Annotated in this window: 55 protein-coding genes (1 of these 55 only partly in view); 36 read left to right on the top strand and 19 right to left on the bottom strand. The window is 65.3% G+C overall.

Translation table 11 applies throughout. The annotated features are described in order from the left end of the window. Together Q0053_RS05980 and Q0053_RS05975 are read right to left on the bottom strand one after the other, a co-directional pair. Positions 1–494 carry the 5' portion of an SRPBCC family protein gene (locus Q0053_RS05980; protein WP_298097680.1) on the bottom strand. 229 nt of this gene lie to the left of the window's left edge, so 494 of the gene's 723 nt are visible here — the first part of the coding sequence; the start codon lies at positions 492–494; the stop codon falls past the left edge of the window. Between the two features lie 24 nt (positions 495–518). Next, positions 519–773 carry a hypothetical protein gene (locus tag Q0053_RS05975; protein WP_298097381.1) on the bottom strand — a complete coding sequence of 85 codons (255 nt, stop codon included), beginning with the start codon at positions 771–773 and terminating at the stop codon, positions 519–521. 108 nt (positions 774–881) lie between these two features. Between Q0053_RS05975 and Q0053_RS05970 the strand changes: the two genes are divergently transcribed. After that, entirely contained in the window at positions 882–1,301 is a 420-nt protein-coding gene (locus tag Q0053_RS05970) for a hypothetical protein (RefSeq protein WP_298097379.1), read from the top strand. A gap of 3 nt (positions 1,302–1,304) precedes the next feature. Here the strand turns inward: Q0053_RS05970 and Q0053_RS05965 are convergent, their stop codons facing one another. Further along, positions 1,305–1,424, bottom strand: a complete 120-nt coding sequence (locus tag Q0053_RS05965) for a hypothetical protein (RefSeq protein WP_235561751.1) — start codon at positions 1,422–1,424, stop codon at positions 1,305–1,307. A 259-nt stretch (positions 1,425–1,683) separates the two neighbouring features. On the opposite strand from Q0053_RS05965, the gene dnaE reads away from it, so the two are divergent. After that, positions 1,684–5,166: a DNA polymerase III subunit alpha gene (dnaE, locus tag Q0053_RS05960; protein WP_298097377.1), complete on the top strand. Its 3,483-nt coding sequence runs from the start codon at positions 1,684–1,686 to the stop codon at positions 5,164–5,166. Here the strand turns inward: dnaE and Q0053_RS05955 are convergent. Genes Q0053_RS05955 through Q0053_RS05945 form a run of 3 tightly spaced genes read right to left on the bottom strand, consistent with a single transcriptional unit; the run spans position 5,163 to position 8,333 of the window. Continuing rightward, complete coding sequence (locus Q0053_RS05955) at positions 5,163–5,984, bottom strand: RNA methyltransferase (protein WP_298097375.1); 822 nt, start codon at positions 5,982–5,984, stop codon at positions 5,163–5,165. The genes dnaE and Q0053_RS05955 overlap by 4 nt on opposite strands. Then, positions 5,981–6,874, bottom strand: coding sequence for a class I SAM-dependent methyltransferase (locus tag Q0053_RS05950; protein ID WP_298097373.1), 894 nt, complete (start codon positions 6,872–6,874; stop codon positions 5,981–5,983). Before Q0053_RS05950 ends, Q0053_RS05955 begins: the two co-directional genes overlap by 4 nt. Further along, positions 6,846–8,333 carry a glycosyltransferase family 2 protein gene (locus Q0053_RS05945; RefSeq protein ID WP_298097678.1) on the bottom strand — a complete coding sequence of 496 codons (1,488 nt, stop codon included), beginning with the start codon at positions 8,331–8,333 and terminating at the stop codon, positions 6,846–6,848. The genes Q0053_RS05950 and Q0053_RS05945 overlap by 29 nt, the downstream gene beginning before the upstream one ends. Positions 8,334–8,428: 95 nt before the next feature. Between Q0053_RS05945 and Q0053_RS05940 the strand changes: the two genes are divergently transcribed. The 4 genes from Q0053_RS05940 to Q0053_RS05925 are packed head-to-tail and all read left to right on the top strand — an operon-like array spanning position 8,429 to position 11,647. Further along, positions 8,429–9,061, top strand: coding sequence for a TetR/AcrR family transcriptional regulator (locus Q0053_RS05940; protein WP_298097371.1), 633 nt, complete (start codon positions 8,429–8,431; stop codon positions 9,059–9,061). Further along, complete coding sequence (locus Q0053_RS05935; protein ID WP_298097369.1) at positions 9,058–9,867, top strand: ABC transporter substrate-binding protein; 810 nt, start codon at positions 9,058–9,060, stop codon at positions 9,865–9,867. The genes Q0053_RS05940 and Q0053_RS05935 overlap by 4 nt, the downstream gene beginning before the upstream one ends. Continuing rightward, positions 9,864–10,853 (top strand): iron ABC transporter permease, encoded by a 990-nt coding sequence (locus Q0053_RS05930; RefSeq protein ID WP_298097367.1) that lies wholly within the window; start codon positions 9,864–9,866, stop codon positions 10,851–10,853. The genes Q0053_RS05935 and Q0053_RS05930 overlap by 4 nt, the downstream gene beginning before the upstream one ends. Beyond that, positions 10,850–11,647: an ABC transporter ATP-binding protein gene (locus tag Q0053_RS05925; RefSeq protein ID WP_298097365.1), complete on the top strand. Its 798-nt coding sequence runs from the start codon at positions 10,850–10,852 to the stop codon at positions 11,645–11,647. The genes Q0053_RS05930 and Q0053_RS05925 overlap by 4 nt, the downstream gene beginning before the upstream one ends. Here Q0053_RS05925 and Q0053_RS05920 read toward each other — a convergent pair. Then, entirely contained in the window at positions 11,596–13,683 is a 2,088-nt protein-coding gene (locus tag Q0053_RS05920) for a transglycosylase SLT domain-containing protein (protein ID WP_298097363.1), read from the bottom strand. The two genes, Q0053_RS05925 and Q0053_RS05920, sit on opposite strands and share 52 nt — an antisense overlap. A 116-nt stretch (positions 13,684–13,799) precedes the next feature. On the opposite strand from Q0053_RS05920, the gene dapA reads away from it, so the two are divergent. Both dapA and smpB read left to right on the top strand, forming a co-directional pair. Then, positions 13,800–14,684 (top strand): 4-hydroxy-tetrahydrodipicolinate synthase, encoded by an 885-nt coding sequence (gene dapA / locus Q0053_RS05915; protein ID WP_298097362.1) that lies wholly within the window; start codon positions 13,800–13,802, stop codon positions 14,682–14,684. After that, complete coding sequence (smpB, locus tag Q0053_RS05910) at positions 14,684–15,154, top strand: SsrA-binding protein SmpB (protein ID WP_298097361.1); 471 nt, start codon at positions 14,684–14,686, stop codon at positions 15,152–15,154. Before dapA ends, smpB begins: the two co-directional genes overlap by 1 nt. Before the next feature lies 1 nt (position 15,155). On the opposite strand, the gene Q0053_RS05905 is transcribed toward smpB, so the two are convergent. Together Q0053_RS05905 and Q0053_RS05900 are read right to left on the bottom strand one after the other, a co-directional pair. Further along, positions 15,156–15,371, bottom strand: coding sequence for a hypothetical protein (locus Q0053_RS05905; protein WP_298097360.1), 216 nt, complete (start codon positions 15,369–15,371; stop codon positions 15,156–15,158). Positions 15,372–15,502: 131 nt separating this feature from the next. Beyond that, a complete protein-coding gene (locus Q0053_RS05900) occupies positions 15,503–16,147 on the bottom strand; it encodes a uracil-DNA glycosylase (RefSeq protein ID WP_298097675.1) in 645 nt (214 codons plus the stop codon). A gap of 357 nt (positions 16,148–16,504) precedes the next feature. On the opposite strand from Q0053_RS05900, the gene folK reads away from it, so the two are divergent. From folK to acpS, 6 genes are all read left to right on the top strand, one after another. Next, positions 16,505–17,023: a 2-amino-4-hydroxy-6-hydroxymethyldihydropteridine diphosphokinase gene (folK, locus tag Q0053_RS05895; RefSeq protein WP_298097359.1), complete on the top strand. Its 519-nt coding sequence runs from the start codon at positions 16,505–16,507 to the stop codon at positions 17,021–17,023. 85 nt (positions 17,024–17,108) lie between these two features. Further along, entirely contained in the window at positions 17,109–17,468 is a 360-nt protein-coding gene (gene rpoZ, locus Q0053_RS05890) for a DNA-directed RNA polymerase subunit omega (RefSeq protein ID WP_298097358.1), read from the top strand. 101 nt (positions 17,469–17,569) lie between these two features. Continuing rightward, complete coding sequence (locus tag Q0053_RS05885) at positions 17,570–19,756, top strand: bifunctional (p)ppGpp synthetase/guanosine-3',5'-bis(diphosphate) 3'-pyrophosphohydrolase (protein ID WP_298097357.1); 2,187 nt, start codon at positions 17,570–17,572, stop codon at positions 19,754–19,756. A gap of 39 nt (positions 19,757–19,795) precedes the next feature. Beyond that, entirely contained in the window at positions 19,796–20,383 is a 588-nt protein-coding gene (gene pyrE, locus Q0053_RS05880; protein ID WP_298097356.1) for an orotate phosphoribosyltransferase, read from the top strand. A gap of 3 nt (positions 20,384–20,386) precedes the next feature. Continuing rightward, entirely contained in the window at positions 20,387–21,151 is a 765-nt protein-coding gene (locus tag Q0053_RS05875) for a pyridoxine 5'-phosphate synthase (protein WP_298097355.1), read from the top strand. Then, on the top strand, positions 21,151–21,552 hold the full coding sequence (gene acpS, locus Q0053_RS05870) for a holo-ACP synthase (protein ID WP_298097354.1): 402 nt from the start codon (positions 21,151–21,153) through the stop codon (positions 21,550–21,552). The genes Q0053_RS05875 and acpS overlap by 1 nt, the downstream gene beginning before the upstream one ends. 5 nt (positions 21,553–21,557) lie before the next feature. Here acpS and Q0053_RS05865 read toward each other — a convergent pair whose 3' ends face one another. Next, positions 21,558–22,064 (bottom strand): hypothetical protein, encoded by a 507-nt coding sequence (locus Q0053_RS05865; RefSeq protein WP_298097351.1) that lies wholly within the window; start codon positions 22,062–22,064, stop codon positions 21,558–21,560. A gap of 279 nt (positions 22,065–22,343) precedes the next feature. Between Q0053_RS05865 and lepB the strand changes: the two genes are divergently transcribed. The 9 genes from lepB to parC all read left to right on the top strand — a co-directional run bounded on the left by lepB (position 22,344) and on the right by parC (position 33,784). Beyond that, entirely contained in the window at positions 22,344–23,072 is a 729-nt protein-coding gene (lepB, locus tag Q0053_RS05860; protein WP_298097346.1) for a signal peptidase I, read from the top strand. Beyond that, positions 23,072–23,788 (top strand): ribonuclease III, encoded by a 717-nt coding sequence (gene rnc, locus Q0053_RS05855; protein ID WP_298097342.1) that lies wholly within the window; start codon positions 23,072–23,074, stop codon positions 23,786–23,788. Before lepB ends, rnc begins: the two co-directional genes overlap by 1 nt. Beyond that, the gene (era, locus tag Q0053_RS05850) at positions 23,785–24,732 is read left to right on the top strand and encodes a GTPase Era (protein WP_298097341.1); all 948 of its coding nucleotides are present in this window, start codon (positions 23,785–23,787) and stop codon (positions 24,730–24,732) included. Before rnc ends, era begins: the two co-directional genes overlap by 4 nt. 49 nt (positions 24,733–24,781) lie before the next feature. Continuing rightward, positions 24,782–25,966, top strand: coding sequence for a serine hydrolase (locus Q0053_RS05845; RefSeq protein ID WP_298097338.1), 1,185 nt, complete (start codon positions 24,782–24,784; stop codon positions 25,964–25,966). An 86-nt stretch (positions 25,967–26,052) separates the two neighbouring features. Beyond that, positions 26,053–27,009, top strand: a complete 957-nt coding sequence (locus Q0053_RS05840) for a nuclear transport factor 2 family protein (RefSeq protein ID WP_298097336.1) — start codon at positions 26,053–26,055, stop codon at positions 27,007–27,009. A 52-nt stretch (positions 27,010–27,061) separates the two neighbouring features. Further along, complete coding sequence (gene recO, locus Q0053_RS05835) at positions 27,062–27,793, top strand: DNA repair protein RecO (protein WP_298097333.1); 732 nt, start codon at positions 27,062–27,064, stop codon at positions 27,791–27,793. A gap of 181 nt (positions 27,794–27,974) precedes the next feature. Further along, positions 27,975–30,320, top strand: a complete 2,346-nt coding sequence (locus Q0053_RS05830) for a TonB-dependent receptor (RefSeq protein ID WP_298097332.1) — start codon at positions 27,975–27,977, stop codon at positions 30,318–30,320. A 79-nt stretch (positions 30,321–30,399) separates the two neighbouring features. After that, positions 30,400–31,512 (top strand): alkaline phosphatase D family protein, encoded by a 1,113-nt coding sequence (locus Q0053_RS05825; RefSeq protein WP_298097330.1) that lies wholly within the window; start codon positions 30,400–30,402, stop codon positions 31,510–31,512. A gap of 70 nt (positions 31,513–31,582) precedes the next feature. Then, entirely contained in the window at positions 31,583–33,784 is a 2,202-nt protein-coding gene (parC, locus tag Q0053_RS05820; protein WP_298097329.1) for a DNA topoisomerase IV subunit A, read from the top strand. On the opposite strand, the gene Q0053_RS05815 is transcribed toward parC, so the two are convergent. Then, positions 33,768–34,187 (bottom strand): hypothetical protein, encoded by a 420-nt coding sequence (locus Q0053_RS05815; protein ID WP_298097327.1) that lies wholly within the window; start codon positions 34,185–34,187, stop codon positions 33,768–33,770. The two genes, parC and Q0053_RS05815, sit on opposite strands and share 17 nt — an antisense overlap. Positions 34,188–34,337: 150 nt before the next feature. On the opposite strand from Q0053_RS05815, the gene Q0053_RS05810 reads away from it, so the two are divergent. Further along, positions 34,338–34,916, top strand: coding sequence for a LemA family protein (locus Q0053_RS05810; RefSeq protein WP_298097325.1), 579 nt, complete (start codon positions 34,338–34,340; stop codon positions 34,914–34,916). A gap of 11 nt (positions 34,917–34,927) precedes the next feature. Next, positions 34,928–35,959, top strand: a complete 1,032-nt coding sequence (locus tag Q0053_RS05805; protein ID WP_298097322.1) for a M48 family metallopeptidase — start codon at positions 34,928–34,930, stop codon at positions 35,957–35,959. Here the strand turns inward: Q0053_RS05805 and Q0053_RS05800 are convergent. Both Q0053_RS05800 and Q0053_RS05795 read right to left on the bottom strand, forming a co-directional pair. Next, positions 35,929–36,687 carry an arginyltransferase gene (locus Q0053_RS05800; protein WP_298097319.1) on the bottom strand — a complete coding sequence of 253 codons (759 nt, stop codon included), beginning with the start codon at positions 36,685–36,687 and terminating at the stop codon, positions 35,929–35,931. The genes Q0053_RS05805 and Q0053_RS05800 overlap by 31 nt on opposite strands. A gap of 123 nt (positions 36,688–36,810) precedes the next feature. After that, entirely contained in the window at positions 36,811–37,695 is an 885-nt protein-coding gene (locus Q0053_RS05795; RefSeq protein ID WP_298097316.1) for a flagellar motor protein MotB, read from the bottom strand. Between the two features lie 113 nt (positions 37,696–37,808). On the opposite strand from Q0053_RS05795, the gene Q0053_RS05790 reads away from it, so the two are divergent. Then, positions 37,809–38,306: a flavin reductase family protein gene (locus Q0053_RS05790; RefSeq protein ID WP_298097314.1), complete on the top strand. Its 498-nt coding sequence runs from the start codon at positions 37,809–37,811 to the stop codon at positions 38,304–38,306. Then, complete coding sequence (locus tag Q0053_RS05785; RefSeq protein WP_298097313.1) at positions 38,303–39,172, top strand: NAD(P)-dependent oxidoreductase; 870 nt, start codon at positions 38,303–38,305, stop codon at positions 39,170–39,172. Before Q0053_RS05790 ends, Q0053_RS05785 begins: the two co-directional genes overlap by 4 nt. 71 nt (positions 39,173–39,243) lie before the next feature. Here Q0053_RS05785 and Q0053_RS05780 read toward each other — a convergent pair whose 3' ends face one another. Next, positions 39,244–40,092 (bottom strand): serine protease, encoded by an 849-nt coding sequence (locus tag Q0053_RS05780; RefSeq protein WP_298097311.1) that lies wholly within the window; start codon positions 40,090–40,092, stop codon positions 39,244–39,246. 83 nt (positions 40,093–40,175) lie between these two features. On the opposite strand from Q0053_RS05780, the gene Q0053_RS05775 reads away from it, so the two are divergent. Further along, on the top strand, positions 40,176–42,353 hold the full coding sequence (locus Q0053_RS05775) for a S9 family peptidase (RefSeq protein WP_298097310.1): 2,178 nt from the start codon (positions 40,176–40,178) through the stop codon (positions 42,351–42,353). A gap of 393 nt (positions 42,354–42,746) precedes the next feature. On the opposite strand, the gene Q0053_RS05770 is transcribed toward Q0053_RS05775, so the two are convergent. Both Q0053_RS05770 and Q0053_RS05765 read right to left on the bottom strand, forming a co-directional pair. Continuing rightward, positions 42,747–43,673, bottom strand: coding sequence for a hypothetical protein (locus Q0053_RS05770; RefSeq protein ID WP_298097307.1), 927 nt, complete (start codon positions 43,671–43,673; stop codon positions 42,747–42,749). Between the two features lie 410 nt (positions 43,674–44,083). Further along, on the bottom strand, positions 44,084–44,470 hold the full coding sequence (locus Q0053_RS05765) for a hypothetical protein (protein ID WP_298097304.1): 387 nt from the start codon (positions 44,468–44,470) through the stop codon (positions 44,084–44,086). A 62-nt stretch (positions 44,471–44,532) separates the two neighbouring features. Here Q0053_RS05765 and Q0053_RS05760 point away from each other — a divergent pair, with 62 nt between their 5' ends. Then, entirely contained in the window at positions 44,533–45,060 is a 528-nt protein-coding gene (locus tag Q0053_RS05760; RefSeq protein ID WP_298097301.1) for a hypothetical protein, read from the top strand. 159 nt (positions 45,061–45,219) lie between these two features. On the opposite strand, the gene Q0053_RS05755 is transcribed toward Q0053_RS05760, so the two are convergent. Continuing rightward, a complete protein-coding gene (locus Q0053_RS05755) occupies positions 45,220–45,735 on the bottom strand; it encodes a hypothetical protein (RefSeq protein WP_298097297.1) in 516 nt (171 codons plus the stop codon). 180 nt (positions 45,736–45,915) lie between these two features. On the opposite strand from Q0053_RS05755, the gene Q0053_RS05750 reads away from it, so the two are divergent. From Q0053_RS05750 to Q0053_RS05720, 7 genes are all read left to right on the top strand, one after another. Next, positions 45,916–47,025 (top strand): hypothetical protein, encoded by a 1,110-nt coding sequence (locus Q0053_RS05750; RefSeq protein WP_298097294.1) that lies wholly within the window; start codon positions 45,916–45,918, stop codon positions 47,023–47,025. Between the two features lie 103 nt (positions 47,026–47,128). Next, entirely contained in the window at positions 47,129–48,631 is a 1,503-nt protein-coding gene (locus Q0053_RS05745) for a class I SAM-dependent DNA methyltransferase (protein ID WP_298097291.1), read from the top strand. Then, complete coding sequence (locus Q0053_RS05740; RefSeq protein WP_298097289.1) at positions 48,618–49,703, top strand: restriction endonuclease subunit S; 1,086 nt, start codon at positions 48,618–48,620, stop codon at positions 49,701–49,703. The genes Q0053_RS05745 and Q0053_RS05740 overlap by 14 nt, the downstream gene beginning before the upstream one ends. Next, the gene (locus tag Q0053_RS05735; RefSeq protein WP_298097286.1) at positions 49,700–52,741 is read left to right on the top strand and encodes a type I restriction endonuclease subunit R; all 3,042 of its coding nucleotides are present in this window, start codon (positions 49,700–49,702) and stop codon (positions 52,739–52,741) included. The genes Q0053_RS05740 and Q0053_RS05735 overlap by 4 nt, the downstream gene beginning before the upstream one ends. Then, positions 52,741–53,505 carry a M48 family metallopeptidase gene (locus Q0053_RS05730; RefSeq protein WP_298097283.1) on the top strand — a complete coding sequence of 255 codons (765 nt, stop codon included), beginning with the start codon at positions 52,741–52,743 and terminating at the stop codon, positions 53,503–53,505. Before Q0053_RS05735 ends, Q0053_RS05730 begins: the two co-directional genes overlap by 1 nt. Before the next feature lie 46 nt (positions 53,506–53,551). Next, on the top strand, positions 53,552–54,259 hold the full coding sequence (locus Q0053_RS05725) for a recombinase family protein (protein ID WP_298097280.1): 708 nt from the start codon (positions 53,552–53,554) through the stop codon (positions 54,257–54,259). Between the two features lie 3 nt (positions 54,260–54,262). Beyond that, entirely contained in the window at positions 54,263–54,505 is a 243-nt protein-coding gene (locus tag Q0053_RS05720) for a ribbon-helix-helix domain-containing protein (RefSeq protein ID WP_298097279.1), read from the top strand. Positions 54,506–54,612: 107 nt separating this feature from the next. Here the strand turns inward: Q0053_RS05720 and Q0053_RS05715 are convergent, their stop codons facing one another. Continuing rightward, positions 54,613–54,930 carry a hypothetical protein gene (locus Q0053_RS05715; protein ID WP_298097276.1) on the bottom strand — a complete coding sequence of 106 codons (318 nt, stop codon included), beginning with the start codon at positions 54,928–54,930 and terminating at the stop codon, positions 54,613–54,615. A 30-nt stretch (positions 54,931–54,960) separates the two neighbouring features. Further along, positions 54,961–56,150, bottom strand: a protein-coding gene (locus tag Q0053_RS05710) for an IS3 family transposase (protein ID WP_298097273.1) whose coding sequence is annotated in 2 segments (ribosomal slippage) — positions 54,961–55,898 and positions 55,898–56,150 — 1,191 coding nt in all. Because the reading frame shifts where the segments join, the coding sequence is not laid out codon by codon here. Positions 56,151–56,214 lie beyond the last annotated feature (64 nt).

The following is a 56,214-nucleotide window of genomic DNA, read 5'->3' as shown; positions in this document are numbered from 1 at the left end:
CGGGTCTGGGCCTCGGGTCCGAGGTGGAAGGTCCAGCCCAGCTCGCGCCCGGGTTGCCATGCGATGATGTGCTCCTCAAACCGCACGCCACGGCCCCATTCCAGGTGACGCACGGCACCGACACCCGTTCCTTCCAGGCGCGCGTCCTTCGGGCGCGGGATGCCGACGATGTCATGGCTGAAATTCCAACGATGTTCCGCGTCGCGAATGGCGCGGATATCGGTGAGGCCGTTCCAGACGGTCTCCGGGCTGGCGTCGATATGGATGCGGCTGGTCACGAACCGGGTCTGGGCTTCGGGCGGCCGGTCAGCCTCCAAGGGCACGCCGATCAGCGGCAGGATGAGGATGGACAGCGACATCAGCCGCCCCGCGCGCCGGCGCATCGCCTTGCCGGCGAGCCAGCCGGCGAGGATGCCTGAGCCGTAAAAGATCGGCGCCGCCATCACCAGACAGACCGCGCCCTCGCGAAGCACCCCGCCGGCGCACACCAGCATGACGGTCACGGTCAGGGCGGAGACTCAGGTATGAGAGCCGCTGCCTTTGACGCCCCTCGGATCCGTTATCCGTACCGCGATGATGCAGGCGGCGATCGGTGCGCCGAGCAGGAAGCCGATCAGCAACATGCCCGAATCCGGCGCATTCAGCCGGGTCCAGCCATAGACGCCCAGCGCGTAGACAAGGCCGGCGGCGATGGCGACGAGCAGCCCGCGGCCGGGCTTCGGATCCGGAGGCGGCAGGGGGGCGGGGCTCAGGCTCGGGCGTTCATCTGACATGGCCCACCATGACAAGCCTCGTCATCGCGCGCCACCCGCCTTGCCTGCGGCAGGACAGCCCGGCGCGAACGCAGACTGTGCTAGGCTGCAACACCTCCGGAGCCTGCAATGACCAACGCGATTGAAGCTCATCTGAATGCGGCGCGTGAAGCCGCCAAAGAGGGCAGGGCCGGGGACGCCCGCAACTCATACGCCCGCGCCGCCGCCCTCAGTCGGGAAAGCGGCGCGCCCCTGCTCCAGGCCCATGCCCTGCGCCATCTGTCCGATCTGGACCGGGCGGCGGACCATCTTGAGCAAGCCCTCGCCCACGCCGAGCAGGCGGCGGCGCTCTATTCCGCCAACGGGCAGGGAACGTCGGTCGATATGGCCAATGCCTTGCGGCTCAGGGCTCTGGCGCTCGACAGCCTGCGGCGTGCAGTCCCGGCCCAGGCTGTCTGGAAGGCGGCGCGCGATCTCTATGCCGGTGCGTCAGTCGGGGCCGGGGTGGCGGAATGCGATGCGCGGCTGGCCCCTGACGCCGGAGGCTGAGCCCTATTTCTTGCCGGGAGGGGTGGTGAAGGGTGAGCTGCTGCTGACCGCCACGGAGGGTTTGGGCTTTTCGGCCTTGGGCTTGCGGACTTCCTTGTTGCTCTTGACTTGACCCTTGGCCATGGCCGCTCTCCGACGCCGCCGCTGCTCGCCGGAAAGACGGTCACAGGGGGTGATGGCCCCACCCTACAGAAGCTGGCCGGTCGTGTTCCCATCAAATCGACTTGACGAGAACAAAGCCGCAACATAGAACATAGGCAGAACACGCAATCTGGGGAAAAGATCATGGCGCGTTGGGTGAAGGATACGCTGTCGCTTGCGTCGTGCAGCGGCTTCGTCTGGATGGCGTGGCAGGCAGCGTTTCTGATCTCGTGAGTCGGGGATGGGCCAGCTCAAAGAGGGTCTGGCCATTTCCGACGCAGCCGCAGTCGCGCAGTTCATCCACCTGAGGGTCCGCTCGGCCTATTCGCTGCTGGAAGGCGCGATCAAGGCGGGCAAGGTCGCGACCCTGGCAGCGGATGCCGGCATGCCGGCTGTGGGCGTGGCCGACCGCGCCAATCTGTTCGGCGCACTGGAGTTTTCGGAAGCGGCCAAGGGGACCGGCGTTCAGCCGATCGTGGCCTGCGCGCTTCCGGTCACCGGCATCGGCGGCAGGATCAGCGACCGTTGGGCCAGGGTGCCGACCGTGGTCCTGCTGGCGCAGAATGAGGCCGGGTGGCTGAACCTGTGCGCCCTGTCGTCCTCGGCCTTCCTCGACGCCGGTTCGATGGATGAGCCGAGCGTGTCCTGGTCGATGGTGGCGGAACGGTCCGAAGGGCTGATCCTGCTGTCCGGCGGGCCCGACGGTCCGGTCGACCCCCTGTTCGTGCAGGGCAAGCCGGCCGAGGCGAATGCAGCGCTGGATGAGATGGCGCGGGTGTTCGGCGACCGGTTCTATGTCGAACTGCAACGTCACGGTCTGGCCAGTGAGAAGCCGGCGGAGCGCGGGCTGGTCGACTGGGCCTATGGCCATGACGTCCCGCTGGTCGCCACCAATGACGTTCACTACGCCAGGGCAGCGCAGGCGAAGTCGCACGATGCCCTGATGTGTATCGCGGACGGCGCCTTCACCGGTCAGGAGGATCGGCGGCGTGTGACCGGCGAACACTGGTTCAAGCCCGCGGCGGCGATGCGGGAGCTGTTCGCCGACCTGCCCGAGGCCTGCGACACGACGGTGGAGATCGCGCGCCGCTGCGCCTTCCTGGTGCCCACGCGGGCGCCGATCCTGCCGCGGTTCGAGGCCGGGGCGGGGCGGACCGAGCCCGAGGAACTGATGCATCAGGCCCGCGAGGGGCTGAAGGCGCGGCTGCAGGCCGTGACCCCGGTTGCGCCCGAGGCCGACTACTGGGCCCGCCTGGAATGGGAGGTCGGGATCATCCAGCAGATGGGTTTCCCCGGCTATTTCCTGATCGTGTCGGACTTCATCAAATGGGCCAAGAACCACGGCATTCCCGTGGGCCCGGGCCGGGGTTCGGGGGCCGGCTCGCTGGTCGCCTGGGCCCTGACGATCACGGACCTGGATCCGCTGCGCTTCGGCCTGCTGTTCGAGCGGTTCCTGAACCCCGAGCGGGTCTCCATGCCCGACTTCGACATCGACTTCTGCCAGGAGCGGCGGGAAGAGGTGATCGATTATGTCCAGGAGCGCTACGGCAAGGACCGGGTGGCGCAGATCATCACCTTCGGCACCCTGCAGGCGCGGGCGGTGCTGCGCGATGTCGGCCGGGTGTTGCAGATGCCGCTCGGCCAGGTCGACCGGCTGGCCAAGATGGTGCCGGCCAACCCCGCCAATCCCGTAAGCCTGGCCCAGGCCATCGAGATGGAGCCCCGGCTGCGCGAAGCGCGTGATTCCGAGACCGCGGTGCGCACCCTGCTGGATACGGCGCTGGAGCTGGAGGGGCTGTACCGCAATGCCTCGACCCACGCCGCCGGGATCGTGATCGGCGACCGGCCGCTGACCGAACTGGTGCCCCTGTACCAGGACCCGCGCTCGACCATCCCGGCCAGCCAGTTCAACATGAAATGGGTCGAGGCTGCGGGTCTGGTGAAGTTCGACTTCCTCGGCCTCAAGACCCTGACTGTGCTGGACCGTGCCCGGGTCTATCTGGAGCGGCGGGGGGCGGCGGTCGACTGGAACAGCCTGCCGCTGGATGATCCGAAGACCTATGAGCTGATGGCCTCGGGCCAGACCGTCGGGGTGTTCCAGCTGGAATCCCAGGGCATGCGCGACACCCTGCGCAAGATGCGCTGCGGCTCGATCGAGGAAATCACCGCACTGATCTCTCTCTACCGGCCCGGGCCGATGGAGAACATCGATATGTATATCGACCGGAAATTCGGGCGCGAGGCGGTCGACTGCCTGCACCCGTCGCTGGTCGACGTTCTGACTGAAACCTATGGGGTCATCATCTACCAGGAGCAGGTGATGAAGATCGCCCAGGTCCTGGCCGGCTATTCGCTGGGCGAGGCCGACCTTCTCCGCCGCGCCATGGGCAAGAAGAAGAAGGAGGAGATGGACTTCCAGCGCGCGCGCTTCGTGGCGGGCGCTTCGGAGAAGGGTGTGTCGGAGGAACAGTCCGGCTTCATCTTCGATCTGGTGGCCAAGTTCGCGGGTTATGGCTTCAACAAGTCGCACGCCGCCGCCTATGCCCTGATCAGCTTCCAGACCGGCTGGCTGAAGGCCAATCATCCGGTGGAGTTCATGGCCGCGTCCATGAGTCTGGACCTTAGCAATACCGATAAACTAGCTGTATTTTATCAGGATTGTCGGCGTTTTGAGGTGCCGATCAAGGGGCCGGACGTGAACCGGTCTTCCGCCGACTTCGACGTGGCATACGACGATGGAGCCGGTGCGGTCCTGTATGCCCTCGGGGCCATACGCAACGTCGGCCTCGAAGCCATGAAGCACCTGGTCGAGGTTCGCGAGACCGGCGGGCGGTTCACGGACATCTTCGACTTCCTCGAAAGAGTCGACCCTCGCAGTGTCAACAAGCGGGCGCTGGAGAACCTCGCCCGGGCCGGGGCCTTCGACAGTTTCCATTCCAATCGCCGCCAGCTGGTCGAACAGGCCGACACCCTGATGGCCTATTGCCAGAGCGTGGCCGCCGAGCGGGCTTCGTCGCAGGTCTCGCTGTTCGGCGGGGACCAGGCCGGGGCGGCGCGACCGCGGCTGAAGCCGGTCGAACCCTGGGTGGGGCCCGAAAAGCTGGACCAGGAACTGGCCGCCGTCGGATTCTACCTGTCCGGCCACCCGCTCGAGGACATAGCCCCGGCCCTGAAGCGCAAGCGCGTGACCTTCGTCGCCGAGGCCACGGCCCTGGCCGAGAGCGGGCATGAGGCCTTCCTGATGGCCGGGGTGGTCCGTCGCCGGCAGGAGCGGGCCAGCGCCAAGTCGGGTGAGAAATTCGCCTTCGTCACCTTCTCGGACCCGACCGGTGAGTTCGAATGCCTGTTCCCGCCGGAGCAGCTGCGCAAATGCCGCGAGGTGCTGGAGGTCGGGGCCTCGGTCATGGTGCGGGTGCGGGCCAAGTCGGCCGATGGCGAGGTCCGCTTCTTCGGTGACGACGCCAGCCGGCTGGACACCCTGATCGATGACGGGGCGCTCGGACTGCGCATCCATGTCTCGGCCCGGGGCGCCGATCCGGCGGCGCTGCGGTCGCGGCTGGACCGGGCGAAGTCCGAGGGGAAGGGTGGAGAGGTCTCGCTGGTGGCGTCACTGGACGGCCGCCGCGAGGTCGAGCTGAAACTGCCGGGCCGTTACCGGCTGGACGGTGCCCTGCGGGGCGCACTGAAGTCGGCGCCGGGGGTGGTGCTGCTGGAGGATGCCTAGCCGTCCTGCAGCGGGGCCTTGTCGGTCACCGCATAGACCATGATACCCGTCGCCACGGCCAGGTTCAGGCTGTCCGCCCGGCCGCGCATCGGGATTTTGACGTTGACGTCGCAGGCCTCGGCGAGGGTGTCCGTCAGGCCGGCCTGTTCATTGCCCATCAGGATCAGGGCTGGATATTCGATGGCGGCGGCGTGATGGCCGACGGTGGCGTCCAGCCGGGTGCCGATGACGCTGCCGGGCCACTTCTGGCGCCAGGCGAGGAATTCCGCCGGCGTGGCGCGGGCGATGGCGACGGCGAAGACCGATCCCATGGTGGCGCGGACCGCCTCGACGGAGAAGGGATCGACACAGTCGCCGATCAGGATGACCCCGCCGCAGCCGGCCGCGTCGGCGGTGCGGATGATGGTGCCCAGATTGCCGGGATCCCGAACCTGCTCCAGCGCCACCCAGGCCGGGGCCGTGGCGGGCTGGATGGCCTGGAGGGGCGTGTAGACCTGGTCGAAGACGCCCAGCACTGTCTGCGGATTTTCGCGACGGCTGATCTTTTCGAGGATGGCGTGGGTGACCACCACCACCTCGCCGCCGGCGGCGCGGGTCGCGGCGCGGGCGCGGTCAAGGATCGGATGGGGGCGGGCATCTTCCCCGACCAGCAACAGGCGCGGAGCCCGATGTTGATCAAGGGCTTCTCCAATAAACTTCAGACCTTCGGCGAGAAATTGGCCAGTCGACTCGCGTTCCTTGCGCATGTGCAGGGCGCGGACGTTCTTGACCGTGTCATTGGTCAGGGAGGTGATGAGGCGGTCGGCCGGTCCGGTCATTTGGCGGACCAGCGCGCAAAGAAGCTGAGGCCGATGGCGCGGCCGTCGGGACCGTCCTCGGCGAGGGCCAGTTCGCCCCAGTCGATGACCCCATCGCGATCCGCGGTCGCCTCGGCCATCAGATGGGCCAGCGACAGGCCGGAGACGCGGGCGGCATAGGCGTTGAGCAGCAGGAAGGACGCGTCGTCGGAGAGCAGGGCGGCGCAGTCCTTGAGCAGGGCCGGCAGATCCTCGAACAGCCGCCAGACCTCGCCGGTGGGCCCGCGGCCGTATTTGGGGGGGTCGAGGATGATGCCGTCGTATTTCACACCGCGCCGGACCTCGCGGGCGACGTATTTGCGGGCGTCTTCGACGATCCAGCGGATCGGGCGGTCAGCCAGGCCTGAGAGACCGGCGTTCTCGCGGGCCCAGGCGACGGATTTCTTTGAGGCGTCGACGTGGGTGACCTCGGCCCCGGCGGCAGCGCAGGCGAGGCTGGCGACGCCCGTGTAGCCGAACAGGTTCAGGATCCGGGGTTGGTTCAGGCTGCGGATACGCCCGTCCAGCCACTCCCAGTTGGCCGCCTGCTCGGGGAAGAAGGCCAGATGGCGGAAGGGTGTGAAGCGGCTGGTGAAGCGCACGTCGCGCCAGGCCAGGGGGAAGCTGTCGACCGGATGGCCGGCGAAGCGCCAGCGGCCGGTCTCGTCCTCGTCGGTTGGATCGAAGACCGCATCGGCCGCATCGAAGGCGTCCGGATCGCGGGGTGACCAGAAACACTGGGGCTCGGGCCGGACCACGGTATGGCGGCCATAGCGCTCGAGCTTGCGGCCGCCGCCGCTGTCCAGCAGGGCGTAGTCCGCCCAGGCGCGGGTGACGAGGGTCTCAGGGGTCGGGTTCAGGCGCGGCGGCATGACCCGCTGATAGGCGGAGAGGCGCGGTCCCGTCCAGCGCGGCGTGCGTTTCGGCTGTGGCCGCAGTCCGGGCCCCGGCTAACGGACCATCCCGGCGATGAGGTGTCTTGTCCCAGGTAAAGGGCTCGACCACCAGCCGCCAGGCAGCGTGGACAAAGGCGATACTGAGGAGCCCCCAGTAGGCGGGGGCCGCGATCATGTCGACCGGACCGTAGCTGACGCCGGCGCGGCGGGCTCCAATGGCGCAGGCCAGCCAGGTCGTGGCAGCCCCGAGGGTGAGCACGCTGAGCGCAAGGGCGGGTGTTTCCGGCGGCAGGCCGGCGATGGTCGCCACCAGCACAGCCGCCGCCACCCATGCCAGTGACAGCCCGTGGATGGCTGCGGAAGCCAGGCCGCTGCCCACGGTCATGGCGAGGGACAGGGCCCCGCGCCAGCCCAGTCGCCAGGGGCGACGGCTGTGCACACCGAGGGTCTGCAGATACCCCTTCAGCCAACGGGTCCGCTGGGGCAGCCAGTGGGCCAGTGACCCGGGCGGCGTCTCCCAGGTGGGTCGCGAGATCATGCCAAGACGCCAGCCATGCGCCCACAGGCGAAAGCCGAGGTCGGCATCCTCTGTGACGTTCCAGGCATCCCAGCCACCGACCGCCCGCAGCGCATCGACCCGAAAATGATTGCTGGTCCCGCCGAGGGGGAAGGGCAGGCCGAGACGCGCCATGCCCGGCAGGGCTGTCTCGAACAGGCTGGCGTATTCGGCGGCGAATTGACGTTCGAGGAACAGCCGGCCCGCCCGAATGCGCAGCGGAGCCTGGAGGCAGGCGAGGCGGCCCGTCGGGTCAGCGGCGAACCGGGCCGCGGCCTCCCGAAGTTGGAGGGGGTCGGGGGCATCCTCGGCATCGTAGACGGTCAGAAGCTCGCCAGTGGCGACGGCGAGGCCGCTGTTCAGTGCGCGCGGCTTGGTCTGGGGGCTTCCCGGCGGGATCAGCAGGAGTTTCAGCCACGGGGGCCTGACCGCAGCATGGGCGACGGCGATGGTGGCCTGATCATGGGCCTCAAGCAGGAGAAGCCCCTGCAACTTATCAGGGGGATAATCGATCCGACTGAGGTGTTCTATCAACTGGCAGACCACGTCGGCCTCGTCATGGAGCGCCGCCAGAATGGTATACTGGGGCCAGTTTGGCGGTTCCTCAGGCTGCAGCGGTCGCCCCGTGCTGACCAGGAGCAGGACGACCCGCCAGACGGCCATCCCCAGAAAGGCGGTCGCCGCGATGGCGATCAGGGTGGCACCGAGATGACCAGGCCAGAACCAGAAGGCGAGACAGAGCGCGCTGGTGAGGGCCATGATCAGCAGGATCTGGAACGGCGCAAAGGCCCGCAGGGCCGCGCTCTCTTCGAGAGGCGGTCCGGATCGCGCGGCGGCGTACCGGCGATCTGTCCGATCGCTCTTGCCGGCCCGGATCACTACCAAAGGTTATCTTCGAGGTTCGCGCAGGGCAAGTGATTGGCGCGAACAGCGGATTACCGCTATTCAGGGCGTGGACGACCGGAGCCTCCTGCGTGACCCTCGCCAGCCCTCTGACCCTGCGCTCCCGGCGCAAGCCCAAAGGGGAGGGCCATGCGCGCCGCGCGGAGATCCTCGCCGCCGCCGAACGCATCTTCGTCGAGCACGGCTATGAGGGCGCGACCATCCGCAAGATCGCCGACGAGGTCGGTCTGTCTTCGACGGCGCTCTATATGCATTTCGCCGAGAAGGGCGAGATCCTGCACGAGATCTGCCGTCAGGCGTTCGCGGCCCTGCTGGAGATGAATCAGGCGATCCTGGCCGGCTCCGACCGTCCCGACGTCCGTCTGCGCCGCATGCTGCGGGCCTATGTCGATTTCGGTTTCGCCAATCCGAACGCCTACCGCCTCATCTATATGAGCCGGCCGGTGGCGCTGCAGCACGGTGCTCTTCCGGTGGCGCAGGAACTCGGCGGTGACCTTTACCGGTCGTTCGAGGTCGTGGTCGAGGACGCCGAGGCGGCGGGTTTGCTGCGGGGGGATGCCCGTTCAACGGCCCAGGCGCTTTGGGCAGGATGCCACGGCGTGGTGTCGCTGGTGATCACCAAACCGTATTTCGACTGGGTCGAGCGGGAAGCGCTGGTGACCACCCTGCTCGAGGGCTTGTTCGCCGGCCTGCTGAAGCCGTGAAGCGACTGGCCGGGGTGTTGGCCGGTGCGTTGACCGGTGCGTTCGTGCTGGCGGGTGGTGCCGTTGAGGCCCGACCGCTGAGGGTGATGGCGCTGGATCAGTGCGCAGATCAATATGTGCTGGCCCTGAGGCCCGATGCTGAACTGGCCCTCTCGCCGCGCGCCGATGACCCCGACGCCTGGATGCGCGATGCCGCGGCGGGTCACCGGCGCGTGCGCCCGACCCTGGAGGCCGCCATCGCCTTCCGGCCCGATGTGGTGGTCCGCTACTGGGGTGGGGAGCCGCGACTGCTGGCCCGGCTTGAGGCGTCGGGCGTTCAGGTCGTGACGATCACCGATGCCAATACGTTCAGAGGCATAGAGAACAATATTGATGCAGTGTCTCAGGGACTGGGTGTCCCGGAACGTGGCGAGGCGCTGGCGGCGCGGATGGCTGCCACGCTGCGGCAGGCGGCCCCTGGGCCGGCCGGCCCCCGCCCCTCGGCGCTATATCTGACCGCCGGCGGTTTCACGGCGGGCAAGGGCACTCTGGTGGATGCGATCCTCGGTGCCGCCGGCTTCGCCAATGCGGCGGCGGGACCATGGTTCGCACCGGTCAGCGTCGAGCGGATCGCCCTGTATCCGCCAGCCCTGTTCGTGCTGGGGTTCTTTGATCAGGTGCGGGCCGACTGGCGCGGGCCGGGGCGCCATCCGGTGGTCCAGGGGGCGGCGAGGGGGCGTGTGGTGGCCCGGCTGCCGGCGGCGGCCCTGACCTGTCCGGCCTGGTTTGCGGCGGACGCGGCGGCCTTGCTGAAGACCCTACGATGATCAGACCCTCCCGGCTCACATGGGTCCTCGTCGGTCTGATTCTGGCAGCGTCAGCCTTGGGAATCCTGCTGGGCGAGACCGCTTTCGGCATGGCGCAGCTGGGTCGGGGTTTTGCCGACCCCGGTTCGGGCCCCGCGGAGGTGCTGTGGCAGGTCCGCGCACCACGCGTGGCGACAGCGCTGATGGTCGGGGCCGCGCTGGGGCTGTCGGGTGCGGTGATGCAGGGGTTGTTGCGCAATCCGCTCGCCGATCCGGGGGTCCTGGGTGTTTCCGCCTCGGCGGCTCTGACGGCGGCTACGGCGATCGTGCTGGGTGCCGCAGCGGTGCCGGGTGCGGTGGAGGTCGCGGCCCTGATCGGGGCCTGTCTGGCCGGAGGGCTGCTGATCCTGTTCTCGGCGCGCGTGCGGTCGCCGGAGGCCCTGATCCTGTTCGGTGTGGCGGTGTCCAGTTTTGCGGGTGCGGCCACGGCCCTGATCTTCAACCTGTCTCCATCGCCCATCGCCAGTGCCGAGGTCATGGGCTGGCTGCTGGGGTCGGTGCAGAACCGCAGCTGGATCGACGTCGCCTGGGTGACCCCGGCGGTGCTGGTTGCAGGCGCGCTGGCAGCCCTGTCCGCCCCCGGCCTGCGGATGCTGAGCCTCGGGGAGGAGACGGCCCGGACCTCGGGCCTGCCGATGGCGCGGCTGAGACTGCTGGCGCTGGCGGCCACGGCGCTGGCAACCGGGGCGGCGGTGGCGGTGGCCGGTGTGATCGGCTTTGTCGGCCTGGCGGCACCGCATCTGGTGCGTAGCGCCGTGCGCGGTGATCCGGGCAGGCTTCTGCTGCCCTCGGCGCTGGCGGGCGGGCTGATGCTGGTGATCGCGGACCTGCTGGCGCGGATGACCCCGACGGATCAGGAGCTGAAGCTCGGCGTATTCACCGCCCTCGTCGGTGCCCCCCTGTTCGCCATGATCGCCTGGCGCGCGGCGCGGGAGTGGCGACTGTGACCGCCCTTGCCTTGATTGGCGCGACGGCGCGGCTGGGCGGACGGACGGTGCTGGACAGCGTTGACCTCGCCGTGGACGGCGGTGAGCTGGTCGTTGTGGTCGGTCCGAACGGAGCGGGTAAATCAAGCGCGATCCGGGCCCTGGCCGGGGTGTTGCCGCTGACGGGTGGACAGGCACAGCTCGCCGGGGACGCCGTCGCAGCCCTGTCAGCCCGGGTGCGGGCCAGTCGGGTGGCCTATCTGCCGCAGGAACCGCGGATCGCGTGGAACCTGCCGGCGGTCGAGGTTGCCGCGCTCGGCGCGCCCTTTCTCGCAGAGGCTGACGCGCTGGAGCGGGCGCGCGCGGTGCTGGACGAGGTTGAGGCCGGGCATCTCGCCGACCGGGGCGTCGCCGAAATGTCCGGTGGAGAGCGGGCGCGGGTGCTGCTGGCGCGCTCGCTCGCCACGGAGGCAAGGGCGCTGCTGGTCGATGAGCCGACCGCCGGGCTGGATCCCGAGGCACAGCTGATGGTCCTGGAGCGGTTGAAGGCGCGGGCCGCTGCGGGGCAGGCGGTGCTGGTCAGCCTTCATGACCTGGGCCTTGCCGCGCGGTTTGCGGACCGGGTGGTGGTCATGAATGCCGGCCGGGTCGAAGCGCATGCGCCACCTCTGGCGGCGCTGACACCTGAGGTCATGGCCCAGGTGTTCGGATTGTCGTCCTGCTGGATCGAGGGGCCGGACGGGCCGCTACTGTCGATCGGCCGCTATTCGGACGGTTCTGCGGCGGGTGTCTGCAGCCCCTCTTCACCGGCATAGCTGTAGGGGCGGGGCCCCGCCGGGGTGCCGCGCCGCAGGTCCGACGAAAGGGTCAGGGTGGTCGAGCCGCCGTTCAGGCGTGCGCGATAAACCTGCATGTTTTCCATGACTCGCATCATATAGTTGCGGGTCTCTGTGAACGGTGCGCACTCGATGAAATCGACCGGATCAACGGTGCCGCCGCGAGGGTCGCCGCAGCGGGCGATCCACTGCGGGGGACGACCGGGACCGGCATTGTAGCCGATCGTCGTCAGCAGCATCGATCCACCGAAATCATTGGTCAGGTCGCCGAGATGGAAGCTGCCGAGCGTCATGTTGAAGTCGGCGTCGTACAGCCGCTCGTCTGAATAGGGCATGCCCAGCTGGCGGGCGACGCTGCGACCGGTGGCGGGCAGGAACTGCATCATGCCGCGCGCATTGGCGTGGGACCGGGCGCGCGGGTCAAAGCTGGATTCCTGCCGGGTGATGGCCAGGGTGAACTCCAGCGGCGCGGCACCCGCCACGGAGGGCGGGATCCGGACCGGATACTGGCGCTCGGGCATCAGGAAGCCGCGCTGGCTGGCGGCCCGGCCGACGATCATGGCGGTGAAGCCTTCGCCATAGCTGCGCGACAGGTCCATCAGCAGGGCGAGTTCAACGGGTCCGGGCAGGTCGTCATCCAGCTGATAGGCAAAGACGCGGAACAGGCTCATCTCGCCGGTCTCGCCCAGGATGCGAAGGGCACGGACCATTTCATGGCCCTGGAAAGCGGCGATCTCGGTCTCGGTCGGGACCGGATCGGCGGGCAGGCTGATCGTGGTCAGGCCGGCCTTTTCGGCGGCCAGCTGGCCATAGAAGGTCTGGATATGGCGGGCGCCGTCCCGATAGTACTGGATGGCGGCGGGGGTGTTGCCCTCGGCCTCGGCGGTGCGACCCAGCCAGTAGAGGGCGCGGCCCTGGGTGATGGGCGTCGAGGACATCTGGCGCAGGGCCTCGAAATGACGCGCGGCACGGGCCGGGTCGTTCAGCTTCACAAGGGCCGCCCAGCCGGCGAAGAATTCCGCATCGACCTTGCGCTCGCCGGCGGGGAAGCCGTGCCCGGCCATGGCATCATAGGCGGCCTGGCTGTCGCGCCGCTCGAGGGCATCGAGGAAATAGTTGCGGCGTTCGCTCCACAGGGTGTTCTGGCCCTCGGTGTGTGACGGTGCCGCGGGCAGGGCGCGCAGCAGGGCGAAGCCCTCGGACTGGCGGTTCTGTGCGCGCAGAATGCGGACGCGTTCCAGGGCCACGGCCGGGTCCAGCGCCTGGGTCGGGCTGAGATTGGCGACAATGGCGTCCGGGCTGTAGGCGGTGCGCAGATCCATGACGACATTGGCGACGACCTGGCGGTCTGCCGGAACCAGCTGGACCATGGCGCGGGTGGCCGGACCGTGCGGACCGAGCAGCAGCATGTTCAGCCGGGCTTCGTGGTCAGCCTGGGTCAGGCTCGAGCCCCAGCGGGTCAGGATGCGGGTCTGGGTCGCCTCATCGAACGAGCGGGTGCGCCACCAGTCGGTGATCAGGCGGCGGGCTTCGTCCGACCGGCCGCGCTGGTCGAGGGCGTCCGCCAGGGCGATGACACCCTGGACTGTTGTGGGGCCGCTGCGGCCGAACAGGTCGATGACGACGTCGGGGGCCACGGAGGCACGATCGAGGGCCCGCTCGGCGGCGGCGTTGCGGCTCTCGGCCCGGGGCCAGCCGGCGAAGGCGGGGCGGGCGGCCGCGAGGTCACTGAACGGCATCTGGTCGGCCGAGGTATCCAGCAGGGCCCATTCCACCAGTTTGCGGGCGACGGGATCGCTGATCTGCGCGGCGATGTTGCGGGCACCCGGGATATCCCGCGCACGCGCGGCGGTCAGTCCCTGACGGAAAAGAGCCGTGTCCTGATCGTTCAGCAGGCGCGGCTGGTTGCTGACCGGACCCGGGACCACGGCGCTGTACGGGACTTCCTGGCGAATCAGGGCCTCGGGCGCGGGGCCGAGAAGGGCCAGGGCGGCCGCCAGGCTGGTAATGATCATGACCTGTCCGATCTCCATGCGTCGCGGTTGCGGTTGGGCGACCGGCAACCTACCCTCCCACGCTGACCTATCCGGCGACTGTCGCCCCGATTTTCCACGCAGGACCAACTGTCTCAATGACCGCTCCCTTGTTCAAGGGCGTGATCACCGCCCTGATCACACCACTTCGTGACGGAAAGGTGGACGAAGCCGCCTTCACGCAGCTTCTGGAACGCCAGATCGCCGCAGGCATCCACGGCGTCGTGCCGATGGGCACGACGGGCGAGAGCGCTTCGCTGTCGCTGGATGAGCACAAGCGGGTGGTGGAGCTGTGTGTCCAGGTCGCCGCCGGGCGGACGCGGGTCATCGCCGGGGCCGGAGCGTCTGCGACCGAAAAGTCGATCGAACTGGCGCGGTTCGCCAAGACGGTGGGTGCCGACGGGACCCTGATCGTCACCCCCTATTACAACCGACCCTCGCAGGCGGGGCTGGCGCTGCATTTCGAGGCGATCGCCGAGGCCGTCCAGCTTCCCTTGCTGCTGTACAATGTGCCCGGCCGGACCGGCGTGGACATGGCGAACGAGACGGTGGCCCGACTGGCGGCCCATCCGAACATCGTCGGCATCAAGGACGCGACCGGCGATCTCTCGCGGGTCAGCTGGATGCGGGCGAACATCAGCGGCCAGTTCGACCTGATCTCGGGGGATGATCCCAGCTATCCCGGCTACCATGCCCAGGGCGGCGTCGGCGTGATCTCGGTGACGTCCAACGTCGCACCGGAGGCCATGGTGGCCCTGCACGAGGCCGCGGCCGCGGGCGACTATGCGACAGCGCGTGATTGGCAGGACCGGCTGATCGGCCTGCACAAGGCGCTGTTCCTCGATAACTCGCCGGCCCCGACCAAATATGCGCTCGCGCGGCTGGGCCTGTGCAGCGAGGAGATCCGGCTGCCGCTCGCGCCGACGGCCGACGCCGTGAAACCCGCCATCGACCGCGCCATGGAAGAGGCAGGCATCGGCTGATGGCTTCCACGGCGCCGAAAATGAAGATCATCGCCGAGAACCGTCGGGCGAAATTCGACTATTTCCTCGAGGACTATATCGAGGCCGGCATCATGCTGCTCGGCACCGAGATCAAGGCGCTGCGGGACGGCCGGGCCAATATCGCCGAGAGCTATGCGGCCGTGGAGGGGCGCGAGATCGTGCTCGTGAACGCCGACATCCCGCCCTACAAACAGGCCAACCGCTTCAACCACGAGCCGCGCCGGCACCGGAAGCTGCTGCTGCACCGCAAGCAGATCGACAAGCTGATCGGGGCTGTCCAGCGCGACGGCCAGACCATCATTCCGGTCAAGCTCTACCTGAACGAGGCGGGCAAGGCGAAGATCGAGATCGCCCTGGCCAAGGGCAAGAAGCTGCACGACAAGCGCGAGGCCACGGCCCAGCGCGACTGGCAGCGCGACAAGGCCCGGCTGATGAAGGACCGGGGGTAGATCAGCCCAGTGGCTGGCCCAGGTCGATCACCGGCTGGGCGTCGATGACGCCGGGGGGCGGGGCGGTCATATAGGACTCGGCACCGCCAGGGCCGACCGAGGGCTGGCTCCATTGCTGGATCACCATGCCCATGGCGGCGATCAGGCCCGCCATCAGCAGCGCCCATAGCGCCGTCTTCCGTTCCTGGGGTGAAAAGACCCCGTTCGACCCACGCATCACAGCCCTCCAAAGCTGAACGATCAACGCAAGGTACGCAGCACTGCTCCTGGGTCTGGACGCTACACCCGGTGCCGGGTGATTCGGGTTGCTCGAGAGCAACACTCGCCGGGGAGGCGAGTGTTCTCCGCTCAGGATTCGATGATTTCCCGGGCACGCCGGAAGATGGCCTCGAACATGGCGGGGGTCAGCCGGCCGGTGTTCGTGTTTAGGCGGGAGCAGTGATAGCTGTTCAGGATCACATAGCCGCCCAGCGCCGCCTCAACGCCGTGGCCGGGCGCGGCCGCCGAGCCGGGCAGGCCGAGCGCCTTCAGCACATTGCGGCGTGAGACGTCGCCGAGGGTGACGATGACCTTGAGTCGGGGCAGGGCGGCGATACGGGCGGTGAGGAACGGGCGGCAGGTCGTCTCCTCGGTCGGCAGGGGCTTGTTGCCGGGCGGGGCGCAGCGGACGGCATTGGTGATCATGCAGTCGACCAGACGGAGCGTGTCGTCGGGCCGGGCTTCGTACTGGCCGGTGGCAAAGCCGGTCTTCAGCAGGGTCTCATAGAGGATCAGGCCCGCACCATCACCGGTGAAGGGGCGGCCGGTGCGGTTGGCACCGGTACGGCCGGGCGCCAGGCCCGCGACCAGCAGTCGGGCCCCGGGATCGCCGAACGAGGGGGCCGGGCCGTTGAACCAGCCGGGGTTCTGGCGCTGGTTCTCGCGGCGATATTCCACCAGACGCGGACAGAGCGGGCAGTCGCGGGGCGGTTCGGAGGGACAAGGGGTGATCATCGGGTCAGATTCCACGATTCCTTCTCCCGTTGGGAGAAGGTGGCGCGAAGCGCCGGATGTGGGTCGGCCGATTCCGTCGGCGTAAGCCGCCGCCCGGAACAGCGACGCGGCTTCGCCGATAGCCGATGATCGACCCACACCCTTTCACGCAAGGACGACGGCTACGCCGCCGTGCGTTCAAGCCCTCTCCCAACGGGAGAGGGCGTCAGGTGCGCAAACTGCCAACGGTGACGTCTGTTCGCCCGCGCCGCGAGCCATGCAATACTGGAGGCGTTAAGGCGATCGAAAATTCTTCGTCGATGAGCATAGCGATAGGTTGGGTCGAACCAGGTCGTCATGGAAAGTGGCCCCACAGGAATGCTTGTCCGCGACGCAGCCCAGCTGGACGACGCCATTGTCGTGGCCCTCGGCAGCAATGACCGCGGGGTCTGGCGCGACTGCCGCGAGGCGCTGGAGGCGGCGCTGGCGCGGTTCCGGGCCGAGGGGATCGACGTGGTGGCCCGGTCGTCCTGGTGGCGGTCGGCGGCCTGGCCTGACCCGAACGATCCACCTTTCCTGAACGGGGTGGTGATCGTTCAAACGGCCCATGATCCGCAGGCCCTGATGGAGGCCCTGGGCCGGATCGAGGCGGCATTCGGACGGCAGCGCAGCGCCGCCAATGCGCCGCGCACCCTGGACCTTGATCTGATCGCCTATGGCCGGACGACGGGAAACCTCGACGGCCTGATCCTGCCGCATCCGCGGGCGGCACATCGATTGTTCGTCATGGGGCCGCTGGCGGAGATTGCGCCGGGGTGGGTGCATCCGGACGGGGAGACGGCGGAGGCGCTGGCCGGGTCGGCTCCGGTCGGAAAAGACGCGGCTCCGCTGCGCTGACGCCTCATTCCCGCCCATGCGGCGTTGCACAATTCGGCCTGACACTATAGTTTGTGCGGTTCTCCCCCCGCGCCCGAGGATATTCATGGCTCGCGTCACTGTCGAAGACTGCATCGAGAAGGTGCCGAACCGGTTCGGACTGGTCCTGCTGGCGGGCAACCGCGCCCGCGCCATCGCCAACGGCGCGCCGCTGACCATCGATCGGGACAACGACAAGAACCCCGTCGTGGCCCTGCGTGAACTGGCCGACTCGACTGTGGTGCCGGAAGACCTGCGCGAGACGGTCATCGTGGCCCTGCAACGCGTCGACGAGCGCACGGAAGCCGAGGACGAGGCCGAAATCGTGGGCCTGCTGGCTGAACCCCAGCACATGAACATGGCCGAGGCCGAGCTGATCCGCGCGCTGCAGAGCGACCGCGACGGCGGGCAGGAGGAACGCTACTGACGGCGGAATCCGCCAACGGTATCACCATACTGCCGGCGCGGCAGCCCGCGCCGACGCCTGAACCCGCCAATCTGAATGATCCCGGCGGGCCGCGTCCCCATGTGGACCCGGACCCCCATCCCCGCTCCAGGGTGCTGCGCCAGTTCGAACTGGTCGAGGCCGTGCGCGCCTATGATCCCACTGCGGACGAGGCCCTGCTGAACCGCGCCTATGTCTACGCGATGAAGATGCACGGCTCGCAGTTGCGGGCCTCCGGCGATCCCTATTTCGCCCATCCGATCCAGGTGGCGGGCATTCTGACCGACTACCGGCTGGACACGGCGACCATCGTCACCGCCCTGCTGCACGATGTGGTCGAGGACACCTCCGCCACCCGCGACGACATCGCCGAGCGGTTCGGGGAGGAGGTCGCCTCTCTGGTCGAGGGCGTGACCAAGCTGTCGCGACTGGAGCTTCAGGCCGAGCACACGCGCCAGGCCGAGAACCTGCGCAAATTCATCCTCGCCATCTCCAAGGACGTGCGCGTCCTGCTGGTGAAACTGGCCGACCGTCTGCACAACATGCGGACGCTGAAATACGTCAAGCCGGAGAAGCGCGAGCGCATTTCCCGGGAGACGCTGGAGGTCTATGCCCCTCTGGGACGGTCGATCGGCATCCATTCGATCGCCTCCGAGCTGGAAGAGCTGGCGTTCGAGCATCTGAACCCCACGGCCCGGACCGCGATCGAGCGGCGGCTGGAGGCGCTGAAGCTGGAGCACGGGCGCGCCATCGACGGCGTGTCGCGCGAGGTCGAGCGGGTGCTGCGGGAGGCCGGGGTCCGGGCCCAGGTGTTCGGCCGGCAGAAGACGCCGTATTCGATCTGGCGCAAGCTGCAGCGCAAGTCTGTCGGGTTTTCGTCCCTGTCCGACATCTATGGCTTCCGGGTCATCGTCGAGGCCGAGGACGACTGTTACCGGGCGCTCGGTGTCATCCACCGCGCCTGGCCGATGGTGCCCGAGCGGTTCAAGGACTTCATCTCCACACCCAAGTCGAACAACTACCGCTCCCTGCACACGACCGTCGTCGGACCGTCGGGTCTGCGCATCGAGATGCAGATCCGGACCGAGGCGATGGACCGGGTGGCCGAGGACGGGGTCGCGGCGCACTGGGCCTACAAGAACAAGTCCTATGGTTTCGACAAGGAGGCCATGGAGCAGGACGGCGGCCGGGATCCGCTGCAGAACCTGCGCCACCTCGTGCAGGTGATCGAGCACGGCGAGGGCGGGGAGGACTGGGTCGAGCACGCCAAGCTGGAGATGTATCTCGAGCAGGTGTTCGTGTTCACGCCCAAGGGATCCCTGATCACCCTGCCACGCGGCGGCATGGCGCTGGACTTCGCCTATGCGGTCCACACCGAGGTCGGCGATACGGCGGTGGGGGTCAAGATCAATGGCGAGCTCAAGCCGATGCGGACCCAGCTGCAGAACGGCGACGTGGTCGAGATCGTGCGGGGAGCCAAGCGGGAGATTCCCGCTGACTGGCGCTCGCTCACCATCACGGGGCGGGCACGGTCGGCGATCCGCCGGCATATCCGCACTTCGGAGCGCGGCGAGTTCCAGAAACTGGGCCGCGCGGCCCTGGAGCAAACCCTGTCGCGCGCCGGCAAGGCCCTGGCCGAAGTGTCCCTGAAGGCCATTCTGGAGACCTTCGCCTTCGCATCCGAGGATGACCTGTATGAGGCCATCGGACGCGGGCGGGTGTCAGCGGCCAAGGTCGGCGAGACCCTGTTCCCGTCGCTGAAGGGTCGGCTCAAGGCCGGCCCCGGTCGCAGGCGGATCGCCGATGAACAGGCGCGCCTGTTCGTGCGTGGCGGTGGACTGACACCGGGTATCAGCGTCCATTTCGGCCACTGCTGCTCGCCGGTTCCCGGGGACAGGATCGTCGGCATCCTCGAGCCGGAGGCCGGGCTTACGGTGCATACGATCGACTGCCAGCAGCTGGCGGATTTTGCCGATGACGATTCGGTCTGGCAGGACCTGCAATGGACGCCCCAGGCGGAGCAGGGGGCCGTCGCCGCAGCCCGTATCCGTGCGACCATCAAGAATGCGCCCGGCGTTCTGGGACAGGTGACGACCCTGATCGGCGAGGCCGGCGGCAACATCATCAATCTGGTCATGAGCCATCGCCAGCAGGACTTCTTCGACGTCGACATCGATATGGAAGTCGAGGACGCCAAACATGCCACCACCATCATGGCCGCCCTTCGCACCAATCCCTCGGTGGACACCGTCGACCGGGCGCGGGGCTAGGCTCTTGCGGCAGCGGTCGCGGCCGCTATGACACCCTGTATGACCTCAGACGACGTACTCGACGAATTCCGCGGTGCCGGCGCCCTGCGCGAAGGCCATTTCGTGCTGTCCTCAGGCCTGCACAGCCCCGTGTTCCTGCAAAAGAACCTGGTGTTCATGGACGCGGCGCGGTGCGCGCGCCTTTGCAAGGCGCTGGCGGAGAAGATCACAGCGACAGTCGGGCCGGTTGATGTGGCCATCTCACCTGCGGTCGGCGGCATCATCCCCGGCTATGAGACCGCGCGCTGGCTGGGCGTGCCTTCGATGTATGTCGAGCGTGAGGGCGGCGAGTTCAGACTGCGCCGCGGTTTCCATGTCGAGCCGGGCCAGAAGGTTGTGATGGTCGAGGACATCGTCACCACGGGACTGAGCTCGCGCGAATGTATCGCAGCCATCCGGGCGGCCGGCGGAACCGTCGTCGCAGCGGCCTGTATCGTCGACCGGTCGGGCGGACGGGCCGATGTCGGTGTGCCACTGGTGGCTCTGGCAACGCTGGACGTCCCGGCCTATCCCGCCGACGCCCTGCCACCCGAACTGGCCGCCCTGCCGGTCGAGGACCCCGGCAGCCGCCGGCTGGCAAAGGCCTGAGGGATGGCTGGGCGGTTGAGGCTTGGCGTCAATATCGACCATGTGGCCACAGTGCGGAATGCGCGCGGTGGGCAGTATCCAGACCCTGTAAGGGCGGCTGAGGAGGCCCTGGCCGCCGGAGCCGACGGCATCACTGCCCATCTTCGTGAGGACCGCCGGCATATTTCCGACGCGGATATCGCCAGCCTGTCCGGCCTGTTGCGCGACCAGTCGCGGCCCCTGAACCTCGAGATGGCCGTGACGCAGGAAATGCTGGGTATCGCCCTGCATCATCGGCCCCATGCCGTCTGCCTGGTGCCCGAGAAGCGGGAGGAGCGGACCACTGAAGGCGGACTGGATGTCGTCGGCGGCCACAACTGGATCACCCCCTTCGTCACCCGGCTGAATGAGGCCGGGGCGCGCGTCTCGTTGTTCATCGGCGCCCACCCCGACCAGATCGACGCGGCCCACCGCACCGGCGCAGCCGTGGTCGAACTGCACACCGGCGCCTATTGCGACGCCGTGCGCGAAGGCCGGGACGAAGAGGCGGAAGGCGAACTCCTTGCCCTCAGGGCGGGTGCCGCCCATGCCGCCGCCCTGGGTCTTGAGGTCCACGCGGGGCACGGGATCGACTATGAAACCGTGCAGGCGATTGCCGCCATACCCGAGGTCGCTGAACTGAATATCGGCCATTTTCTGATCGGTGAGGCGATTTTCGTCGGCCTGGGTCCGGCTATCGCCCGCATGCGGGCCCTGATGGACGACGCCCGCGCCCCGGCTGCGCTCTGATGATCATCGGGGTCGGTACGGACCTGTGTGACATTCGCCGGATCCAGACCTCGCTGGACCGGTTCGGTGACCGTTTCAAACAGCGGTGCTTCACGGATATCGAACGGGCCCGTTCAGACCGGAAGCCCGACCCGGCCTGGAGCTACGGCAAGCGGTTTGCGGCCAAGGAGGCCTGTGCCAAGGCCCTGGGCACCGGTATGCGGCGGGACGTCTACTGGCGCGACATGGGGGTCGTGAACCTGCCCACGGGCCAACCGACCCTGGCGCTGACCGGACATGCCGCCGAACACCTCGCCAGATTGACACCAGCCGGTCATGAAGCCCGGATACATCTGACGCTCAGTGACGAGCACCCCTATGCACTTGCCTTCGTGGTGATCGAAGCCTTGCCGATATCTTAATCACGTTATACCGATTTCGCCGCAAAGACCGCGGACAGCGGCTGGGGGATAGATTCACAATGAGCGACGAGCACAAGCCGCACGACGATCACGGTCATGGCGGGGGACACGGCCACGACGCGGGTCACGGTCACGACGACCACGGCCACGACAATCACGGGCATGCAGCCGCTGCCGATCACGGTCATGATGACCACGGCCACGCAGCGCCGGCCCATGGCCACGACAATCATGGCCATGACGATCACGGCCATGCCGCCCCCGAAGCCCACGGTCACGATGACCACGGCCACGCCGCACCGGCCCATGGCCACGACGATCATGGCCATGCCGCGCCGGCTGCACATGGTCATGATGATCACGGGCACGCAGCCGCTGGTCATGGTCATGACGATCATGGACACGCAGCGCCCGCTGCCCACGGGCATGACGACCACGGGCATGACGACCATGGGCATGACGACCACGGACATGCGGCGCCGGCTGCGCATGGTCATGATGATCACGGACACTCAGCCGCCGGTCATGGTCATGACGATCATGGACACGCAGCGCCTGCCGCCCATGGTCACGACGACCATGGACATGCCGCCCCGGCTCACGGTCATGATGACCACGCGGCTCCGGTCGCCGCCGCAGCTGTCGCGGGGGCCGCAGCGGCCGCCGCAGCGAAGCCGGCGGTCTGGAGCGACTCCGGCGACGCCCCGTTCGAAGAGGTCAGTTCGACCCCGGCCGATGCCCGCGGCTCCGGCAAGAAGCAAAAATCCAAGGGAGGCTCCGGCAGCGAGACCATGGAGATCATCAAGACGATCTTCTTCGCCCTGCTGATCGCCCTGGTGCTGCGTGTGGTGCTGTTCCAGCCCTTCACCATTCCGTCAGCCTCGATGGAGCCGAACCTTTATGAGGGCGACTACATCGTCGTGTCGAAATGGAGCTACGGCTATTCGAAACACTCGATCCCGTTCAGCCCGCCGGTCTTCGAGGGCCGCATCATGCTGCCGGGCGTCAGCCAGGAACCCAGCCGTGGCGACATCGTCGTGTTCAAACTGCCGCGCGACAACAAGACGGACTACATCAAGCGTCTGATCGGCCTGCCGGGCGACCGCATCCAGATGATCAACAATGTGCTGTTCATCAACGGCACTGCGGTCCGCGATGTCGAGCTGAGCCGCGAGGATGTCCAGACCCTGTACGGGACCCAGCAGACCATCAAGCTGCGCGAAACCCTGCCCGGGGGCCGTGAGATCAACATCCAGGACTGGGGCCCCGGCAGTATGTCCGACAACACTCCGGTGTTCGAGGTTCCGGCGGGCCACTATTTCATGATCGGCGACAATCGCGACAACTCCCAGGACAGCCGCTATGACCAGTCGGTCGGCGTGGGCTTCGTCCCGGCCGAGAACCTGATCGGCAAGGCCGAGATCATCCTGTTCTCCTGGAAGCCCGGTGCCTCTCTGTGGAATCCGGTCACCTGGTTCACCAAGGTCCAACCGAGCCGGTTCTTCACAGTTCTCAACTGATGGCTGACCGAAGGGCCGAGGCTGTTCAGGCGCTCCGCCGTCGCCTCGGCCATGACTTCCGGGACCCGGCGTTGCTGGACCTCGCCCTCACGCACGCCAGCGTGGGGGAGGGGGCCGAGCGCGATGCGCGTGGCCGCCCGTTCGCCGACAACCAGCGGCTTGAGTTCCTGGGCGACCGGGTGCTGGGCCTGCTGGTCGCAGACCGGCTGGTGCGCGACTTTCCCGGCTCCAACGAAGGCGAGATGTCCTCGCGTCTTCATGCGCTCGTCGACAAGGCCGCCTGCGCCCGCGTGGCCGAGGCCCTGGGGGTCGGTGATGCCATGCGGCTGTCCCCGGGTGAGGCCAAACAGGGAGGGCGGCGGCGCGAGGGTGTGCTGGGTGACGCGATGGAGGCCTTGCTGGCGGCCGTCTGGCTGGACGGCGGCTTCGATGCGGTCCGTGCGGTGTTCGACACGGCCTGGAAGGACGAACTGTCCGCCCCGCCGCAGAAATCGCTCACCAATCCGAAATCAGCCCTCCAGGAATGGGCGCTCGGGCTTGGAAAGCCCCTGCCGGCCTACCGGATCGTGGAGCGGAAGGGCTCGGACCATGCCCCCACTTTCACCGTCGAAGCCAGCGTGGCCGGATATCCGCCCTTGACCGCACAAGGCCGTTCGCGTCAGGACGCGGAGAAGGCGGCCGCGATCGGCCTGCTGCAGCGTGAAGGCGTGATTTGACCGATACAGAAAACCAGCGGGCCGGCTTTGCCGCCATCATCGGCGCGCCGAATGCGGGCAAGTCCACGCTGGTCAACCGGCTGACCGGGACCAAGGTCTCGATCGTCACGCAAAAGGTCCAGACCACCCGTTTCCCGGTGCGTGGCATCGCGATCGAGGGGAATGCCCAGATCGTGCTGGTGGACACCCCCGGCATCTTCACGCCTCGCCGCCGGCTGGACCGCGCCATGGTCGCCTCGGCCTGGGGCGGGGCCTCGGACGCCGATGTCGTGGTGCACCTGATCGACGCCGCCTCCCATATTGCCTCGGAGGGCAAGGAGGGCCAGGCCGCCGACCGGCGCTCGGCCGAGGACACCGAGACCATCATCGCCAACCTCAAGGCCTCGAACACCCAGGTCATCCTGGCGCTGAACAAGATCGACGGCATGCGCCGGGACACCCTGCTGGCCCTGTCGCATGCGTTGTTCGAAACCGGCGTCTATTCCGAGGTCTATATGATCTCGGCCCTGAGCGGCGACGGGGTTGAGGACCTCAAGCAGCGGCTGGCCCGGTCGATGCCCGCGGGCCACTGGCTCTATCCGGAGGACCAGTCCGCCGACGTGCCGATGCGGGTGCTGGCGGCCGAGATCACGCGCGAGAAGGTCTATCTGCGGGTCCATGAGGAACTGCCCTATTCGGCGGCGGTCGAGACCACGGCGTTCGAGGACAAGGCCGACGGTTCGGCGCGGATCGAACAGATCATCTATGTCGAGCGCGAGAGCCAGCGGCCCATCGTGCTGGGCAAGGGCGGCCAGACCCTGAAATGGATCGGTCAGAAGTCACGCGAGGAACTGACCGAACTGCTGGATCGGCCCGTGCACCTGTTCATCACGGTCAAGGTCGACCCGAAATGGCAGGACTCGAGAGCTCTCTATGCCCAGTTCGGGCTGGATTTCGACGTCTAGACCGTTGTTCGAGGTTCCCAGAAAATCCGGGGCACATCCCCGGCTGGCGATGGCCGTCATTGCGATCCTCGTCGTGCTCATTGCGGGCCTCGTGGCCTGGCCGATGGTCCGGCCCGGTCAGGAGGCGACGGCACCCGAGCCGGTTCCGCCGCGCCCGCCGCTCGTGGTGGTCGAGTCCCTGCCGCTGCTGTCAGAACAGCTCAATCGCTGGGGCCGCTCGGGCCAGTTCACCGGGGGCGTGCTGGTCGCGCGGGGCGATGAGGTGCTGTTCCGGCAGGTCCACGGCTTTGCCGACCGGAGCCTCGGCACGCCGCTGGCCCTGAACTCCCGGTTCCGCCTCGCCTCGGTCAGCAAGCAATTCACCGCCGCCGCTGTGCTGAGGTTGCAGGACGAGGGCGTTCTGTCGGTCGATGATCCCCTGTGCAAATGGATCCAGCCCTGTCCGGCGGCCTGGGGGCCGGTCCGACTCCGTCATCTGCTGGGTCACAGCTCCGGCATTCCGGATCTGATGGCCCGGCCCGGCTGGGGCATTCGCCGCGTTACACCGGCTACCATGGCGGAGTTGACCGCGGAGTCCGCTCAATATGGCCTTCAGTTCCCGCCGGGAACCAAGGTTCGCTACAACAACGCCGGCTACAATCTGCTGGGTGCCGTGGTCGAGAAGGCCAGTGGAAAGCCCTTGCACACCTATCTGCGCACCGCCTTCTTCGAGCCGCTCGGCATGGCCGACACCGGCTATGACGACGGGGCCTCTGACGTGGTCATGGGCTATGCCAACCTCGGCGGCGGCGGGCCGTCACCCCAGCCGGACGCCAATGTCAGCATCATCGTGGGAGCCGGGGCGCTCTATTCGACGCTCGACGATCTGCTGGTCTGGCAGCGGGCGCTGCATCATGGCCATCTGCTGAGCCCGCGCAGCCATGCGATGATGATCGCCGACCATGCGCCCGGGTCGACCCCGCCCGAACGCGGGCGGCCGCGCCGCGACTGGGGCTTCGGCGTCTTCACCAACAGTATCGGCCAGCGCGTATCGCCTGCCTTCATGGACCGGCAGATCTTCCATACCGGCAGCTGGTCGGGCTTCCGCAACCTGATGACCTATCAGCCGGATCAGGACATCACCGTCATTGTCCTGTCGAACAACTATCACCAGCGCGACGCGGTCTTCCTGCTGTCGCAGCAGGGGGTGGCCGAGGCTCTGGGACGACCGTTCCCGACGGCCATGGGTCGCTAGGGCTCCTCGATCGGAGAGCGGCACAAACCGCTCGCCCATTCCGCGCGCCCGGGGTTAGGCTGATGCGGTTGACCCCGGAGCTCGCCATGCTGTCTTTCGCCGCCGCCGCCGCGCTCGCCCTCTCCGTTCCCGACCCTGCAACGTCCCGCAGCGGGTCGCCGGAAGCGGCCGCCGCCTCGGCGCTTGAGGCCATGCACGCCGCCGCCGCCCGCTCCGACGGGGTGGCCTGGGCGGACCGGTTGGCACCGGGCCTGGTCTGGGTCGGCAATGAGACCTCCGAACGCTGGGACCGGGAGGCCTTTCTCGGCTTCGCGGCACCGGTCTTCGCCCGGGGCGAGGGCTGGGTCTATTCGGCCCGGGATGCCGGCCGTCAGCGCCATGTGACCCTGGCCCCGGATCCCTGCGCCTGCGTGGCCTGGTTCGATGAGGTGCTGGACAGCGCGACCTATGGCACGGCGCGCGGCGAGGGCCTGCTGGTCCGCGACGGCGAAACCTGGCGCGTGCTGCGCTACGCGCTGAGCTATCCGATCCCCAATGATCTCGCCAATGGCATGACGGCGGAGATCAAGGCCTTTGAAGCGGCCACGCCGATCTCGGATGCACCGGGCGAGGTAGCCGACACCCCCGAAGAAGAAGCCGCCGCCGCCGTGCTGGATGCCCTGCACGGCGCCGCGTCGAGAGCCGACGGCGCGACCTATTTCGACCTGTTCACACCGGACGCGACCTATATCGGCACCGATGTGACCGAGCACTGGTCGATCGCCGAGTTCCGCGCCTATGCCGAGCCGTATTTCAACCGTGGCCGTGGCTGGACCTATACCCCCCGTTCGCGGTCCCTGACCCTCGCGCCGCTGGACTGCCGCTGCGTGGTCTGGTTCGACGAGGCCCTGGATAGCCAGTCCTACGGCACCAGCCGGGGCACCGGCGTGTTGGTACGGGGCGACGACGGCCGCTGGCGGATCGCCCTCTATGCCCTGACCTTCCCCATCCCCAACGCCCTGGCGCGGGACATGACGGCGCGGATCAGGGCGGCGGCGCAGTAACGGGGAACCGGAACATATGGCCAACCCCGGCACAGTCCTCTAACACCGCCGGATGGATTTCACCGACGACGCCTTCGTCCTGTCTGCCCGCGCCCATGGCGACACCGGGGTGGTGGTCGAGTTGCTGACCGAGGCGCACGGCCGGCGCGCGGCCTATGTCGCGGGCGGGGCGTCCCGCAAGATGAAGCCCTTCCTTCAGCCCGGCGCGCGCGTGGTGGCTGACTACAAGGCCCGGACCTCGGACCATCTCGGATCGGCCAGGCTGGAGCCGGTCGGGGAGGGGCCCAGTGCCCTGTTCGATGATCCGCTGGCCCTGACCGGCCTCGCCGCCGCCGCCGCAGTGGCGCAAGGGTCCCTGCCGGAGCGGGAGCCGCATCCGGGTGCCTTCCTCGCCTTTGAGGCGCTGATGTCCGCCTTCGCCCTGCCGGACGTCTGGCCCGCGATTTTCGTTCGGTTTGAGGCTGGCCTGCTGGAAGACCTGGGCTTCGGCCTCGACCTGTCGCGCTGCGCGGTCAGCGGGACCATGGACGACCTGATCTGGGTCAGCCCGCGCACCGGCCGTGCGGTCAGCGCCGACGCGGGTGCCCCCTATGCCGACAAGCTGCTGAAGCTGCCGCCGTTCATGCTCGGGGCCCAGGCCGGGCTGGGCGAGGGGGATGTCGGGGCGGGCCTCGACCTGACCGCTCATTTCCTCGAACAGTTCGTCTTCCACCCCCAGAACCGGCCGATACCACCTGCACGGGTATGGATGATCGACAAGCTGCGCGAGGCCGGAAGGCTGTGACGGCTGCGTGGCAAATGCAACGCCTGCGGACCAAGCGGTGCTGACAGGCCACGGAGGGCTTTTAAACTGACGGAACCGGCGGCCTTCACGGAACCGCCGCTGACCTGTCTCCGGACTGTTGTCCTGCAACCATAAGCCGTTCCCGCGTGCACAGGCACGACAACGATCTTCGGGGACAACCATGAACAACCATCGTCTTTTGGCGGGCGTTTCGACGCTCGCGCTCGCTATCGGCGGCGTGATGCTGACTTCGGCACCCGCCCTCGCCCAAGCCGTCGTTTCGGAGCCGGATGATCCGGTCGCCGCGCTCGACGAGATCGTTGTCTTCGGCCTCGGCGAGAGCCGCCAGCAGGCCTCGATCAGCGAAGCCGCCATTGCGATCGAAGCCCCGGGCACCAGCCCGCTGAAGGCCATTGAGCGCCTTCCGGGCGTCAGCTTCCAGTCGGCCGATCCCTTCGGCAACTATGAATGGTCCGCGCGCATCGTGCTGCGCAGCTTCAACCAGAACCAGCTGGGCTTCACCCTCGACGGCGTGCCGCTGGGTGACATGAGCTACGGCAACCACAACGGCCTGCACATCTCGCGCGCCATCATCTCGGAGAACGTCGCCCGCGTGAACGTGGCCCAGGGTTCGGGCGCGCTCGGCACGGCTTCGAGCAGCAATCTGGGTGGCACGGTCGCCTTCGTCAGCCGCCGCCCCGCCGACATGTTCGGCCTCGACGTCGCCGGGACCTTCGGCAGCGAAGACACGATGCGGGGCTTCATCCGCCTCGACACCGGGGCGTTCGGCCCGGCCGGGACAGCGATGTCGCTGTCCTTCGTCGATCACGGCATGGACAAGTGGAAGGGTATCGGCGAGCAGAACCAGCAGCAGATCAACTTCAGCCTGGTCCAGCCCATCGGTCGCGGTGAGATCACCGGCTTCCTCAACAGCTCGGAACGCCGCGAGAACGACTACCAGGACATGTCGCTGGAGCAGATCCGTCGCCTGGGTCGCGACTGGGACAACAACTCCGGCAACTATGCCAACGCCGTCACCAATGCGGCGATCTATCAGGCCAACCCCGGCGGCGACTGCGCGGTGCTGGGCGGTGGCACCGGCACCAATGCCTATGTCGGTGGCGCGCGCTGCATCGATGACGCCTATTTCGACGCTTCGGGCCTGCGCGACGACACCCTGGGTGCCCTGACCCTGACCTACCCGGTCACCGACAACCTTGAGGTCTCGCTGACCGGCTATGGCCACAACAACGAAGGCCAGGGCCTGTGGTGGACCCCCTATCTCGCAACCCCGGTCGGCGCGCCTGACCAGTCGGGTGCCGCCATTGCCGTGCCCAGCCCGATCTCGATCCGCACGACCGAATATGACATCGAGCGTCGCGGTGTGATCGGCTCGGCCACCCTGACCGTGGGCAATCACGAGATCGAGGGCGGCTTCTGGACCGAGAACAACGACTTCAACCAGGCCCGTCGCTTCTACGGCCTGGCTCGCGCCGCCAATACCCGTGACTCGCTCGACTTCCTGGCCAATCCCTTCTTCACCCAGTGGGAATACAATTTCGAGACCGAGACCCGCATGTTCTATGTGCAGGACAGCTGGTCGGTCACCGAGGCCCTGACCGTCAATGCCGGCTTCAAGTCGCTGAGCGTCGAGAACTCGGCCACGACCGTGACCGGCCCCAACAAGACCGGGACCATCAAGGCAGAAGACAGCTTCCTGCCCCAGGTCGGCGTTGCCTGGGACCTCGACAGCGATCACCAGCTGTTCGCCTCCTATGCCGAGAACCTCCGCGCCTATGAATCCTCGAACACCGGCGGCCCGTTCTCGGCCTCGGCGGCGGGCTTCGCGGCCCTGCGGACGACCCTCGAGCCTGAAAGCTCCAAGACGGTGGAAGCCGGCTGGCGCTTCCGCTTCGAGCAGCTGCAGGGCTCGGTTGCCGTCTATGACGTGCAGTTCGAGAACCGCCTGCTGGGCGTCGCGCTCGGTGCCCCGATCCTGGGTCTCGGCAACGGCATCCAGAACGTCGGTTCGGTCCAGAGCCGCGGCTTCGAAGCCGCCGCTGTCTGGTCCTTCACCGACAGCTGGTCGGCCTTCGGCTCGTTCAGCTACAACGACTCGACCTATGAGGACGACGTTCGTGACGGCACGGGAGCCCTGGTCGCCGCCACCGCCGGCAAGTCCGTGGTCAACACGCCCGAGACCCTGGCACGCGCCGAACTGGCCTATGATGACGGGAGCCTCTACGGCACCGTCGCGGCGGCCTACACCGGCGAGCGTTTCTCCAGCTACCTGAACGATGAGTCCGTTGAGGCCTACACCCTGTTCGAACTGACCGCCGGCTACCGCTTCAACGATCGCGGCGACTGGCTGGACGGGACGGAAGTCCAGTTCAACGTGACCAATCTGTTCGACGAGGACCACATCTCGACGGTCGGTTCGGGCGGCTTCCAGAACGGGGCCGGTCGTCAGACCTTCCTGCCGGGCGCACCCCGTCAGGCCTTCGTGACCCTGCGTCGCAGCTTCTGATCGCCTGCCAGTAGCGTTCAAGGACGGGGCGCATCATGATGGTGCGCCCCGTCTCCCTTTTCAGTCCGGAGATGGTGACATGAACAGACTTTCGAGACGTGGCCTGATGGCCGGAACCGTGGGTGCCGGTCTGATCGCGGGTAGCGTTCGCGCGGAGCCCGATCCCCATTCGCAGAGCGACCGCACCCTGACCCGGATCGCCTTCGGCTCCTGCGCCAAGAGCGACAAGCCCCAGCCGATCTGGGACGCCGTGCTGGCCGCCCGGCCGGACCTGTTCATCTTCCTCGGCGACAATGTCTATCTCGACACCCGCGACCCGGCCGTGATGCGCCGGAAATACGCCGAGCTGGCCGCCCAGCCGGGATTCCAGCGGCTGAAGGCCAGCGGGATCCCGATCCTGGCCACCTGGGACGACCATGATTTCGGCGAGAATGACGCCGGCGCCGACTACCCGATGAAGGAGGAGAGCCGCCGTCAGTTTCTGGACTTCTTCGGAGCGCCGGCCGACAGCCCGCGGCGGACACGCGACGGCATCTATACCGCCCATGTCTTTGGACCGCCGGGACGGCGCGTCCAGATCATCCTGCCTGACCTGCGCTGGAACCGGACCCCGCTGCTGTCGCTCGAACTCGGTGACCAGGGCTATGAAGCCTGGGTCCGGAAACGCGCCGAGGCCGGGGAGCCGACGCCGGGCCCCTATGCCCGCAATCCCGACATGACGGCCACCCAGCTGGGCGAGACCCAGTGGCGCTGGCTGGAAGAGCAGCTGTCGGTCCCGGCTGACGTGCGTGTGCTTGGCTCCAGCCTGCAGGTCCTCGCCGATTTCGCCGGCTGGGAAGGCTGGATCAATTTCGCCCACGATCACCAGCGCCTGATCGCCGCCATCCGTGACCGCAAGGCCGACGGCCTGATCTGCTTGTCCGGGGACACCCATTACGGCGAAATCTCGCGGCTCGACGTCAACACCCCATATCCGCTTTGGGACATTACCTCGTCAGGCCTGACCGAGGTCTGGCCGGTAACCCCGCCGAATGCCCTGAGGGTCGGCGACGTGTTCCGCGACCAGAATTTCGGGCTGCTGACGGTCGGCTGGGGCGGCGAGGGCCCGACGGTGCTGGCCGAGATTCGGGACGTCAACGGCAGGGTCCGGCTGGAGCAGGCGATCCGGGTCGGTGATCTGGCCGTGGGCTGACGCGACGGGGTGTGGGTTTAGGGCGCCGGGACCCTAGACTCCGGGACCGAAACACCCGATTCGAAGGCCCATGACCGTTCATACCCCGCTGCCGGAAGGCGGACGCATCGTCGATGAGCCGATGAGCGAAGCGCTGTCGCGCCGCTATCTGGCCTATGCGCTGTCGACCATCACCAATCGCGCCCTTCCGGATGTGCGCGACGGTTTCAAGCCCGTGCACCGGCGTATCATGTACGCGATGCACCAGATGCGGCTGAACCCGCAGGCGGCGGCGCGCAAATGCGCCAAGGTCGTCGGCGAGGTCATGGGCGGCTATCACCCGCACGGCGACGCCTCGATCTATGACGCCCTGGTGCGGTTGGCGCAGGACTTTTCGCAGCGGTATCCGCTGGTCGACGGTCAGGGCAATTTCGGGAATATCGACGGCGATAACGCCGCGGCCATGCGCTACACCGAGTGCAAGCTGACCCCGGCCGCAGTGCTCCTCATGGAGGGGATCGACCAGGACTCGGTGGACTTCAAGGCCACCTATGACGATCAGGATGAAGAGCCGATCGTCCTGCCGGCCGGCTTCCCCAATCTTCTGGCCAACGGCTCGTCCGGCATCGCCGTGGGCATGGCGACCTCGATACCGCCACACAATGTCGGCGAACTGATCGACGCCTGCCATCTGCTGCTGGAACGCCCGGACGCGACGACGGAAGACCTGGCCGGCATCGTTCCGGGCCCGGACTTCCCGACGGGGGGTGTCGCCGTCGAGGGTCATGCCTCCATCCTCGAGGCCTATGAGACCGGCCGAGGCGGGGTGAGGCTGCGGGCCCGCTGGGAGACGGAGGATCTCGGCCGGGGCGTCTGGCGCATCATTGTCACCGAGATGCCCTACCAGGTGCAGAAGTCGAAGCTGATCGCCGACCTCGCCGACCTGATCGAGCACAAGAAGGCCCCGCTGCTGGGCGATGTGCGCGATGAATCGGCTGAGGACATCCGGCTGGTCATCGAACCGAAGAGCCGGACGGTCGAACCCGAGGTGCTGATGGAGAGCCTGTTCAAGCTCTCCGACCTCGAGATCCGTTTCCCGATCAACATGAATGTTCTGGACGCCACGGGCACACCGCGGGTCATGGGGCTGAAAGCCTGTCTGCAGGCCTTCCTCGATCACCGCCGCGAGGTACTGGTGCGCCGCGCCGGCTGGCGCATCGACAGGGTCGAGAAGCGGCTGCACCTGCTGGAAGGCCTGAGGATTGTCTTCCTCAACCTCGACGAGGTTATCCGGATCGTCCGCGAGGAGGAGCAGCCCAAGGCCGTCCTGATCGCCCGTTTTGGCCTGTCCGAGCTTCAGGCCGACTTCATCCTCGACACGCGCCTGCGCCAGTTGGCGCGGATCGAGGAAATGACGATCGAGAATGAATACAAGACACTGTCAGACGAACTTGCCGCACTACAGTCACTGTCTTCCTCGCCCGCGAAACAGTGGAAACAGGTCGGCAGGGATCTGGAGACGGTGCGCAAGGCGTTGGTGTCACCGCGCCGGACCCTGATTGCCGAGGCCGTGGATTCGTCGGCCCTTGTCTCGGTGGAAGCCTTCATCCCGCGCGAGGCCATCTCCGTCATCCTGTCCGAGCGCGGCTGGATCCGGGCGGCCAAGGGCAAGGTCGAGGACCCCTCAGAGCTCAAATTCAAGGAAGGGGACAGTCTCGCCTTCCTCGTTCCCTGTTTTACGACCGACAAGATCTTGGTCGCGGCCTCGGACGGCCGCATCTTCACCGTCGGGGCCGACAAACTGGCTTCGGGGCGTGGCCATGGCGAACCGCTGCGCCTGATGATCGACCTCGACGAAAAGGCCGACATCATCAATCTGCTGGCGCATCAGCCGGGCGGCAAACTGCTGATCGCCTCCAGGGCCGGTTATGGTTTCATCGCCCCTGAGGACGAGTTGCTGGCCCAGAAGCGTGGCGGCAAACAGGTGCTGAACGGCGACATGATCGCCGCCATCCGCGTGAACGGCGACCACGTCGCTGCCATCGGTGAAAACATCAAGGCGCTGATCTTCACCCTGGCGGAGTTGCCCGAGATGGCGCGTGGCAAGGGCGTCAAACTGCAAAACTACAAGCAGGGCGGACTCGCCGATGTGGCGGTGTTTGACGGTGCCCACGGCCCTGAATGGGTCGATGGCGGTGGACGGCGGCGCAACTGGCCCGACTGGAAGGACTGGCTGGGCAAGCGGGCAGGGGCCGGGCGTCAGGGGCCCCGCGGGCTCAGGAAGTTCCGTTAGACTCGGCCATCCAGCGCTGTACCAGCCGCAGGCAGGCGTTGTGCTCCGCGTTGAGCCGGTCAATCGCAGCGTCGGCGGCGGCCTGGTCGCTGTTGCGGGTGATCGAGCCCAGAGCCCGGCTCGTGCTGGCGGTAAAGGCCGCTGAAAGCTGCGCCTCGGTCAGGCCCAGCGGCTGGGCAAAGAGCGTCGCTGCCGCAATGAACCCCCTGCCATTCCGGTCGGAACTGGCCTGGGCCTCGGTATTGCCGGTGAAGGCATTAAGGGAGGAGGTCGCCGCCATCACGCCGGCGCAGTTCATGGCCTGTTCGTAGCGCTCTGACGTCGCCGGAGAGGGCGCGGCCGGCGGGGCGGCTTCCTGGACGGAGGCGAGAACGACAGCGGCGGCCAGTAGCGTTGCGAACATGGGAGTCCCTTTTGACGGGCGGCAGCCTATCCGCGGCGGACAGGCGCATCAATCCGTTCCATCGAGCGCGCGAATCCGGATGTTGCCGCGATTTCACTATCCGGTCGGCGTCACGCGAGCGATAATCCTTCCATAGGCAGGAGAAACCCAATGGTCGTCACCCTGATCGTTATCGCCGTCATCGTCGCCCTTGTGCTGTTCATCGTCGTGGGCGCCTACAACAGGCTGGTGGCTCTGGATCAGCGCGCGGACCAGTCGTTCGCCGACATCGACGTGCAGTTGAAGCAACGGCAGGACCTGATCCCCAACCTTGTCGAGACGGTGAAGGGTTATGCCTCGCATGAGCGCGGCACGCTTGATGCGGTCACCCAGGCCCGGGCTGCGGCTGCCGGTGCCACCTCGGTCAATGACAAGGTCCAGGCCGAGAACATGCTGACGGGAGCCCTCGGCCGACTGTTCGCCGTGGCCGAGGCCTATCCGGACCTCAAGGCCAACACCAACTACCTCGAACTGCAGCGCGAGCTGTCCGACATAGAGAACAAGCTGGCTGCCGCGCGCCGCTTCTTCAACAGCGCCGTCAGCGAGTTCAACGCGGTGCGTCGGCAGTTTCCGACCGTCCTGTTCGCAGCCATGGTTGGCTTTGCGACGGACAAGCCTTTCTTCGACGTGGGCGAGGGTGATCGCGCCGCGATGAATGCGGCTCCGCCCAAGGTCAACTTCACGGCTTAGGGGTCGCACGGATGGGTGCCGTCGGGCTCCAGACCCATATCTGGGCAAACAACACCCGTTCGATCCTGCTTCTGGCCGGGTTTCCCGTCCTGATGATCCTGATCATCTACGGACTGCAGCTGGTGCTGATGGGGATCGGATTCCTGCCCGGGTCCGGCCGGGGGCTGGGCGACGACATGGCCCTTGCCGCATCCTGGCTGGGCGGCACCGTCCCTCTCGCCATGATCATCGCCGGGGTCTGGTTCGCCATCTCCTATTTCGGGAGCCAGGCCATGATCGACATGATGACCGGTGCCCGAAAAGTTGAGAGGAAATCTGAGCCTGAGATATACAACCTGTTGGAAAACCTCGCGATCTCTCGCGGTCTGAGGACGCCCACGCTTCGCATCATCGACAATGACAGCCTGAACGCTTTCGCTACGGGCCTGCATGAAGGCCAGTACAGCATCACGGTCACCCGCGGCCTTGTCGAAGCCCTGACCCGCGACGAGCTCGAAGCGGTCTTGGCCCATGAACTGACCCACGTCATCAACAGGGACGTGCGGACCATGGTGATCGCCTCGATCTTCGCCGGGATCATCAGCGTCATCGCCGAACTGGTGTTCCGGGGTCTGCTCCATTCCCGCGGCGGCGGACGCAGGGACAACAAGAACGCGGCCCCCCTGATCCTGATCGGCCTGGCCTTCGCCGCTGTCGGCTTCGTGCTGGCGATCGTCATCCGGATGATGCTGTCGCGGACGCGGGAGTTCGTCGCTGACGCCGGGGCGGTCGAACTGACCAAGAACCCGGACGCCATGATCTCGGCCCTGCGCAAGGTCGAGGGCCGGTCCAGCCTCAAGGGGCCGGACGAGGTCCAGCAGCTGTTTCTCGACAACCAGGCCGACGGCGTGGGGCTGGAAGGTCTGTTCGCCACCCATCCGCCGATACAGAAGCGCATCGACGCCCTGGTGAAATTCGGTGGCGGTGTTGATCCCGGAGTCTGGACCGATGATCCGGCCCGCCCTTCCGTCGCCTATGCGACCTCGACGCCCGTCGCCGGCTGAGCCATCCGTGCCCAACCCAGTCGGGTCAGTCGTTCCATAGGCTGGAAGCCGGCCTTGTAGTCCATCTTGCGCGAACCCTGGACCCAGTAGCCGAGATAGACATAGGGCAGGCCGACGATCTGCGCCTGACGGACATGATCAAGGATGGCGAACCGGCCGAGGCTGCGTGCCTCGCGGGCCGGGTCGAAGAAGCTGTAGACCATCGACAGGCCGTCCCCGAGCAGATCGGTGATGCAGACGCCGACCAGATCGCCGGGCCCACCGTCGGAGGAGGGCAGGCGGTATTCGATCAGATGGGTCCGAACGGCCGTATCCTCGACCATGGCGACATAGTCGAGCCAGCCCATATCGCTCATGCCGCCGCCCGGATGACGGCCCTGGAGGTAGCGCCGCAGCAGATCGAACTGTTCGGCCGTGGCCTCTGCCTCGACAAGGTCGCGAGACAGATCTGCATTCCGGTTCAGAATCTTGCGCTGTGATCTTGAGAAACTGAACTCAGGCACAGGCAGGCGAACAGAGACGCAGGCGTCACAGGACTCGCAGGCCGGTCGATAGGCGATGTTCTGGCTGCGGCGGAAGCCGGCCTGGGTCAGTTCGTCATTGACGTGGACGCCTTCACTGAACGGCAGATTGGCGAACACCTTCCGCTCGGTCTGGCCGGGCAGATAGGGGCAGGGGGCCACGGCCGTCATGTAGAAGCGAAGCTGGCGTTGGGGAACGAAGGTCACGGCCTCAGATCCGCATCCGGTTTCGTCGACAGGAGAGAAGCGACCGCCTCATTGCCTGATTTGCACCCGGAGAAGCCCCCGAAGCAAGGCCATTCCCCGTCCGGACGCAGGGACGGCCGACGGTCAAAGGCTGGTATCCGTCGGCAGAACCGGGGCCTCGCGCAACAGGACGATGGCGATCCTGCGGTTGCCGGCCAGGGTCGGATCGTCGGGATACAACGGGTCGGAACCCGCCTTTCCGGACACCTGATAGACCCGGTCGGGATCGACGCCGGCACCCTGCAGGATCAGCCGCGACGCATTGGCCCGTGCCGAGGACAAGGGCCAGTCATTGGGCTGGGTCGCGCGGTTCGATCCGGGCGCTGCTGAGGTATGGCCAGTGATGGATATGCGATTGGGCAGCTGGTTGATGACCCGAGAAATCGTTCGAAGCAAAAGCTGGGCGCGGGGGTTGGGGCGCGCAGAGTTCTGATCGAACATCGAGCGGCCTTCCTGGTCGACCAGCTGGATGCGCAGGCCTTCCGGCGTCTGGTCGATGATCAGCTGCTTGGACAGTTCAGCCAGCTCGGGCATGGCCTGCATCGCCTGACGAAGGGATTCTGCCGCCGAAGCGAATTCGGCCGCCTCACGCTGGGCTTCTTCACTGGAGGCATCGAGGCTCGCATTCTGGCTCGCTGCATCGGACGAATCAGTCGGCGCATCGGGGGCCATCTGAGTTTCCACCGATTGCGATCCATCGCCCTTGGCACCTTCATCACCGAGCGCGGTACCGCCCAGGATACCTCCGGAGCCCGATGTGGTCGCTGATACGCTGGCCGGGGCGAAATATTCGGCGATCCCTTTCTTCTGTTCGGGATCGGTCGTGTTGATCAGCCACATGAGCAGGAAGAAGGCCATCATGGCGGTCACGAAGTCAGCATAGGCCACCTTCCACGCGCCGCCGTGGTGGCCGCCACCGACGACCTTCTTGACCTTCTTGATGAGGATCGGGCGATCACTCAGGGACATGGCTAGGCGCACCTTTGGCGAAAACTCCAGAGCAGGGTAGGGGCGTACGGGTTAAGGCACCGTTTCCCATGTCGCGCCTTGCCCGGACGCAGTCGGTCGCCTAGTCGTCAGACGTGAGCACCTCCGAAACCCATGTCCTCGACCTTGCCGCCTATCGCCGGGCCCTTGGCGGATTCGCGACCGGGGTCTGCGTCGTGACGGCCCATACGCCGGACGGGCCATTCGGGATTACGGTCAACTCCTTCACCTCGGTGTCCCTGAGGCCGCCGCTGGTGCTCTGGTGTCTGGACCGCGGCTCTGATCGTCATGACGCCTTTGCCGCCGCCGACCGGTTCGCGGTGCACATGCTTCCGGTCGAGGATCGGGAGATGTCGGACCGGTTCGCCTGGGGGATTTGCCGTCTGTCGTCCGATGAATTCGACAGTTCCAGTCCGGAGCCGCCGCGTCTGAAGAATGCCCTGACCCGACTGGACTGCGTAACGGCTGATCGAATCGTTATGGGTGATCACCTCACGATCGTCGGCGCGGTCCAGGGGTTTGAGACCCGCAGGGGAGCCGGCCTGACCTATTTCCGCGGACGTTACGGTGTCGCCGAGGAGCCTGAGGCATGAAGATCGGATTCGTCGGCCTGGGCGTCATGGGCGGACCGATGGCCCGACACCTGGTTCAGGCAGGACATGAAGTCACAGGCTTCAACCGGTCGCCGGAAAAGGCCCGGACCTGGGCTGAAGCGAACGGCGGCCGGCTGGCCGCCACGGTGGCGGAGGCGGCGGATGGTGCGGAGCTGCTGATCCTGTGCGTGGGCAATGACAATGATATTCGGGCCGTCGTGACAGAGGCGCTGTCCCATCTGTCGGCCGGCGCGATTGTCGTCGACCACACGACGACATCGGCCCGGATTGCGCGCGAAATGGCCGACCTTGCGACGAGCTGGGGGAGGGCCTTCATCGACGCCCCGGTCTCTGGCGGGCAGGCGGGTGCAGAGAATGGTCAGCTCAGTGTCATGGCAGGCGGCGATGAGGCCGCCCTGGCGCGGGTCGAGCCGGTGCTCATGGCCTATTCGAAGGCCGTGAAGCGTATGGGTCCATCCGGGTCCGGTCAGCTGGCCAAGATGGTGAACCAGATCGCCATCGCCGGCGTGGTCCAGGGACTGGCCGAGGCCGTGCATTTTGCCGAGGTTGCGGGGCTCGACACCGGCGCGACCTATGACGCCATCTCCAAAGGTGCCGCACAGTCGTGGCAGATGGACAATCGCTGGAAGACCATGGCCGAAGGCCAGTTCGAATTCGGCTTTGCGGTCGACTGGATGCGCAAGGATCTTGGATTGGTGCTGGATGAGGCCCGGAGCAACGGAGCTCATCTGGCCATGACGGCGCTGGTGGATCAGTTCTATTCCGAGGTGCAGGCCATGGGCGGCGCGCGCTGGGACACGTCAAGCCTCGCGGCCCGGCTTCAGGCCCGGACAAGGGCCCGCTGAAGCCGAGGGCGGCAATCTTATTTCGCATAATATATCTTATGCGATAAACGAAACTGCTTCCCGGAGCCCGCCTACCGGGCCTGGCCCACGGTCGGGGCCGCATCCAGCAAGGCAATCGCCTCACGCACATAGACGGCATGGGCCACAACGCCGATTCCGAGCGGCTCGTCCGACGGCCGCACCTCGGACGTCAGAACCCCGGCGATGAACGGATGATCCGGCTGAACCGTCCCCGGCAGTTTCCGCGCCGCCGGTGTCCAGAATACAGGCCCGCCGGAATTTCCCGGAAAAACCGGGAAATCAAGAAGAAAGGTCGGAAAGCTGCGGACCGGAGTCAAAGGCCAGGATGCGATCCGTCCGGTCCGCAAGATCGGAAATCCCGCAGTGTTCGAGGAATATCCGCGAGGAAAGCCGAGGGTCAGCAACTCATCCCCCGGACCCACCTGCCAATCGTCGAGGTCCTCGCCACTGGCCAGCCAGGCCAGCGGGATCGCAGCCCGGGCGAACACCGGCGGTGCCGAGATCTCCATAACCGCAATGTCGCGTTCCGGATGTTTGGTCCAGGCCGGATCGCCCATGTCGTTGCGGATCCGCAGCGGATCCGGAGCAAAGCGCCAGCCCCCTCCGGGCATTTCGCTGCGCCAGCCGACACGTGCGTCACGAAGGCTCATGCCATCCAGCACGTGATGGGCCGTGACCAGAACGGTGCGCGGCGTTCCATCCGGGCGCGGTGCGTCGATCAGGAAGGCTGTGCCGACCCGCCGGGTGCCATCCCCATTGTTCTGGTCGATCTGAATCGTGGCGCTGATCAGCCCGACCGTCAGGTCCCAGGCCGGCGGGGCCAACTCTGCGATAGGCGGTTCCTGGACCTGGACCTGCTCCCAGGCGGGTTGGGGCGGCGTCTGAAATTCGAACATCATCCCTACCTGTTCATTGTCGTTTCTTCATTTGACGGCGGGCCGTGGGCGCGCACAAGGTCCGGCGTCAATTCAGGGGCTTCGACATGAACCGCCGCGACCTTCTCGCCACATCTGCCGCCGCACTCGCGGCGACCGCCCTTCCCGCCCTCGCCCGCCCAACCGGAGCCTCGATGTCCCAAGGAACGCCCGTCCCGCCCGTCGCGAAGAAGATTCCGGTCACCATCGAGCAGCTGGGCCGCGTCCGCACCGACGACTATCAGTGGATGAAGGACGACAACTGGCAGGCCGTGCTGCGCGACCCGACGCTGATCAAGGCCGAGGTCAAGGAACATCTGGACGCCGAGAACGCCTATCGCGAGGCTATGATGGTCTCGACCCTGCCGCTGCAGGACGCGATGTTCGAGGAGATGAAGGGGCGGATCAAGGAGGCGGACAGCTCGGTCCCCTCCCCCGATGGGCCGTGGGAGTATTACGTCGAGTACCGGACCGGGGATCAGCATCCCCGTTACATGCGGCAGCCGCGCGGCGGCGGAGCGGCGCAGCTGCTGCTCGACGCCAACGTCCTGGCCGAGGGCAAGGCCTATTCGGAGGTCTCGGCGGCGGAGCACAGCCCCGACCACACCCTGTTTGCCTTCTCCGAGGACGCGCAGGGGTCAGAGGTGCATCAGATCTTTGTCCGGGACCTGGCGACCGGCGAGGTCCTGCCCGATCCGATCGGCTCGGCCTACGGCGGCTTCGCCTTCTCGCCCGACAGCCGGTGGATCTTCTGGACCAACCGTGACGACAACGGCCGGCCGGACAGGATTTTCCGCCGCCCGGCCCGCGGCGGCGAGACGACGCTGGTCTATCAGGAGGACGACGACGGCCTCTTCATGAGCGTCGGCCGCACCGCTGACGACGCCTTTGTCCTGATCTCGATCGCCAACCAGGAAACGTCCGAGACCCGGATCATCCCGGCTGCGACCCCGACCGCCAACCCGATCCTTCTGGAGCCGCGTCATACCGGACGGCTGTATGACGCCGACCACTGGGGCGACCGCTGGGTGATCCGGACCAACGCCGATGACTCGATCGACTTCAAGATTGTCGAGGCCCCGACGGCGACCCCGGGCAAGGCCCACTGGACCGATCTCGTCCCGCACACGCCGGGCCGTTACATCGAGGGCATGGCCCTGGTGAAGGACCATATCGCCCGTCAGGAGCGGGCCGATGCCAATACGACGATCGTCATCCGCGACCGTTCGGGCACAGAGCACGGGATCGCGGTGGACGAGCCCGCCTATTCCCTGTCGCTGGGCGGGGCGTCGGAGTTCGACACCACCATCATGCGCTACGGCTACAACTCGCCGTCCACCCCGACCTCGACCTATGACTATGACCTGGCGACACGCGAGCGGACCCTGCGCAAGGTGCAGGAGGTGCCGTCGGGCCATAATGCTGGGGACTATGTCGTCGAGCGCTTGAACGCCCCTGCCCCGGACGGCGAACTGGTTCCCGTGACCGTGCTGCGGCGCAAATCGACGCCGGTCGACGGCACGGCACCGCTGCTGCTCTATGGCTATGGCTCCTACGGCATCCCGATGGCCGCGAGTTTCTCGACCAACCGCCTGTCACTGGTCGACCGCGGCTGGATCTATGCCATCGCCCACATCCGGGGCGGATCGGACAAGGGCTGGGGCTGGTTCCTCAATGCCCGGCGCTTCACCAAGAAGAACACCTTCACCGACTTCATCGCCGCCGCCGAACATTTGATCGCCAGCGGCCACGGCAAGGCCGGCCATATCGTGGCCCAGGGCGGTTCCGCCGGCGGCCTGCTGATGGGAGCAGTCAACAACATGCGGCCCGATCTGTGGGCCGGCGTCATCGGCCAGGTGCCGTTCGTGGATGTGATCAACACCATGAGCGACACCAGCCTGCCGCTGACGCCGCCCGAATGGCCGGAGTGGGGCAATCCGATCGAAGACCCCGAGGCCTATGACTATATGATGAGCTACAGCCCCTACGACCAGGTCGGGCCCATGGCCTATCCTGCGGTGCTGGCAACGGGCGGTCTGTCGGATCCCCGGGTGACCTATTGGGAACCCGAGAAATGGGTCGCGAAGCTGCGGCCGGCGACGACTTCGGGGAAGCCCATCCTGCTGAAGATCAACATGGAGGCGGGCCACGGCGGGTCATCGGGGCGGTTCGACTATCTGAAGGAGGTCGCCCACGACTACGCCTTCGCCGTCTGGGCCATCGACAAGGGATGGGAACGGAGCTGACGCCCGGGCGACCGCCCAAGCCGTCCGTCCCCGGCCAGCCCGTCCCTAATGCGGCATGCGATACGGACTTCAGGAGGGGCCCGCTGGAACTGTGTCGGAGGGGGCGAAGCCGTCAGCAGGACGGATGGCTGGGGAACTAGGAAACGCTCCCCCACCAGAAAACACTAGTATTTTCAACTAGAACCATGACCAGACTTCCCGGCTGGGGAGTCCCTATTAGCAGGTCGGATTAGCAGGGCAAGCGTCCCCTCCCCTGCTGGTCCTCGAACATGGTTTCGGCTTCTTCGACCACGTCCTGCACCATTGCTTCTATGGGGTCCCCGGCCTCCAAGCGATCCAGGTTGGGCTAGACCTAAGCGTCGTGGCTTCGGCATCGCGGCGGACGCCTGGGCGTTAGTCGGCTTGGCCCTTACTCGTGCGTCGGAGTGGCGTTCTGACAGCGGGCTCGACGACCCCCGGTCCGGGGCTCACCACGGACTCCGTCACGGCGTCCGGAAACTCGCGGGCAAGGCTCGCAATCGTCACCTTTGAGGCTCTGGCCTTAGTGAACATCGCGTAGAGGTCATCTCCGCTCATCGTAGTTCCCGGCTTGGCGATCATTACCGTCGAGATATTGAACGGCGCGTTGGCGTGGTCCCCTTCGCCTACGGGCGCGTCAATGACCCATTCGGCTGTCGTCGAGGCGACCAAATCTTCAAAGCTTTCGCCATGGGGAAACTTCGATTTGACCATCCCCCCGGTCGCCTGGATCGCAGTCAGCGCGGCGACCTCATCGGAATGGAGGCGGATGTGGAAATCGCCGTAGCTGATGAAGGGTCGTCCATCGATCCACATTTGAAGGTGGTAGTGAGGGAAATTCTGATTGCCGTGCCCGGCGAAGTCCGACTTCCCGCATGAAATCGACCATTGGTAGACGTCATAGCGGATCGTGATCTGGACCACGTATCCGTTTTCCTCAGCGGTATCTGTGATGTTTCGGGCGAAAGCCCCCTCACTGGCGACCCATCTCAGCCAGCTTTGGGTTTGCATCATCCCAAACGCTGCCGTCATCGCTGGAAGGTGCTTTTTGCGGAAGCCGAGCGGCCTCAGCAGCCAGTGGACGCAGGGCTTCCTTTCCTGGAAGTGGTCCAGGCGTTCGTCGCAGAGGTAACAAATACCTTGCCGGAAGGCGTCCCGAAACTGGATGTGTTGGCGGTCGGTCGCGGCCAACTGACGAGCGGTAAACTCATCGCGGGCTTGCTCCGTCATGCCCTCGAATAGCCGTGCGAGCCGCTCACCTTTTTGCTGATCCGTTTCCATCGCCTGGAAGATAGCGAACAATGGTCAATCGGCGAAATACCTGATGATCATGCACGGCGTTGAGCGTCAGTATCGTGGGTAGCCACTCATTCGCCGCGCCGCCGCATTGGCAGGAGGGGCTCCCGTCGCCACGCTTCATGTGCGGCATCGTCTCGCGCAAGGTCTCGTCTCACCTTGGCGATAGTCCTCTCCCTGCTCGCGATTACCTTCTCATTCTTGGCGATTTTCCGCCTGATAGACCGCAGCACGGGACTCGTTGCCACCAACCTCCGCGTCACCGCTTCGGCCAAAAGTTTGTCCAGCGGTGCCGTCAACGCTCCCAACATGGGGTCATCCGGATCGGGTAGCGTCCATCGGTGCGGGTTCGGACTGAAACTGACCTTAATGGTCGTTACGGGCGGCCTCATCGGTGCGCTCCAAATTCGCTGCTTCTACGCCCGGTTGGTCAGCCAAATGATCGAACTGCCCGATGTCAGGTGGTAGCCGGTCGGTCTTCCATCTCTGAAACCGTATCCACTGAGTAACAGGGGTGCCCGAGGTGCCTTGAAGCGGTTTTGTTCGGAGCGGCGGAAGCCGCCCCTCCCCATGGTCCTTTCTCTTCGAAGGGGCGAGAACGGGCTCGGGTCCAGAATGGCCTTGCCGATCGCGGCCTCCATTGACGCCTTCTGCGTCGCCGTGAGTTTGATCTGCTGGGTGCCAACGCGGACGGCCCAATCATAGAGGCCGTTGATCTCGACCCTAAGCCGGTAGGAAATCGTCGGTCTCACGTGGACTGCCTCTAGTCGATCGCCGAACGGAAGCGCGGCTTGCGGGTCCATATGGGACCCCAGCCTCGACTCGGGCTACCGGAGAATGCTGGTCTATGGACAAGGACTTCTGAGTGGTTTCGCCCTTCATAATCGAGGCACTGTCTGACGGCGAAACACCGGCGCCGCTGACCAAACGCATCGTCGATTGGCTACAGAGCGACGAGGCTTTCGCCGGTCTTTTGACATCGTTGAATCAACTGGAGGACGGCTATCAGGCACCGCTGAGTGATGGCCCTCCAGACCTAATTGCAGCCGTTCGCCCGGCGGTCATGATGCGGCGAACGGAAGCCTTCCTAACGGCTCTAGCGAGGGAGATGCCGGAGCGCACTTCTTTGAGACAGGCCCTAGCGTTCGTGATGGTCGCCTTGGCGACTGTTCAAGAGCGTGAGGTCACTGCGTCGAGCCTCCAACTGAAAGCGGCCTTGGATGGGAAACGGCGACCAATCCTGGGATCATCGCTGCCGCGAGCATTGCTCGCGATGTTTGACGAAAAACTGATCCAGGAAGTGCGTAGCAAGACGGATCGTCGAGCCAAGGCATTGTCGCTCACAGATGCTGGCCAAAAGGTGCTCGACAGGGCTCTGGCAACCCTGGACTAACCTTTGCCGAAGTGGGCTGTCCTTGATGATTTGAATATTTCGTGTGGCTTCGGTTTGGACAATATCTTCCCTTTGCCGGGGATCGCTCCGCCCGCAAAGGTATCCTCCAAATTCGAACGACTGCGATCTCGGTGCCAGCGGGGGCGTCCCTGAAATCCGTCAGCGTCCGTCGCGGCTCCCGACAGAGTGCCACTGGTCAGACCACACCATTTCGCGGTCGTCAGATCGCATGTGCTGGCCCTTCATCATGTATCCGACCGCCGAATGGTGGTCCTCGATCCGCGTCAAGCAATAACTGCCGGACGGCACGACCTCGTTCCAGACGCCGCCTCGCTCGCCTGGAAACAACGAGCCAAGAAGCTTGATCTTCTTCAAACTCGGCATCCGCCACAGTCCATGGACGTGGATGTTCGTCTCGACCTTCTCGAAGACGAACATCGCCCGCGCCCGTTCGTTCGCGGGGTGCCGGTAAAATCGTCTGCCGAGAAATGCCGCATCGACGCGGGCGAGCATCTCTCGGAGATGACCCTTCGCCGCACTCAGAGGCACATCGCGATTCCAGGCGAGTGTGAGGGCGTAATTCATGCCAAGATTGAAGGCCAATTCGGCGTAGGCCGCCTTGAACCTCGTAAGGTTAGAGACTTGGAAGTAGGTTTCGTCTTGGATGTTGCTCACATCTCTATTTACCACGACTGAGCCGTCAGCCGTTAATTCTATCTATCGAGCCGATTACTTGCCTTGACGCGGCCTATGGCACGCGCCACAAGCAGCCCATGCAGCCATCCAAGCCCCTCTCCAGCCGAACGTTAGCCGCGCTTTCGACAAGCACACGGCACATCGGCATTCGGAGATCGCATGGACAACCTCCCGCTCAACACAATCACTGGGCACTCGACCCCAACGGCTGAATCGCGCCGGTCCCTGTTTCCCATCGACGGATGGTGCCTCGGCCTCGTCGGCGAGATCGAGACCCTGGCACCTGGATTTCTTCTCCACGTCTTGAAGTCGTCCTCCCCCAAATGGCGCCAGAGCCTGTATACTGCCCTGGCCTTCGGCATCCTTGATCGACCGGAAGACTTCATTCTCAAGGCTACGGCCAGGACGTGCGAGGACTTGGACTGGAGAAGTGTCATGCGTGTCCTTGCGGACTCGCTGCGCTCGATGTCCGCACGAGACATAATCACAGCTACCTTGGGAGAAGCCCCGCACGCCCTTGCGGGGTCTCTCAGCAAGATCGGTATGCTGCCGCTACGCTCTGCCGACTGTTACCGAAAGCTCGTCACAGTTCTGGTCGCATCAGACGCGGACTCACGCGCTCGGGCAAAGACGCTGATGCAGTTGAACCGGCTCGACTCCGAACTTCTGGAGGCCGTGCTGCTGATCGACAGCATCGCACTGTTCCCCGAGATCATCATGCGTGTCCGCTGCCGTGCTGATGCGCGGTTTTTGAACGGCATCATCGCCGCGATCCGGGTTGTCTGCGACGTAACCGACGAGGCCATTCGTCAGTCGCTCGATCACCGAAAGATCGGATTCCGTAGCCACGAATTTGCAGACGCTTGGTTGTCCAAAGCCCATCGATTGCCGCCGGTCAGCGATGCCTTGCAGCAGCACTCCGAGTTCTGGCGGGTAACGCCCGCAAATGCAGAAGAAGTCGGACGGACCTTCAACAACTGTATGCGGACCAAAATGAACCTCTTGGTGACGGGGGTCTGGTCTGCGTGGGTGTGGACCCCCGGAGATGTCATCGCCGCCGTGACCAAATTCGACGAAGGAATCGTGTTGTCGGGCATCCATGGCCGGTCGAACGGTGACGTTCCCCCAGCAGTGGCCCACCAGCTTCGCGAGACGCTTTCGGCCTTGGGTGTCCTTTGCTTCTCACGGTCCGAAGTGCCCGAGGTGCTTCGCCCCCTTACCCTGGGTCGTTGGGACAGTTTCGAGTTGGATGAGCTTGAGTTCGGATAGCGAAGCAATGAGGGGTATTGCCAGTCGCGACCGGGTCCCTATTCAACCTATGGCTTGACCCGCCACTGCTGTAGCTTCAACGAAGCGAACCAGGGGGCAATCAGTGGCGAAACTTACCCAGACCGAACTCGAAGGCCATCTCTGGCAAGCAGCGAACCTCCTTCGGGGGACCGTCGATGCCGGGGACTACAAGCAGTATATTTTCGGGCTGTTGTTCTACAAACGGCTCTGCGACGTTTGGGACGAGGAGTATGAAAAGCTCTTCCAGGAGACCGGCGACAAGACCGAGGCGGCGGACCCCGAGGAACACCGATTCCACGTCCCGTCTGAGCACCGCTGGGACGAGGTGCGGAAACATTCAACCCAGATCGGCCAGCGGCTGAACAACGCCTTCAACGCCATCGAGGACGCGAATCTGCGGCTCAAGGGCGTGTTCGGCACGCTCGACTTCGCGAAGCAGGACCAGTTCCCCGACGCCCTGCTGGAGAAGCTGCTCTCGCACTTCGAGAAGCACCGGCTGCGAAACGCCGACATCACGCCCGACGTCCTGGGCGACGCCTACATGTATCTCATCAAGATGTTCGCCGAGGGGTCAGGCAAAAAGGGCGGCGAGTTCTACACACCCCGTCAGGTCGTGCGGCTCATGGTCGAGTGTGTAGACCCCCGACCGGGCATGTCAGTCTACGACCCGACCTGCGGGTCAGGCGGCATGCTGCTGGAGGCGGTCCAGCACCTCAGGGATCGCGGCGATGACGTGCGAACGCTCTCACTCTACGGCCAAGAGAAGAACCTCGGCACTTGGGCGATCGCCCAGATCAACCTGTTCCTGCACGATATCGACGATGCCTTTATCGCAAAGGGCGACACAATCCTGAACCCGAAGCGATACGAGCCCAAAGCACGGGAGTTCGTGGACGGACTGGCAGCCTATGATCGGGTGCTCGCGAACCCACCCTTCTCGGAGAAGGTCTGGGGCCACGAGGTCTGGTCAAACGGCGACCACTACGGACGCGATATCTATGGCGTCCCGCCGAAAGGCTACGGCGATCTGGCCTTTGTCCAACACATGGTCGCCTCCCTGAAAGACGACGGAATCCTGGCCGTCGTCGTTCCTCTAGGTGTCCTCTTTCGGGGGGGCACTGAGGCCGACATTCGAGAAAAAATGTTGGCGGCTGACATCATCGAGGCAGTCATCGGCTTGGCCCCCAACCTCTTCTACGGCGCGGGCATCCCGGCGGCGATCCTTGTCGTTCGGAAGAACAAGCCTCCGGAACGTCGAGGTCGAGTCTTAATCGTCAACGGCGATCAAACTTTCCAGCCGGGCAAGGCTCAGAACCATCTGACTGATGCGGATGTTGCGACCCTGGCAAACGCCTTCCGAGACTTTGCCGACATCGACAAGTTGGCTCGCGTCGTGCCCGTGGAAGAGATCGCGGCAAACAGATTCAATCTGAGCCTCGGTCGCTACGTCCAGACGGGAGCGACTGCCGCGACGGCAGATATCGCCGCCGCTGTTGGCACGCTGCAAGAACTGATCACCAAACGAAACGAAGCTGAGGCCGTGATGTTTGGCCACTTGGCAAGGCTCAGCAATGTTTCGGAGTAACGTGCCTCCACACCCACTGCCAGCAGGATGGAGGGCCGCTCAACTTTCGCAAATTGCGAGAGTTCACGGGGGTGGTCGCCTCAAGCTCAACAAGAGCCACTACATCGATGCGGGGTCCCAAGCCTATAGTGCGGCTGGCCCCGATGGTTTTGTCGAACAGGTGGAGGGTGACACCCCGACCATCGTGCTCTCATCCATCGGTGCGCGTTGCGGCAAGTCTTTCCTGACGGATGGGCCGTGGACAACCTTGGCTAATACGCAGGTGATCACCCCCAATCCGGAAGTCGCAAATGCGGCTTTCCTTCATGCAATCCTGGACGACGAAAACTACTGGAACCGATCCGGGTCGGCTCAGCCGTTCATTAAGCCGTCTGACGTGAAGAGCGCGTGGGTGCCTCTTCCACCGCTCGACGAGCAGAGAAGGATTGCTGATGTTCTGCGGTCGGTGGACGCCGCAATCGCAGCATCGGAAGACGCAGAGCGGGCGGGGGACGCGGTGTTCCGTCGCCGACGTGAGGAGCTAATTGCGGGGGCTCGCCAGACTTCGCCGGAGATTTTGGTCGCATCTGCGCTTCAAAAGAATCGTGGAGAAAAGCTGATCAAGCTTCAAACCGATCAATACTACGACAGCGGTCGCTTTCCAATCATCGACCAGGGGGCACGCTTCATTTGCGGCTACACAGACAATGATGCCGCGCTATGGCCCTACGAACTTCCTGTAATTGTGTTTGGGGATCACACCCGCATATTGAAGTTCATAGACTTTCCATTTGCGATTGGTGCCGATGGCACTCAATGCCTTAATCCCATTCCAGGCATTCGCGCCCACTATCTCTACTACGCTCTCCAGTCACTGGACTTGCGAGCAGAAGGTTATGCTCGACACTTCAAACTTCTGAAAGAGAGAACGATCCCCGTTCCGGACCTTAGCGAGCAGGTCGCCGTTGAAGGCGAACTCGCGGCCATCGAAAACGCCGTAGCCGAGGCTCGGTTGGCCAAGCAAAAACTGGTGAGCCTAAAGGCGGCGACCGTCTCCAACCTAATCTCTGGTCTTGCGCGGGTTCCCACATGAGCGAATTCCGCCTCGCCGAGAAGCCGACGATCGAAGCTCTGACGGCCATGGGCTATCATTCGCTCTTGCCCGAGATGGCCTTAGCGATGCGAGGGGAAGAGAACCGGGTCATCCTCAAGCCAGTCCTTATCGATGCGTTGCAGACGCTGAACGACATCTCGGCCTCAGACGCCGAGGCGATCTATGGTGACCTCGCCATCCTCTCCGACAATGAAGAATGGCAGAGGCGGCTTCGGGGCGGCTACACGCGCAAGCTGGCCGGAGATAGCCAAGGGCGATCCATCGATCTCATTGATTTCCGGCACCCCGAACGAAACACCTTTCACGTCGTTCGCCAGTTCAAGGTTCAAACGCAGCGGTCGCGGATCGCCGACATCGTGGTGTTCGTGAACGGCATCCCATTGGTCGTCATCGAGGCGAAGTCGCCGGTCAAGGCCAGCAATACCGCCGAAGAGGCGTTCGAACAGATCAAGCAATATGAGCGGGACATCCCTCGCCTCTTCGAGCCCAACGCCTTCAATATTGTCACTGATGGCGTGACCACCCTCTACGGAGCGACCAGAGCCAAGGCCCAGTATTTCGCGCCCTGGCCAGATGCGTGGCCGCGAAAGGCCGACGAGTTCCCGGACGACCTCACCAAGGACCTGTGGTGCCTGTTGGAGCCGTCCCGTCTGTTAGACCTGTTGGCCCACTTCATCGTCTTCGAGATAGACCCCGACACCAAGGAGAAGATCAAGAAGGTCTGCCGCTATCAGCAGTTCCGGGCGGTCAACAAGGCAGTCAACCGGGTCGCTGATGGCAAACTCAAGAAGGGGCTGATTTGGCACACGCAGGGGTCAGGCAAGAGCCTGACGATGGTCTTCTTGGCCCTCAAGTTGAAGACCCACCTGACGCTTTCGGCGACCACCCTTGAGAACCCCAACATCCTGGTGCTGACAGACCGGATCGATCTCGACACCCAGATTTCAGGAACCTTCGTCGCTTGCGGCTTACCCAACCCGACACAGGCGTCGTCGGTCGCAACCCTGCGCGAGGCCGTCGCCAAGGGCGGCAATGGTCAGATTTTGCTGTCCACCATCTTCAAGTTTCAGGGTTCGAAGGCCGCGATCCCGAACTCCGACAACTGGATCGTCCTGGTCGATGAGTGTCATCGGACCCAAGAGAAGGACCTCGGTGCCTATCTCCAGGCGACGCTGCCTGATGCGCGGTTCTTTGGCTTCACCGGCACGCCCATCAAGAGCACCGACAAGGACACCTACGCCCGGTTCAGCGTCGAGGGCGAAGGCTACCTGGACAAATACGGGATTGACGACGCGGTGCGTGACGGCGCGACCGTCCCGATCCTCTACGAGGGCCGCAAGACCGACTGGTCGATCAACGCCGCCGAACTCGACATCCTATTCGACCGCTGGTTCGTCGATCTGCCCGACGACAAGCTCAAGGACCTCAAGAGCAAGGGGCTAACCCTCGCGACCCTGGCCAAGCACCCCGAACGGGTCCGACTGATCGCCGTCGATATCTGGGAGCATTTCAAGCAGGTCTGCCAGCCGGACGGCTTCAAGGCCCAGATCGTGGTCGTGGATCGCGAGGCCATCGTCCTGATGCGGGCAGCCCTTGCAGCGGTGATCACAGCCGATCTGGCCAAGAGCGGCGCGGACGAAGCAGAGGCACAAGCCGACGCCATGATCGCTTGCGTGTTCTCCAAGTCCCAGGAGGACGGGAAGCCATCAGAGGACGCTTATGTCTCGGGGGTGAGGGAAGAACTTGAATCCCATTATGTCGATGACACCGCAGAGAAGGCGATCAAGAAGGCGTTCAAGAAGGTCGGGCAGCAGCCCAGCTTTCTGATCGTCTGCGACAAGCTGCTGACCGGATTCGACGCACCGATCGAGGCGGTGATGTATCTCGACAAACCACTCAAAGAGCACGGGCTCCTCCAGGCGATTGCCCGCACCAACCGGACATGTTCGATCAAGCGACCGAACGGCGGCGAGGTCGTCAAGCCGCATGGCCGGATCGTGGACTACATGGGCGTCACGGCCCACCTCGACGAGGCGTTGGCCTCCTACCGCACTGAGGACGTCGCCAACGCCCTCAATGACATCTCGACCCTACGGGCAGACCTGCGGGAAGCCCACGCCCGCTACATGCGGCAGAAGCGCGACATGAAGCTGGTCGGCCTCGATGAGAAGGCCGCCGCCTATAGGGTCCGCGACATCATCGCTGGCGGCCTGGAAGACGATTGGTTCGAACTCCAGCGGCTGACCCGGACCTTCATCAAGGTCTACGGTGAACTCTCACCCGACCCGGCGATCCTGGACTTCACCGCCGAGGTCAAATGGGCGGCAGGGTTCCTCAAGGTCGCCGCCCAGGTGATCGACAAGGACCAGAGCGTCGATCACCGCTCCTACACGGGCAAGATCAGGGACATGTTGGAGGAGCACGTCCACGCAACGGGGCTGTCAACGACCATCAAGCTGCGCTCGATCACTGATCCCAACTTCACCGATGATTTCGATGCTCAGGGGAAATCCGAGGAGGACCTCCAGGAGGCGTTCGTTCGCAAGTCGGCTGAACTCAAGCGCGTGACCCGCGAACTGGTGGACAAGAACCCCACCCAATACGGACGGTTTTCCGAGCGGGTGCTTGAGATCATCCGGCGGTTCGAGGAGGGCCAGATCGCAGCCGCCGAAGGGCTCAAGGAATACGAAGACCTCACCAACGGGATCAACTCTGAGAAGGGTGCCCACGCCGACCTCGGCATGGATGAGAACTCCTTCTCGATCCTGAGGATCATGGAGGGATTGGTGGGCGAGGAGGTCGATCACCCAACGCTCCAGGCTGCCGCCGTGGCGATCGGCAAAATCTACGCCAACGCTCAAGCGACTCAGCCCGCGTGGTTCTACATGGAGACCTACCGGCGCGAACTGAAACAGCGTGTCCGACGTGTGCTGAGCGACCTTGGCGTGCCCGATGCCAAGGCGATCCGCGACGCAATCGATGAGTTTGCCGAGCACGCCTACGGAAGCGTCCACTGATGCCCGTCCTGCGCGTCGGTGCCCGAGACATCTCATACGACCTCCGCCGCACGGCCACGGCCAAGGAGCGGCGGATCACGGTGATGCCTGGGTGTGTTGAGGTGCTGGCTCTATCGACTGACGACGACGCAACGATCGAAGACTTCCTCGACCGCAAGCGTCAGTGGGTATTCCAGACCGTCCGGGAACTGGAAGAGATCACGGCGTCTCGTGCCTCGGTTCCCCGGTTCATGTCGGGCTCAAAGATTCCGTTCCGAGGACGGCAATCCTCTCTCGTGGTTCGTCGAACCGATGGCCCACACATCGAGATTTCACACCGAAACGGCTTCCTGGTCGATCTGCCGTCCTGGGTCACTGAGGATGCGGCTGACGGAATCGTCGCTACCGAAATCAAGCTTTGGCTCAAGAGGCGCGTCCGCCGCGACGTAAGCGAAATCGCTGCCGCCTACAGCAAGCGGTTTGGCTTGAAGGCCCGATCGATCAGGGTCGCGGACATGAAGTCTGGATGGGGTTCGTGCGGTCAGAACGGCTCGATCCTCATCAACTGGAACCTGATCTTCGCGCCCAAATCCGTGCTCGAATATGTAGTTGTTCACGAACTCGCCCATTTGAGGGAACGGTCGCACGGCCCGGAGTTTTGGAACTTCCTCGGCTCGATGCTCCCCGACTACGAGAGGCCAAAGGGTTGGCTGAGCTTGAAGCAGGGTAGTCTCGACTCAGCGTTCCTGAATCCCTCGCCTGCGAACATGTCCTCCACGGCGTAATACATATGTATTGCGTTAATGCGCTTCCCGCGCCATCAACTTAGCCATGACGAACCATCAGGCTAATTTGACAGTCCGGAGAGCCGTCGCGCTCTACAGGGTCAGCACGTCGAGGCAAGGGCGTAGCGGTCTTGGCCTGGAAGCTCAGCGTGAAGCCGTCCACCAGTTCCTGAGCCCAAGCTGGCAACTCATCGATGAGATCGTAGAAGTCGCCTCAGGTCGCCCTGGCCAGCGGGACGGCTTGGACAACGCTCTCGCGCTATGTCGATCTCACGGGGCGGTTCTCCTGATCGCCCGGCTCTGTAGACTTTCCCGCGATCCAATCTTGCTGATGGAGTTGGAGCGATCAGGGGTGGAATTCGTCGCGGTAGACATGCCCCATGCCAATCAGGTGACGGTTCGACTCATGGCAGTTCTCGCTGCCGAGGAGACTCGTCTTGTCAGCGAGCGAACCAAACAGGCGTTGGCCGCTCGCCGCGAACGCGGTTTGCCGATCGGCGGCAACAACCCCAACATTCGAGATCACGCGGAATCGGCGGCAGCGTCGAGTTCTATCGTTCGGACTGAGAAGGCCAGGAACCGGGCCAAGGACCTGATCCCGGTCATCCGGACACTGCGGGCCGAAGGTCACACAAGTCTCGGGCAGATCGCACAGCGGCTTAACTCGAAGGGTATTCAAACGCCCCGAGGCTCAGACTGGCGCCCACAATCGGTGAGCAATCTGCTTCGGATGCAAGCCACACTGGAGGGCTGAACTTTGGCCAAAGACCCGATGGTGCCGATCAATCTGCGCGTCCCGCAGAGCATGCTTGATGAGATCGACGCGCGAGTTGCCCTGTTGGGACGTGATCGCAGCGACGTCATTCGAAGCGCAATCTCGCGCCTTCTCGAAAGTGGTCCTCGATCGGTCGAGGAGCGACTGGCTGGCCTGGAGCGCAGGATGTCGGCGGTAGAGCATCCGAAGCCTTGCGATGGCACCGGCCTAGAGCAGAAGCTGTAGGCAGGGCAGCTTTAATTTTACGCCTCGCTCCCTGCATTTCGAGCCTCGCGCACTGCCATCATGATCGTCTCCATCTGATCGAAGTGACGAAACCCAACGGGCCGTCGCTAGAGACCCAAGTTCGGAAACCGGATCAGATCGATTGCAGCCTTAAGGGTCGCGAGATCGACGCCGCGACCGTAGGCGCGAGCGACCGCGTTCCCCTCGCTATGGCCGGTGATAAGATCGCTGATCTCTGGACTGACTTCACGATGAGATTCGCGAGCGCAGCGTTTGAAGGTGTGGCGGAAGGAATGGAAGGGCTTGTCGGGATCGTCGATCCCCTCCCCTTTGACCGGAGCATTGGCCGCGCACCAACGAGCGAACCACTTCCCGAACTTCGTTCCTCGCTTTCCGGAAGCGTTAGGCTTGAGGTCTGAGAACACGTATTCGCCCTCTGACGTGACCCCCGTTTCTCATCCAGCCATAACGAGAGTCCTTGGGTGATCTGAGCCGTGATTGGTTGGGGTTGCAATAGGCCGGCCTGCGCAGCCATCAACCAGCGCAGCAGGCCGGCCGATCTGTCCGGTTAGCGTCCTGGCGTAGGCCGTTGGGGTCAGCCATCCGAGCTTCGAGTGCGGCCGGGTTTCGTTGTAGTCGCGCCGCCAGGCGTCCAGCACGGACCGGGCGTGTGGCAGGGACCGGAACAGCGTCTCGTTCAGCAGTTCGTCGCGCAGGCGACCGTTGAAGCTCTCGTTGAAGCCGTTCTGCTGGGGCTTGCCCGGCGCGATGTAATGCCAACCAACCCCGGTCTCGTCGGCCCAGCCGAGTATGGCGTTGGAGGTGTATTCTGTCCCGTTGTCGCTGATGATCGTGTCGGGCCGTCCCCGCCGAAGCATGATGGCGTCCAGCTCTCTCGCCACCCGCCGACCGGACAGCGAGGTGTCTGCGATGAGCCCGAGGCACTCGCGTGTGCAGTTGTCGATCACCGTCAGGATCCGGAACCGCCGCCCGTCGGTCATCTGGTCGGACACGAAGTCCAGCGACCAGCGCTGGTTGGCCACCAGGGGAACCTCCAACGGACGCTGCGTGCCCATGGCGCGTTTGCGTCCACCTCGCCGGCGCACCATCAGCTTCTCCTCGCGGTAGATCCGCTGGACCCGCTTGCGGTTCACCGCATGGCCCTCGCGCCGAAGCATCACGTGCAGGCGTCGATAGCCGAACCGCCGCCGCTCTTGGGCCAGCGCCTTCAGCCGATCCCGCAGAGCGCCGTCGTCCGGCCGCGTGGCCTGGTAGCGCACGCTCGCACGATCGACGTCCAGAACCCGGCACGCCCGCCGCTCGCTCATCTCGTAGACCGATCGCAGGTGCGCCACAGCCTCTCGATGAGTGGCGGGCGTCACCACTTTTTTCCCAGCAGATCCTTCAGCGCGACGTTGTCCAGCATCGAATCCGCCAGCAACCGCTTCAGTTTGGCGTTCTCGTCCTCAAGCGCCTTCAGCCGCCGGGCTTCCGACACATCCATGCCGCCGAACTTGGCCTTCCACTTGTAAAACGTCGGCGAGCTGAGCCCGTGCTTCCTGCACAGATCCGCCACTGGGACACCCGTCTCCTGCTCCCGCAGGATCCCGATGATCTGCTCTTCCGTGAACCTTGATCGCTTCATTCTGTCCGTCCTTTCGAGGGGCGGACTCTAGCTATTCTTGGAGGAGTTTCAGGGGGTCACGTCA

This window comes from Brevundimonas sp. (assembly GCF_027487935.1).
In the GTDB taxonomy this organism is placed as follows: domain Bacteria; phylum Pseudomonadota; class Alphaproteobacteria; order Caulobacterales; family Caulobacteraceae; genus Brevundimonas.
Note: the sequence above shows the minus strand (reverse complement) of the source record. Positions and strands in the feature narration are given on the sequence as shown.

Bases quoted from the DNA above. Each gene is read 5' to 3' on its own strand.
- Q0053_RS05975 (WP_298097381.1), bottom strand. From the start codon at position 773: ATGTCAGATGAACGCCCGAGCCTGAGCCCCGCCCCCCTGCCGCCTCCG.
- Q0053_RS05970 (WP_298097379.1), top strand. From the start codon at position 882: ATGACCAACGCGATTGAAGCTCATCTGAATGCGGCGCGTGAAGCCGCC.
- Q0053_RS05965 (WP_235561751.1), bottom strand. From the start codon at position 1,424: ATGGCCAAGGGTCAAGTCAAGAGCAACAAGGAAGTCCGCAAGCCCAAG.
- dnaE (WP_298097377.1), top strand. From the start codon at position 1,684: ATGGGCCAGCTCAAAGAGGGTCTGGCCATTTCCGACGCAGCCGCAGTC.
- Q0053_RS05955 (WP_298097375.1), bottom strand. From the start codon at position 5,984: ATGACCGGACCGGCCGACCGCCTCATCACCTCCCTGACCAATGACACG.
- Q0053_RS05950 (WP_298097373.1), bottom strand. From the start codon at position 6,874: ATGCCGCCGCGCCTGAACCCGACCCCTGAGACCCTCGTCACCCGCGCC.
- Q0053_RS05930 (WP_298097367.1), top strand. From the start codon at position 9,864: ATGATCAGACCCTCCCGGCTCACATGGGTCCTCGTCGGTCTGATTCTG.
- Q0053_RS05920 (WP_298097363.1), bottom strand. From the start codon at position 13,683: ATGATCATTACCAGCCTGGCGGCCGCCCTGGCCCTTCTCGGCCCCGCG.
- dapA (WP_298097362.1), top strand. From the start codon at position 13,800: ATGACCGCTCCCTTGTTCAAGGGCGTGATCACCGCCCTGATCACACCA.
- smpB (WP_298097361.1), top strand. From the start codon at position 14,684: ATGGCTTCCACGGCGCCGAAAATGAAGATCATCGCCGAGAACCGTCGG.
- Q0053_RS05905 (WP_298097360.1), bottom strand. From the start codon at position 15,371: ATGCGTGGGTCGAACGGGGTCTTTTCACCCCAGGAACGGAAGACGGCG.
- Q0053_RS05900 (WP_298097675.1), bottom strand. From the start codon at position 16,147: ATGATCACCCCTTGTCCCTCCGAACCGCCCCGCGACTGCCCGCTCTGT.
- folK (WP_298097359.1), top strand. From the start codon at position 16,505: ATGCTTGTCCGCGACGCAGCCCAGCTGGACGACGCCATTGTCGTGGCC.
- rpoZ (WP_298097358.1), top strand. From the start codon at position 17,109: ATGGCTCGCGTCACTGTCGAAGACTGCATCGAGAAGGTGCCGAACCGG.
- pyrE (WP_298097356.1), top strand. From the start codon at position 19,796: ATGACCTCAGACGACGTACTCGACGAATTCCGCGGTGCCGGCGCCCTG.
- Q0053_RS05875 (WP_298097355.1), top strand. From the start codon at position 20,387: ATGGCTGGGCGGTTGAGGCTTGGCGTCAATATCGACCATGTGGCCACA.
- acpS (WP_298097354.1), top strand. From the start codon at position 21,151: ATGATCATCGGGGTCGGTACGGACCTGTGTGACATTCGCCGGATCCAG.
- lepB (WP_298097346.1), top strand. From the start codon at position 22,344: ATGGAGATCATCAAGACGATCTTCTTCGCCCTGCTGATCGCCCTGGTG.
- rnc (WP_298097342.1), top strand. From the start codon at position 23,072: ATGGCTGACCGAAGGGCCGAGGCTGTTCAGGCGCTCCGCCGTCGCCTC.
- Q0053_RS05845 (WP_298097338.1), top strand. From the start codon at position 24,782: ATGGCCGTCATTGCGATCCTCGTCGTGCTCATTGCGGGCCTCGTGGCC.
- Q0053_RS05840 (WP_298097336.1), top strand. From the start codon at position 26,053: ATGCTGTCTTTCGCCGCCGCCGCCGCGCTCGCCCTCTCCGTTCCCGAC.
- recO (WP_298097333.1), top strand. From the start codon at position 27,062: ATGGATTTCACCGACGACGCCTTCGTCCTGTCTGCCCGCGCCCATGGC.
- Q0053_RS05830 (WP_298097332.1), top strand. From the start codon at position 27,975: ATGAACAACCATCGTCTTTTGGCGGGCGTTTCGACGCTCGCGCTCGCT.
- Q0053_RS05825 (WP_298097330.1), top strand. From the start codon at position 30,400: ATGAACAGACTTTCGAGACGTGGCCTGATGGCCGGAACCGTGGGTGCC.
- parC (WP_298097329.1), top strand. From the start codon at position 31,583: ATGACCGTTCATACCCCGCTGCCGGAAGGCGGACGCATCGTCGATGAG.
- Q0053_RS05815 (WP_298097327.1), bottom strand. From the start codon at position 34,187: ATGTTCGCAACGCTACTGGCCGCCGCTGTCGTTCTCGCCTCCGTCCAG.
- Q0053_RS05810 (WP_298097325.1), top strand. From the start codon at position 34,338: ATGGTCGTCACCCTGATCGTTATCGCCGTCATCGTCGCCCTTGTGCTG.
- Q0053_RS05805 (WP_298097322.1), top strand. From the start codon at position 34,928: ATGGGTGCCGTCGGGCTCCAGACCCATATCTGGGCAAACAACACCCGT.
- Q0053_RS05795 (WP_298097316.1), bottom strand. From the start codon at position 37,695: ATGTCCCTGAGTGATCGCCCGATCCTCATCAAGAAGGTCAAGAAGGTC.
- Q0053_RS05785 (WP_298097313.1), top strand. From the start codon at position 38,303: ATGAAGATCGGATTCGTCGGCCTGGGCGTCATGGGCGGACCGATGGCC.
- Q0053_RS05780 (WP_298097311.1), bottom strand. From the start codon at position 40,092: ATGATGTTCGAATTTCAGACGCCGCCCCAACCCGCCTGGGAGCAGGTC.
- Q0053_RS05775 (WP_298097310.1), top strand. From the start codon at position 40,176: ATGAACCGCCGCGACCTTCTCGCCACATCTGCCGCCGCACTCGCGGCG.
- Q0053_RS05765 (WP_298097304.1), bottom strand. From the start codon at position 44,470: ATGGACCCGCAAGCCGCGCTTCCGTTCGGCGATCGACTAGAGGCAGTC.
- Q0053_RS05750 (WP_298097294.1), top strand. From the start codon at position 45,916: ATGGACAACCTCCCGCTCAACACAATCACTGGGCACTCGACCCCAACG.
- Q0053_RS05740 (WP_298097289.1), top strand. From the start codon at position 48,618: ATGTTTCGGAGTAACGTGCCTCCACACCCACTGCCAGCAGGATGGAGG.
- Q0053_RS05735 (WP_298097286.1), top strand. From the start codon at position 49,700: ATGAGCGAATTCCGCCTCGCCGAGAAGCCGACGATCGAAGCTCTGACG.
- Q0053_RS05730 (WP_298097283.1), top strand. From the start codon at position 52,741: ATGCCCGTCCTGCGCGTCGGTGCCCGAGACATCTCATACGACCTCCGC.
- Q0053_RS05725 (WP_298097280.1), top strand. From the start codon at position 53,552: ATGACGAACCATCAGGCTAATTTGACAGTCCGGAGAGCCGTCGCGCTC.